This is a genomic window from Frigoribacterium sp. CFBP 8754 (genome assembly GCF_014841815.1).
GTDB lineage: Bacteria > Actinomycetota > Actinomycetes > Actinomycetales > Microbacteriaceae > Frigoribacterium > Frigoribacterium endophyticum.
Genome location: NZ_JACYUO010000001.1, coordinates 1,161,428 through 1,218,115 on the forward strand (window position 1 = coordinate 1,161,428; position 56,688 = coordinate 1,218,115).

Consider the following 56,688-nt stretch of genomic DNA (forward strand, 5'->3'; position numbering starts at 1 on the left):
GACGAGGACCCGGGGCAGGAAGAGGTTGACGCCGGTGGTGATCAGCAGGCCGAGGCCGCCGGCGCCGATGAAGGTGGCGAGGGCGGCGGAGCCGACCAGCAGGACGAGCGCCGTGCGGATGCCCGAGAGCATGACCGGGACGGCCAGGGGCAGCTCGACCCGGAAGAGCACGGCGAGCGACGACATGCCCATGCCGCGGCCCGCCTCGACCAGACGACCGTCGACGCTCTGCAGCCCGATCATCGTGTTGCGGAGCACGGGGAGCATCGCGTACAGGACGAGCGCGACCACGGCGGCCCAGAACGAGAAGCCCAGCCAGAACGCCAGGAGCACGACGAGGCCGATGGCGGGCGCGGCCTGGCCGAAGTTCGCGACGGCCAGGATCGGGCCGGAGACCCGGCGGAACGGCCCGCGGGTCAGCACGACGCCGAGGGGGACGGCGATGACGAGCACGATCACGGCCGAGACGAACGTCAGCGCCAGGTGCTCGCCGGTGTAGCCGAGGAGGTCAGAGGGGTTCAGCGTCGTGCGCTCCGCCGTGGTGAGGTCGGCGGTCGTGAGCCACACGACGAAGGCCGCGAGGGCGGCCAGCACGGCGACCGGCTGGACGACGAGGCCCAGCAGCCCCGGGCGGGCGGGGCGACGTCGCTCCGGCCGGGCCGCCGCGGCGACGGCGGGCTCCACGGCGGCGCTCACGCGACGTCCCGCGGGGCGGCCACGTCGGTCTCCGACCCGGCCGAGCCCCTGCCGCTGCCGGTGCCCCCGGCGACCGGCTCGGGGAGGACGGAGAGCGGCCCGGTGTTCGTGCCGACGGGCGCGTCGGTCGCGGCGATCGCCGCGGCCTTCCTGGCCCGGGTGATGGCGTCCATGACGACCTCCACGGTGATGACGCCGACGAACGCGTCACGACGACCGGTGACGAGGGCCGCCCCCGCGCTCGAGACGAGCATCGTGTCGAGCGCGTCGTTGAGGGTGGCGCCGCTGCCGACCACGGGCAGGTCGGCGTCGGGCGTCGCCGGGACGACGTCGACCCGCCGCAGCTGCCTCAGGGAGGGCCAGCTCACGGGCCGGTCGCGCTCGTCGACGACGACGGCGTGCGCGTGCCCGGCGGCCTCGACGCGGGCGACGACCTCGACACCGGGCTCCCCGGGGCGCGCGACCACCGCCTCCGCCAGGTCGACGTCGCCCACGCGGGCGAGGGTCAGCTGCTTGAGACCCGCCCCGGAGCCGATGAAGTTCTCGACGAACTCGTTCGCGGGCTCGGCGAGGATCCGCTCGGGGGTGTCGTACTGCACGATGTGGGCGCCCTCGGAGAAGATCACGATCCAGTCGCCGAGCTTCACGGCCTCGTCGAAGTCGTGCGTGACGATGACGATGGTCTTCTGCAGCTCCTCCTGGATCCGCAGCAGCTCGTCCTGGAGGCGCTGCCGCGTGATCGGGTCGACCGCGCCGAAGGGCTCGTCCATGAGCAGCACGGGCGGGTCGGCCGCGAGGGCACGGGCCACGCCGACGCGCTGCTGCTGGCCGCCGGAGAGCTCCTTCGGGTAGCGGTCGCGGTAGGTGTCGGGGTCGAGCGACACGAGCTCGAGCAGCTCGTCGACGCGCGCGGCCACGCGCTCCCTGCTCCAGCCCAGCATCTTCGGCACGATGGCGATGTTGGCCGCGACCGTCATGTGCGGGAAGAGCCCGCCGGCCTGGATCACGTAGCCGATGCGCCGGCGCAGCTCGTCGCCGTCGATGCTCGTCACGTCGTCGTCGCCGAGGATGATGCGGCCCTCGGTCGGCTCGATGAGGCGGTTGATCATCTTCAGCGTCGTCGTCTTGCCGCAGCCCGACGGGCCGACGAGCATGACGATCTTGCCGGCCGGGATCTCGAGCGTGATGCCGTCGACCGCGGGGGCGGACTGCCCCGGGTAGCGCTTCGTGACGGTGTCGAGGAGGATGCTGCGGCCGGAGACGCCGGAGTCGGCGGTCGCGGCGGTGGGGGAGTCAGTTCTGGACACGGATGCCTCTCGGGATGGTCAGGCGGCCGAGGCCGACGAGGAGGAGGTCGAGCACGAGGGCGAGGACGACGACGCCCACCACCCCGGTGACCACGGAGGCGAGCGCGTTCGCGCCGCCGAGCCGGGAGAGCCCGGAGAAGATGAAGCCGCCGAGGCCGGGGCCGAGGGCGTACGCCGCCACGGCCGCGATGCCCATCACCATCTGGGCGCTGACGCGCACGCCGGTGAGGATGATCGGCCAGGCCAGGGGCAGCTGCACCTGGACGAGCGTGCGGAACCGGCCCATGCCGATGCCGCGCGCCGACTCCACGATCGCGTCGTCGACCTCGGTGAGGCCCACGACGGCGTTCCGGAGGATCGGCAGCGTCGCGAAGAACGTCACGACGATGACGGTCGGCAGGACGCCGAAGCCGACCGGGGCGATGAGCAGGCCGACGACCGCGAACGAGGGCAGCGTGAGGCCGACCGCCGAGACGCCGTTGGCGAGGCCGCGCAGCCACGGCACGCGGTGCACGAGGGCGGCCACCGTCACGGCGATCACCACGGCGAGCAGGAGGCACTGCACCACGAGCGAGAGGTGCTGCCAGGAGGCGAACCAGATCTGGTCCCACCTGTCGCTCACGTAGTCCCACGCCATGTCGTCTCGCCCCTCGTCACCAGTAGTCGTCCCGTTCACACGAACGCCCGGCTGAGCCGGGCGGACAACTACGACCATAACCACGACGCCCGTCGCTGTCACGGTGACGGGCGCCGCCGACGGGGTGCGGACGGCGTCGTCGTTACCGAACGAGTGTCGGAGAAGCCCCGGTCAGGAGGGGGTGGGCCGGAGGGGCGGCGACCGGAGTGTAACGATGTGGGGGACAACGCCGGAGGCGCGGTGCAGGACGTCCCGCACCGCGCCTCCCGAGGGCCCCTGCCTCACTCCGCGGCGGCTCGCGACCCCACCTTGTAGCGCGACCCGTGGTGCTCCGCGGGCAGCCGGTCGCCCCGGCCGAAGAGCTTCTGGCGGAGGGTGCCCGGCTCGTACTCGGTCGGGTAGACGCCCCTCGCCTGGAGCACGGGGACGACGTGCTCGACGATGTCCTCGAAGGTGCCCGGCGTGATCGCGTAGGCGAGGTTGAACCCGTCGACGTCGGTCTCGGCGACCCACTCCTGCAGCTGGTCCGCGATCTCCTCGCCCGACCCCACGATGCGGGGCCCGAGCCCGCCGATGCCCGCCGCCTCGGCGATGTCGCGGATCGTCCACTCCTTGCCGGTGTCGCCCTCCTGGGCCTGGAAGTTCGCGAGCGCCGACTGGATGGCGTTGCTCTCGACGTCGCCGACCGGGTCGTCCAGGGAGTAGCTCGACAGGTCGACGCCCATCCAGCCCGACATCAGCGTCAGGGCGCCCTCGTGCGAGGCGTACCGGCGGTACTCCTCGTGCTTCGCCCGCGCGGCCTCCGGCGTCGCGTCCGTGATGATCGTGAGCAGCGTGTAGATGCGCGCCGAGTACCGGTCGCGCCCGGCCGCCTCGAGGGCGTCGCGGAGCTTCGTCACGGTCGCGGCGAGGCGCTCCTTCGTCGGCGCCGCGACGAAGATCGACTCGGCGTTGCCCGCCGCGAAGGCGATGCCCCGGGGTGACGCGCCGGCCTGGTAGATGACCGGCGTGCGCTGCGGGCTCGGCTCGGCGACGTGGATGCCGGGCACCTTGTAGTACGTCCCCTCGTGCCCGATGTCGTGCACCTTGCTCGGGTCGGTGAACACGCCGGTCTCGCGGTCGCGGACGACGGCGTCGTCCTCCCACGAGCCCTCCCAGAGCTTGTAGAGCACCTCGAGGTACTCGTCGGCCTGGTCGTAGCGCGTGTCGTGGTCGAGCTGGTCGTCGGCGCCCATGTTGCGGGCGGCGCTCGGCAGGTAGCCGGTCACGACGTTCCACCCGACGCGGCCCTCGGTGAGGTGGTCGAGCGTCGACATGCGGCGCGCGAAGGGGTACGGGTGCTCGTAGGCCGTGCCGGCGGTGATGCCGAAGCCCAGGTGCTCCGTCGCGGCGGCCATGGCCGACACGAGGAGGATCGGGTCGCCCACCGGCGTCTGGGTGCCGTTGCGGAGGGCCGCGTCGTGGTTCCCGCCGTAGACGTCGTACGTGCCGAGCACGTCGGCGATGAACAGCCCGTCGAACCGGCCACGCTCGAGGAGGCGCGCCAGGGAGGTCCAGTAGCTGAGCTTCGTGTAGTCGGGCGAGCGGTCGTCAGGGTGGCGCCAGAGCCCGGGGGACTGGTGCCCCACGCAGTTCATGTCGAAGGCGTTGAACCGGATGCGTCGAGTCATGGCTCGATGGTGGTCGACGACGGCCGCGGCCGCCTCCCTCGCGACACACGGCGTCACACTCCGGCCGTACCCTGGAGTCGTGCCCCGCCCCACCGACCCCGCCGCCGCCTCCGACCCGGCGGAGGCCCGGGGCACCGCCGCCGACGCCTCCGCCGCCGCCGAGTCGACGCCGACGGTCCGCCCGCGGCTCGGGCGCGACGTGGTCGTGCTCGGGGTCATCGCCTTCTTCGTCATGGTCGGCTTCGGCGTGGTCGTGCCGGTGCTGCCCGTCTACGCGCAGAGCTTCGGCGTCGACCACGTGCTCGTCGGCGCCGTGCTCTCGGCCTTCGCCCTGATGCGCCTCGTCGCGAGCCCCTTCGTCGGCCGACTGCTCGACCTCGCCGGCGAGCGGGTGGTGCTCAGCGTGGGCATCGGCATCGTCGCCCTGTCGAGCGCCCTCGCGGGCCTCGCCACCGACTACCCCCAGCTCCTGCTGATGCGCGGCCTGGGCGGCATCGGCTCCGCGATGTTCACGATCTCCGCCATGACCCTCCTGCTCGCGTCGACCCCGCCGACCCGACGGGCCCGCGCCGTGGGCTTCTACCAGGGCGGCTTCCTCGTCGGGGGCATGGCCGGGCCGGCCATCGGCGGCGTGCTCTCCACGATCTCGCTCACGGCCCCGTTCTTCTTCTACGCGGCGACGCTCGCCGTGGCGGGGCTGATCGGCGTCGTGCTGCTCAAGCCGGTGCCGCGCGGCGGGGCCGCGGAGAAGGCGGAGCCGCCGACCCCGCTGCGCGACGTGCTGGCCGACGTGCGGTTCCGCGCCGCCTGCGTCGCGAACTTCGCCCAGGGCTGGTCGTCGCTCGGGGTCCGGAGCGCCCTGGTGCCCGTGCTCGTCGTCGAGGTGCTGCGCGGGCCGACGGCCTGGACGGGCGTCCTCTTCGCCGTCGCGGCCGTCGCCCAGACGGTCGCGCTCGCGCCGGCCTCGCGCTTCGTCGACACCGTCGGGCGACGCCCCGCCGTGATCGGCTCCTTCGCGGTCGCCGCCGTCAGCCTCGCCGCGGTGCCGTTCGCCTCGCACGTCGTCGTGCTCGGCGCCCTCCTCGCGGTCTACGGCGTGGCGACGGCCTTCATGGGCACGGCTCCGGCGGCCCTCGTCGGCGACGCCGCGGGCGCCCGCGGCGGCCGGCCGGTGGCGATCTTCTCGATGTGCTCCGACGTCGGGGCCATCGCCGGGCCCCTGGTGGCGGGCCTGCTCGTCGACGTGGCGTCGTTCCCCGTCGCGTTCGGCGTCGCGGCGCTCCTGCTGGCGGCGGCCTCGCTGGCCGCCGTCCGCATCCCGCGCGAGCCACGCCCCGCCCTGGCCTGACCGACACGACGACGGAGGCGCGCCCCGGTCACCCGGGACGCGCCTCCGTCGTCTGCCTCGTCGCCCGCGGGCGACCCGGCTACTTCGCCGGAGCGGCCTTCGCGGGGCTGGCCTTCGCCGAGCCCGCCCCCGCGTCGTCGCCCTTCGGCGCCACGACCGGGGTCACCTTGAGGAACCCGGCGCGCGGGTCGGCGAGGCCGACCAGCGGCGTCTGGTCGCGCCCGCCGACGAAGTTGGTCACCCAGCCGGTGAGGATGCGCCACTTGCGGTTGACGGTCGGCATCGCGTACAGGTGGTAGCCGCGGTGGGCGAGCCACGCCGCGACGTTCTTGACCTTGACGCCCTTGAGCACGCCCGCGCCCTTGCCGATGCCGTAGCTCGCGACGGTCCCGACCGACGCGTGGCGGTACTCCGCGAGCGGGGCGCCCGAGAGGGCGGCGATCACGTTGTCGGCCACGGTCACGGCCTGGCGGACGGCGTTCTGCGCGTTCGGCGGGTAGAACGCGGGCTGCTTCTCCGCGAGGAGGTCGGGCACCTGCGCGACGTCGCCGAGCGCCCAGATGCCGTCGAGCACCTGGCCGTCGTCGGTCTGCACCTGGAGGGTCGCCTTGACGTCGACGTGGCCCTTCGGGCCGAGGGGCAGGCCGAGGTCGGCGACGACGGGGTTCGGCTTGACGCCGGCCGTCCAGACGATCGTGCCGGCGGGGATGGTCTCGCCGTCGCTGAGGACGACGTCGCCGTCGATGCACGAGGGCATCGTGGTGCCGAGGCGGATGTCGATCCCGCGGCCGCGCAGGTGGCCGAGGGTCCACTTCGAGAGCTCGGGGCCGACCTCGGGGGCGACGCGGTCGAGGGCCTCGACGAGCACGAAGCGGAGCTCGTCGCGCGACAGGGTCGGGTACTCGTCGACGGCGGCCTTGGCCGCGTCGTCGAGCTCCGCCATGGCCTCGACGCCGGTGTAGCCGCCGCCGACGAAGACGACGGTGAGCAGCTTGCGCCGGGTCGCGGCGTCCTGGACGGAGGCCGCCTCGGCGATGTTGCCGAGGACGCGGTCACGGACGTACTGGGCCTCCTCCACGCTCTTGAAGCCGACGCCGTTCTCGGCGAGGCCGGGCGTGGGGAAGGTGCGCGTGACGGCGCCGAGGGCGACGACGAGCTGGTCGTAGGGCAGCTCGGAGGCCACGCCGTCGGCGGTCGTGACCGTGATGGTCTTCGAGTTCGCGTCGAGCGCCGTCACGGCGGCCTCGACGACCTTGGTCTTCTTCAGCGCCTTGCGGAGCGGCACGGTGACGTCGCGCGGCGCGATGTGGCCCCCGGCCACCTCAGGCAGGAAGGGCTGGTACGTGTAGTACGGAGACTGGTCGACCAGCGTGATGCTGGCGCTCTGCGGCGGCTGGCGCTTCTGGAGCTCGAGTGCCGTGGTGAGCCCGGCGGCGCCGCCGCCGAGGATGATGATTCGCTGTGTCATGGTTGTGTTCCTCCCTGGGTCGACCGTACTAGAGACACGCGGCGACGACCCGCCCTCCCGGGGGAGTCGCGGGTCGTCGCCCCGGGGACCGTCAGCGGTCGGCCGGGATGTCCGAGTCGGTGTACGAACCGTCGGCCTCGCCGTCGTGCGGTCCGGTGGTCTCGCCGCCGTCGGCGGGGATGTCGCTGTCGACGTACGAGCCGTCCTGCTCGCTCGTGACGTCGGTGCTCGTCGTCTCGACGTGCTCGGTGTGGACGTGGTCCTCGTGCTGGTGGTCGGACTCGTTGCCGTGGTGCTCGGTGCCCATGCTGGCGCCCTCCGTTCTGTCAGGTCGCGGAGCGTCGTCGCCCGCGTGCGGCTCACACTAGACGTGTGGGGGCGGCGCGGGTCAGAAGCCCTCGTTCTCCCTCGTGACGTACGGCGACTCGAGGGCGTCGAGCTCGTCGTCGGTCAGCCACAGGTCGACCGAGGCGACGGCGTCGTCGAGGTGCTGCATCTTCGTGGCGCCGACGATGGGCGCGGTGACGACCTCCTGCTGGCGGACCCAGGCGAGGGCCACCTGTGCGCGGGAGACGCCCCGCGCCTCCGCCACCGTCGCGACGGCCGCGGCGACCTGGCGGTCGGCGTCCTCTCGCTGGCGGTAGAGGGTGCCGCCGAACTGGTCGGTCTCGGTGCGGGCCGTGGTGTCGTCCCAGTCCCGGGTGAGCTTGCCCCGCGCCAGCGGCGACCAGGGGATCACCCCGACGCCCTGGTCGAGGCAGAGGGGGTGCATCTCGCGCTCCTCCTCGCGCTGGACGAGGCTGTACTGGTCCTGCATGGAGACGAAGCGCGTCCAGCCGCCGAGGTCGGCCGTGTGCTGCGCCTTGGCGAACTGCCACGCCCACATGCTCGAGGCGCCGACGTAGCGGGCCTTGCCCGACTTGACGACGTCGTGCAGGGCCTCCATCGTCTCCTCGATCGGGGTCTCCGGGTCCCAGCGGTGGATCTGGTAGAGGTCGACGTGGTCCGTCCCGAGGCGGCGGAGGCTGTCGTCGATCGCGCTCATCACGTGGGCCCGCGAGAGCCCCGCGCCGTTCGGGCCGGGGCGCATGCGGTTGAAGACCTTCGTGGCGATGACGACCTCGTCGCGGCGGGCGAAGTCGGCGAGGGCGCGCCCGACGATCTCCTCGCTCGTGCCGTCGGAGTAGACGTCGGCGGTGTCGAAGGTGGTCACGCCCTGCTCGAGCGCCCGCTGGATGAACGGGCGGGACTCCTCCTCGGGGAGGCTCCACGGGTGGGCGCCGCGCTCCGGGACGCCGTAGCTCATGCAGCCGAGGACGACGGCCGAGACCTGCAGCCCGCTCGATCCGAGACGTGTGTACTCCATCGTGTTCCCTCTCTCTGTCCGGTCGACTGCGACAGTAGACCGCGCGGGGGGTCGGGAACCGGACGACGAGGACCGACGCCGCCCACGACGCCCACGACGCCACCGCCGGGAACGACACGGCAGGCGAAGGCACGGCCGGGAACGACGAAGGGCCCCGCCGGAGCGGGGCCCTTGCCGTGGTGCTGCACTGTCTCAACCAGTGTGTCGATCCGAGGATCGGTGTCCGAGGGGGGACTTGAACCCCCACGCCCTATACGGGCACTAGCACCTCAAGCTAGCGCGTCTGCCATTTCCGCCACCCGGACTGGATGATGCCTGCCGAAGCCGACCACGAAACATTAGCACGGCTCCGAGGGCCTCGATGACCACGGGCAGGAGGGGGGCTCCGGGTAGCGTGGTCGGCATGACGACGACCCCTCAGTCCGAGCCCGCCACGACCGACCGCGAGGTCGAGCTCGACGAGACGGCGACCATCGCGCGCGACCTGATCCGGTTCGACACGTCGAACTACGGGGGCGGTCGGTCGAACGGCGAGGCGGACGCCGCCGAGTACGTGGCCGACGCGCTCCGGGCGCTCGACCTGGAGCCGCTCGTGTTCGAGTCCGAGCCCGGCCGCGTGAGCGTCCTCGCCCGGGTCGAGGGGGCCGACCGCTCCAAGCCGGGGCTCGTCGTGCACGGGCACCTCGACGTCGTGCCCGCCGACCCGGCGAACTGGTCGGTCGACCCGTTCGCGGGCGTCGTCCGCGACGGCATGCTCTGGGGCCGCGGCGCCGTCGACATGAAGAACATGGACGCCATGATGCTGTCGTCGCTCGGCGACATCATCCGGGCCGGTGAGCGACCCGCCCGCGACCTCGTCGTCGGGTTCCTGGCCGACGAAGAGGCCGGGGGAGTCCTCGGCTCGCACTTCCTGGTGACCGAGCACCCCGAGGTCTTCGAGGGCGCCACGGAGGCGATCAGCGAGGTCGGCGGGTACTCCACCTTCATCGACGGCCGGCGCTCGTACCTGCTGCAGACAGGCGAGAAGGCCCTGATCTGGATCAAGCTCCGAACCCGGGGCACGGCCGGCCACGGGTCGCAGATGATCGTCGCGAACGCCGTGACGCGGCTGGCCGAGGCCGTCGCGGTGCTCGGCCGGCAGCAGTGGCCCATCGCCCTCACCGACACGACCACGGCGCTCCTCTCCGAGGTGGCGCGCATCCTCGACGTCGACCTCGAGCAGACGTCGCCCGACGAGCTCGTGCTGCACACCGGGACGGCGGCCGGCTTCATCCGCGGGTCGCTGCGGACGACCTCGAACCCCACGATGCTCACCGCGGGCTACAAGCACAACGTGGTGCCCGACACGGCGGAGGCGCTGGTCGACATCCGCTGCATGCCCGGCCAGGAGGAGGCCGTGCTGGCCGAGGTCCGCGCGCTGATCGGCGACGACGTCGAGATCGAGACGATGCACACCGACATCGGCCTCGAGACCCCCTTCTCGGGACCCCTCGTCGAGGCGATCACGGGCACGCTCGAGCGGCACGACCCCGGGGCCCCCGTGCTGCCCTACCTGCTCTCCGGCGGCACCGACAACAAGGCCCTCAGCCTGCTTGGCATCGCGGGCTACGGCTTCGCGCCGCTGCGGCTCGACGAGGGGATGGACTTCCCCGCCATGTTCCACGGCGTCGACGAGAGGGTGCCGCTCGACGCACTATCCTTCGGGAGTCGCGTCCTCCGGGACCTGCTGGCGACGTACTAGCACCCCCGCACCAGAAGGGCCCCCGCGTGGAGCATCTCCTCCAGGCACTCCTGCTCGGCCTCGTCCAGGGCCTCACGGAGTTCCTCCCCGTCTCGTCGAGCGCCCACCTGCGGCTCGTCGGCCTGTTCTTCTCCGAGCCCGGCTCGGCCGCCGACTTCGACCCCGGCGCGACGTTCACCGCGATCACGCAGCTGGGCACCGAGCTGGCCGTCGTCATCTACTTCTGGCGTGACATCACGCGCATCCTCACCAAGTGGTTCCAGGGAGTCACGGGCAAGATCCCGAAGGCCGACCCCGACGTGCGCATGGGCTGGCTGGTCATCATCGGCACGGTCCCGATCGTGCTGGTCGGCTACCTCGCCCAGGAGTACATCCGCACGGTCTTCCGGTCGCTCTGGATCGTCGCCGTGGTGCTGATCGTCTTCGGCCTGCTGCTCGGGCTCGCCGACCGCCTCGGGCGCAAGGAGCGCTCCTTCGAGCAGATGAGCTACGGCCACGGCATCGCGGTCGGGGTCGCCCAGGTGCTCGCGCTGTTCCCCGGGGTGTCCCGCTCGGGCGCCACGACGACGACCGCGCTCGCCCTCGGCTACTCGCGACCGGCGGCCGCCCGGTTCTCGTTCCTGCTCGCCGTCCCCGCGGTGTTCGGCAGCGGCCTCTTCGAGCTCGTCCAGAGCTTCAGCGACCCCGGTCCGTACTCGCTCGGCGAGACCCTCGCCGCGACGGTCGTCGCCTTCGTGGTCGGCTTCGTGGTGATCGCGTTCTTCATGAACTACATCTCGAAGCGCAGCTTCCTGCCCTTCGTCGCGTACCGCATCGTGCTCGGCGTCGTCCTGCTCGTCCTGCTCGGCACGGGCGTGGTGGCCGCGTGAGGGCCTGGACGCGGCCGACGGTCCCGGCACTGCCCGGCTCGGCGCCCCTCCCCGTCCTGCACGACACCGCGACGGCCGAGCGCCGCCCGACCCGCGTCGTCGACGGCGCGGCCTCCCTCTACGTCTGCGGCATCACGCCCTACGACGCCACCCACCTCGGCCACGCGTCGACGTACCTCGCCTTCGACACCCTCGTGCGGATCTGGCTCGACGCCGGGGTCGCCGTCACCTACGCGCAGAACACGACCGACGTCGACGACCCGCTGCTCGAGCGGGCGGCCGCGACCGGCGTCGACTGGCGCGACCTGGCCGCCTCGCAGACCGACCTCTTCCGCAGCGACATGCAGCACCTGCAGGTGCTCCCGCCCGACCACTACGTGGCCGTCACCGACGTCGTCTCGGACGTGGCCCGGGCCGCGGCGCGCCTCCTCGACCTCGGGCTCGCCTACCGGGTCGACACGCCCGGCTCGACCGAGGGCGACGACGTCTACTTCGACGTCCGGGCCGCCGAGCGGTCGACGAGCTGGCACCTGGGGCTCGAGAGCCGGTACGACCTCGAGACCATGACCCGCTTCTCCGCGGAGCGCGGCGGCGACCCCGACCGCCCCGGCAAGCGGGACCCGCTCGATCCGCTCCTCTGGAGGGCGGCGCGGGACGGCGAGCCCTCCTGGCCGTCCGCGCTCTCCGCCGGCCGCCCGGGCTGGCACATCGAGTGCACCGTCATCGCGCAGGCCCACCTGGCCGCTCCGATCTCCGTCAACGGCGGCGGCAGCGACCTCGTGTTCCCGCACCACGAGATGAGCGCGGCGCACGGGACGGCGATGACGGGCGAGCCGTACGCCGACCTGTGGGCGCACACCGGGATGGTCGCCTACCAGGGCGAGAAGATGAGCAAGTCGCTCGGCAACCTCGTCAAGGTGAGCGAGCTCGTCGCGGCCGGCCACGACGCCCGCGCCGTGCGGCTGGCCGTCGCGGGCCACCACTACCGGTCCGACTGGGAGTGGTTCGACGCCGACCTCGAGGCAGCCGAGGCCCGGCTCGACCGCTGGGCCCGCTGGGCCTCGGCGGCCGACGACGCGGCCGCCGACGACGAGCCGACGCCGCTCCTGGCCGCGCTCCGCCACGCGCTGGCCGACGACCTCGACACGCCCTCCGCCCTCGCGGCGGTCGACGCCCGGGTCGCCTCCGGCAGCACCGCCACCGCGGTCGACCTGGACGCGGTGCAGGCCCTCCTCGGCGTCGACCTGCGCCGCTGACCCGGCCGCGGCCCGCGCGGGCGGTGACGGAACCTCGCGACACATGACCGTCTGACATACTGACGGGGATGTCCTTCGTCGTGCCGCCTCCCCAGGACCCCGGGAGCGTCGATCGCCCGAGGCGTCGCCTCACGCGCCGCGACGCCCGGGTCGACGCCCTCGTCGCCCTCGGCCTCCTGGCCCTCGGGGCGCTCACCGCGGTGCTCGCCCTCGTCGTCGTGGACGGCGAGCCGACCGCGAGCACGGCCCCCGCCGAGACCTTCGCCTGGCTGGTCGCCCTGTGCGCCCCGGTGGCCCTGCGACGTCGACGCCCCCTGGTCGCCATGGTCGTGGTGGCCGCCGTCGTGGTGGGCGCCTCGCTCCGGGGCTACCCGGACGACCTGGCCCCGGCCCTCGCCCTCTTCCTCGTCATCTCCACCGCCAACGCCTGGGCCGCCTCCCGCCGTCGGGCGCTCGTGACGAGCGTCGTCGTCTCGGCCGCGCTCTTCGCCCTGCTGGTCGTCGGCCTCGCCCGGCGGGCGGGGGAGGTCGAGGGCGTGCCCGTCGGCCCGCTGACCGCCTCCGTCGTCTACTCCGTGGTGTTCACGGCGCTCTTCTTCGCGGGGGCCGTCCTGGTCGGCCGCTCCTCCCGCGTCTCGGCCGCGCGCCTCCACGCCCTCGAGCGGGCGGGCGTCGACCTCCGGGCGGCGCAGGAGGTCGTCGCCGACCAGGCCATCGACGAGGAGCGCTCCCGCATCGCGCGCGAGCTGCACGACGTCGTGGCCCACAACGTCGCCGTGATCGGCATCCAGGCGGGCGCCGCGCGTCGCGCCCTCGACCGGCCCGACGTGGCCCGCGGTGCCCTCAGCGCCGTCGAGGCCACGGCGCGCACGACCGTCGAGGAGCTGGAGCGACTGCTCCGCGTGCTCCGCACCCGCGACGGCAGCTGCGCCGCCCCGGCGGGCCTCGCCGACCTCCCGCAGCTCGTGGACGACACCCGTCGGCTCGGGCTCGACGTCCGCTGGGGCGTGGAGGGCGACGTCGCCGACGTGCCCGAGAGCACGGGGGTGACGGTGTACCGCGTCGCCCAGGAGGCCCTGACCAACACGCTGAAGCACGCCTCCGCCTCCGTCGCGGTCGTCCGGCTCCGGCGTCACGACCGCACCGTCGAGATCGAGGTCGTCGACGACGGTCGGGGCTCCGGCGACCGCGGGTCGCCCGGGACGACGTCCGCGACGGGCGTGACGGGCACCGGGCTGGGGCACCGGGGGATGCGCGAACGGGTCGACCTGCACGGCGGCGAGCTCGAGGTCGGGCCGCTGCCCCGCGGCGGCTACCGCGTCCGGGCGGTCCTCCCGGTCGCGTCGTGCGCGGTGCCCGGCCGCGAGCCCACGCCGGCGAGCCCCGCGCCCCGGTCGTCCGGGGTCGCCCGGTGACGGCCCGGCAGCCCGTCCGCGTCCTCCTGGTCGACGACCAGGAGCTCGTCCGGGCCGGGTTCCGCATCATCCTCGACACGGCCGACGGACTCGAGGTCGTCGGGGAGGCCCGTGACGGGCTCGAAGCGGTCGACGTCGCCCGCGAGACGCGGCCGGACGTCGTCGTGATGGACATCGAGATGCCGCGCCTCGACGGGCTCGAGGCCACCCGGCGCATCCTCGCCGAGCGCCCCGTCGACGGACCCGCCGTGCTCGTGCTCACCACCTTCGGGCACGGCGACTACCTCTTCCGGGCGCTCCAGGCGGGGGCGAGCGGGTTCCTGCTCAAGACCTCGGGCCCCGAGGAGCTCATCGACGCGGTGGGCGTCGTGCACCGCGGCGACGCGCTGCTGGCCCCGGAGGTGACCCGCGACGTCGTGGCGCGCGCCCTCGCGGGGCCGGAGCGCCGCCCGCCGGCCCCGAGCCCGCGCCTCGCCCTCCTCACCGAGCGGGAGCGGGAGGTGCTCGACCGGCTCTCCGTCGGCGAGTCCAACGCGGAGATCGCCCGGGCGCTCTACCTCGGCGAGGCGACCGTCAAGACGCACGTCTCGAACGTGCTCGGCAAGCTCGAGCTGCGCGACCGGACGGCGGCGGTCGTCTTCGCCTACGAGAACGGCGTGGCCGTCCCCGGCGAGAAGCGCTGACGGCCCCGCCTCGCCGGGGCCTCGCTCAGACCGCGGGCGGGAACCGCGGGTCGTCGCGGCCGTCGCGCCCGTCGCCGGCCTTGCCGTCGCGTCGGCGCAGGTACCGCTCGAACTCCTGCGCGATCGCCTCGCCGCTCGCCTCGGGGGAGTCGACGGTGTCGCGGGCCTGCTCGAGCTGCTCGATGTAGCCGGCCATGTCGTCGTCGTCGGCGGCCAGAGCGTCGATGCCCTGCTCCCACGCGGCGGACTCGGCCTCGAGCTCGCCCCGGGGCACCTGCACGTCGGCGACCTCCTCGAGCTTCTCGATGAGGGCGAGGGTCGCCTTCGGCGAGGGCGACGCGTGCACGTAGTGCGGCACGGAGGCCCAGATGGCGAGCGTCGGCACGCCCGCCTGCTCGAGGGCGTCGCCGAGCACGGAGAGGATGCCCACCGGGCCCTCGTAGCTGCTGCGCTCCAGCCCGAGCCGCGTGCGCACGTCGTCGTTGTCGCTGCTCACGAAGACGGAGATGGGCCGCGTGTGCGGGACGTCGGCGAGCATGGCGCCGAGGAAGACCACCGACGTGACGTCGTGCACGTCGACCAGGTCGACGATCTCGGCCGCGAAGCTGCGCCAGCTGCGCGACGGCTCGGCGCCGAGCAGCACGAAGACCTCGGTGCCCGGGGCGTCGACCGGGGCCGCCGCGAGCGACGTCGAGGAGTCCGGCGTGGCGTGCAGCTGGATGCGCGGCCAGACGAGGGAGCGCCCGCCGTCGTCGTCGAGCCCCACCTGGGGCCGGTTGAACTGGTAGTCGATGTACCGCTCGCCGTCGAGCTCGGCCACCGCCTCGAGCGACAGCGACTCGATGACGCTCCTGGCGACGCCGCTGGCGGCCTCGCCGGCGTCGTTCCAGCCCTCGAAAGCGACGACCAGGAGTCGTCCCGTCGCGAAGTCAGACGTGTCAGTCACCGTGTCCTCACCGAGTCGGGGAGAGGCCCTCGACGTCTCGGACCACGATAGACCGAGCACGAGGAGGCGCGGGTCGCCCGCCGGGGGAGCCCCCTCCCGTAGACTCCTCCGTCGTGACCGATCTCCTGCCTGCCGCCGTCCTCTGGGACATGGACGGAACCCTCGTCGACACGGAGCCCTACTGGTTCGAGTCCCAGGTGGCCCTGGTCGGCTCGTTCGGCGGCACCTGGACGAAGGCCGACGGCGACACGCTGATCGGCTCCGGCCTCTGGCACTCGTCGCGCGTCCTGCAGCAGCACGGCGTCGACATGTCGGAGGACGCCATCATCGACCACCTCACGACCGCGGTCCTCGAGCGCTGCGCCGTCCACGTCCCGTGGCGCCCGGGCGCGAAGGAGCTCCTCGCCGAGCTGCGGGCCGCCGGCGTGCCGACCGCGCTCGTCACGATGTCGATCCGCCGCATGGCGCTCTTCATGGTCGACGCCATCGAGTTCGACGCCTTCGACGCCGTGGTCGCGGGCGACGACGTGGAGCACGCCAAGCCCCACCCGGAGGCCTACCTCCGGGGGGCGGAGCTGCTCGGCGTCGACGTCGCCGACTGCGTCGCCGTCGAGGACAGCGTCCCGGGCCTCGCCTCCGCCGTCGCGGCCGGCGCCGTCGCGCTCGGCGTCGAGCACCACGCGCCCCTCGCCGACGACGCGGGCTACGTCCGCCGCACCACGCTGGTCGGCACCACCCTCGCCGACCTCCGCGAGCTGCACGCCGCGGGGCGCCGCCTGCGCGAGCAGCGCACGACCGACTCCTGACCCCCGGGGCGCACCCCGCGCCTCCTCGACGCCCCCGCCCTCCGGGCGCGCGCACCGACCGAAAGCAGCACCGCATGACCGCCACCCGCCGCCAGTCCGGGCCGTTCCTCGAGGGCGACAAGGTCCAGCTCACCGGGCCCAAGGGCAAGATGAACACGGTCGTGCTGACGCCCGGCGCCGTGTTCCACACGCACCGGGGCATGATCGCCCACGACGACATGGTCGGCCTGCCCGACGGCTCGGTCGTCGCGAGCACCACCGGCGACGAGTACCTCGCCCTCCGGCCCCTGCTGAGCGACTTCGTGATGTCGATGCCCCGGGGCGCGGCCATCGTCTACCCGAAGGACGCCGCGCAGATCGTCGCCTTCGCCGACGTCTTCCCCGGAGCGACCGTCGTCGAGGCGGGCGTGGGCTCCGGCGCCCTGTCGCTGTGGCTGCTGCGGGCGATCGGCCCGGAGGGCCGGCTCGCCTCGTTCGAGCGCCGCCAGGAGTTCGCCGACGTGGCGCTCGGGAACGTCACGAGCTTCTTCGGCGCCGAGCCCGAGAACTGGTCGGTGACCGTCGGCGACCTCGTCGAGAGCCTGCCCGACGTGATGCCCGACGGGACGGTCGACCGCGTCGTGCTCGACATGCTCGCGCCGTGGGAGTGCGTGGAGGCGACCACCGCGGCCCTGAAGCCAGGCGGCCTGGTGATCTGCTACGTCGCCACCGCCACGCAGCTGTCGCGGGTCGCGGAGGCCCTCCGCGCCTCCGGGGCGTTCACCGAGCCCGACGCCTCGGAGACGCTCGTGCGCGGCTGGCACGTCGAGGGCCTGGCCGTGCGACCCGACCACCGCATGATCGGCCACACCGGGTTCCTCATCACCGCTCGTCGGCTCGCGCCCGGCGCGGTGCTGCCGCAGCTCAAGCGCCGCCCGTCGAAGTCGGACTACTCCGAGGCCGACGTCGAGGCCTGGACGCCCGGCGCCCTGGGCGACCGCTCGGCCAGCGACAAGAAGCTCCGCAAGACGGCTCGTCAGGCACGCACCGCCGCCGACGCCGCGATCGGGGCCGCCGAGGCCGTCGCCGCGGGCAGCGCGCCCGACGCCGAGGCCGCAGCCCCGGCGAGCGAGGCGACCGACCCCTCGCGCGACGCCCAGTAAGCTGTCCGACGCATCCCGCGGCTCCCGGCCGCTCCTCGCGGCCCCGCCGCCCCCGAAGCACCCGCGGCCCGGCCGCACCATGGAAAGAGGCCCCGTGCGCACCATCCCCGCCCTCGTCGTCGCCGTCGGCCTGCTGGCCTCCCTGACCGCGTGCGCCGGCGACTCCGGACCGGGCTCGTCGGGCTGCCCGCCCACGGGCGACGCCGCCTCGGTGGTCACGGCCACGGGCTCGTTCGGGGAGAAGCCCGACGCCGACGTGCCGAGCCCCATCGTCACCACCGAGACCCAGGTGTCGACCCTCATCGAGGGCGACGGCGAGCGTCTCGTCGACGGCTCGCCCGTCATCATCGACTACACGCTGTACGACGGCGCCACGGGGCGCGAGGTGGAGGACAGCGGCTACGACGGCACCGCCGCCAACCCGATCACGGTCGGCGGCCAGGCCCTCGCCCCGCTCGCGGCGGCGCTCGAGTGCTCGACCGTCGGCTCCCGCGTCGTCGTGGCCGTCAAGGCCTCCGAGCTCTCCGCCTCGATCCAGGGCTCGGCCGTCGAGCCGACCGACGACCCCGACGCCGCGTACGTCGCGATCGTCGACGTCAAGCAGGCCTTCCTGCCGAAGGCCGACGGCCGCCCCGTGCCCGGCGAGAGCGGCCTGCCGGCCGTCGTCACCGCCCCGAGCGGCGCTCCCGGCATCTCCGTCCCCGACTCCGACGCGCCGACCGCGCAGGAGACCCACCTCGTCCGCGAGGGCTCGGGCCACGAGCTGACCGCCGACGACACCGCCGTCGTGCAGTTCACGGCCGTCACCTGGGCCACCCCCTCGACGGTCTCGGCCTCCACCTGGAACAACGGCGACACGGCCACGACCGTCGACCTCGGCGACCCGGCCCTCCCGGCCTCGATCCGCGACGCGCTCGTCGGCCAGCAGGTCGGCTCGCAGGTCATGACGGTCATCCCGGCCGCCGAGGCCGGCGGCGCGGACAGCTACGTGTACGTCTTCGACGTGCTCGGCTCCCTCTGAGCCCGTCCGCGGCCCCGGAGGTCGGTGCCCCGCACGGCGGGTCGCCGACCTCGGCCGTGGCCTAGGATCGATCGCGTGCCCGCCGCCCGCGCCCCCCGGATCCCCGTCGAAGAGCGCCTGTTCAGCCTCGTGCTGGCCCTGCTCGCCACCGACACCGGGCTGACCAAGTCGGAGGTCCTGTCGACCGTCCAGGGCTACCGGCAGAAGTACTCCTCGGCCGGTGACAACGCCGCCCTCGAGCGTCAGTTCGAGCGCGACAAGGACGACATCCGCGAGCTCGGGGTCCCGCTCGAGACCGTCGACGACCCCGCGGCCTCCGGCAACAACCAGCTGCTCCGCTACCGGATCCCGCGCGGCAGCTACGAGCTGCCGCTCGACATCTCGTTCTCGCCGGAGGAGACGGCCCTGCTGACCCTGGCGGCCATGGTCTGGCGTGAGGGCACGCTCTCGGGCGAGTCCCGCCGGGCCCTCCTCAAGCTCCGCTCGCTGGGCGGGACGGCCACCGTGCCCGAGCTCGAGTACGCGCCGCGCATCCGGTCCCGCGACGCCGCCTTCGAGCCGCTCCGCACCGCCCTCGACCGCGGGGTCGTCGTGCGGTTCGACTACCTGAAGCCGGGGGAGGCCCGGCCCCGCCGCCGCGAGGTCGCGCCGTTCGCGCTCGTCCAGCACCAGGGGCGCTGGATGGTCCCGGCGATCGAGCCCGACACCGGCTCGCGGAAGAACTTCCTCCTCTCGCGCATCGTCGGCCCGGTGACGGTCACCGGCCGCTCCTTCCCGCGGCCGGCGGACGCGACCGCCGACTCCGCCCTCGCGGGGCTGGAGGAGCTGCGCCGGTCGAACACCGCGCTCGTGCGCGTGGTCGAGGCGTCGGACGCCGAGACCCGGCTCTCGAAGCGCCGGGGGACGGAGTCCCGGGGCGCCGACGTGCTGGCCGTCCACTACTCCGACGCGTCCATCCTCGCCGAGGAGCTCTCCTCGTTCGGCCCGGAGGTCACCGTCCTCGAGCCCGCGAACCTCCGCGAGCTGGTCGTGCAGCGCCTGCGACGCCTCGTCGCCGACCACGACGACGACGGAGCACGGCCCGTGGGCTCCTCGATCGAGACCGGGGCCCGATCGTGAGCGACCGCCGACCCGCGCTGCAGGCGACCGACAAGCTGGCCTTCCTGCTCGCCCTCGTCCCGTGGCTGATCGACCGCGAGCGCGTGAGCGTCGCCGAGGCGGCCGAGCACTTCGCCGTCAGCACGGCGGAGATCCGGCGCGCGGTCGAGCTCATCGCCGTCTCCGGCATCCCGGGCGAGACATCGCAGTACCAGCACGGCGACCTCTTCGACATCGCGTGGGACGACTTCGAGCAGAACGACGTCATCGTGCTGACGAACCTCGTCGCCATCGACGAGTCGCCGCGGTTCTCGTCCCGCGAGGCGGCGGCGCTCATCGCCGGGCTCCAGTACCTGTCGTCCCTGCCCGACCACGCCGACCGGGCCGCCGTCGCCTCGCTGACCGCGAAGCTCTCGCGGGGCGCGTCGAGCGAGCCGAGCCAGGTGGCCGTCGCCGAGAGCGAGTCGGACGAGGCCCTCGCCGTCGTCGGCCGTGCGGTGGAGGCGGGGGTCCAGCTGGAGTTCGACTACGCCGGGGTCCGCGGCCGTGCCGAGCGTCGACGGGTCGACCCGCTGCGGGTCGAGTCCCTGGACGCCGACTGGTACCTCCGCGCCTGGGACCACGTGCGCGAGGGGCTGCGCACCTTCCGCGTCGACCGGATGTCACGACCGGCGCTCACCGACGCGCCCATCACGCACCGCGCCTCCGACCTCTCCCTCCCGGACACGCTCTTCGAGGGCTCTCCCGACGACGTCGTCGTCACGATCGAGATCGACGACGCAGCCGCCGCCCTGCTCGACGACTGGTCGCCGACCGACGTCGAGCGGGCGGACGAGGGCCGCACGCGCCTCTCGCTCCGGGTGTCGCACCACGGGACGGTGGCCCGCCTGGTCGCCGGGCTGCCGGGGCGGGCCTGCGTCGTGGCACCGCCGGAGGCGCGGAGGGCCGTCGCGGAGTGGGCACGTCGTGCCGCGGCCGAGTACGACGCCGAGGGAACCGCCGCGGGCTGACCGAGGCCGCCCAGGGACGGCACGGTACACTTGCCACTCATCCGTCCCGCGAGGAGGACCTCATGCTCGGCAACCTCACCGGCTTCCACCTGATCATCATCCTGGCGATCATCCTGCTGCTCTTCGGTGCGCCCAAGCTCCCCGGGCTCGCGAAGAGCATCGCCCAGTCGATGCGCATCTTCAAGAACGAGATCGGCGACGACAAGAAGACGGCCGACGACGACGTCCGCCGTCCGACGGTCGACGACGCACCGCGGTCGACGTCCTCGACGACCACCCGCCCCGTGCACGGGGACGATCTGCCGCCGAAGCTCTAGCGCGTGGCCGCGACCACCAGCACCGGCACGAGCGAGGGCGGCGGTGCTCCCCGTCAGCGGTCCCGTGACGGCCGGATGTCGCTCGGCGCGCATCTCGTCGAGCTCCGCAAGCGGCTGTTCCGGTCCGCCCTCGCGCTGATCCTCGCCAGCGTCGCCGGCTTCGCGCTCTCGTCCTGGGTGCTCGACGTGCTCCGGGGGCCCATCACGCAGATGGCGGTCGCGCGGGGCACCGAGGCGACGCTCAACTACCCGACCATCGCGGGCAGCTTCGACCTGCGCCTGCAGATCGCGGTCACCGTCGGCGTCATCCTGTCGAGCCCCGTCTGGCTCTACCAGGTCTGGGCGTTCATCGTCCCCGCGCTCGTCCGACGTGAGAAGGTCTACGCGGTCAGCTTCATCGGCTCGGCCATCCCGCTCTTCCTCCTGGGCTGCGCCAGCGGCTACTACGTCCTGCCGCACATCGTCGAGGCGCTCACCGGCTTCGTCGCGGCGGAGGACGCGGCGATCATCGACGCGAAGCAGTACTTCGACTTCGTCCTCAAGCTGATCCTCGCGGTGGGCATCGCGTTCGTCCTGCCGGTCTTCCTCGTGCTGCTCAACTTCGTCGGCGTCATCTCCGCCGTGGGCATCATCAAGGGCTGGCGCGTCGCCATCCTGCTCATCGCGCTCTTCACCGCGATCGCGACCCCGGCGGCCGACGTGTTCTCGATGTTCCTGCTCGCGATCCCGATGGTGGTGCTCTACTTCGCCGCGGCCGGGGTCGCCTGGCTGCACGACAGGCAGGTGGCGAAGAAGGTGGCGGCCCTCGACGCCGAACTCGCGGGAGGATAGCCAGATGACCAGCAGCGACCTCAGCCCCGCCGAACGGTTCGCCGCCTCGAAGACCCGGGTGCGGTCGCCGCAGCTGCAGTCGTTCCGCTCCCGTCTCGGCTTCGCGCTCGATCCCTTCCAGGAGGCCGCCTGCGCCTCCGTCGAGGCGGGCAACAGCGTGCTCGTGGCCGCGCCGACCGGGGCCGGCAAGACCCTGGTCGCGGAGTTCGCGATCCACCTCGCCATGCAGCACCCCCGCGACAAGGTCTTCTACACGGCGCCGATGAAGGCCCTGAGCAACCAGAAGTTCCAGGAGCTCGTCGCCGAGTACGGCGCCGGCGAGGTGGGGCTGCTGACCGGTGACACGAACGTCAACTCGCGGGCGCGCATCGTGGTCATGACGACCGAGGTGCTCCGCAACATGCTCTACGCGGGCTCGGAGATGCTCGACGACCTCCGCTACGTCGTCCTCGACGAGGTGCACTACCTCGCCGACCGGTTCCGCGGCGCGGTGTGGGAGGAGGTCATCATCCACCTGCCCCTCGACGTCCGCCTGGTGTCGCTGAGCGCGACCGTGTCGAACGCGGAGGAGTTCGGCGACTGGCTGCAGACCGTCCGCGGCGGCACGGACGTCATCGTCAGCGAGGACCGTCCCGTCCCGCTCGACCAGCACGTGCTCGTCGGGGGCAAGTTCCTCGACCTCTTCGACTCGAGCGGGCAGGCCGCCACCAACCGGGTCAACCCGGAGCTCCTGCGGGCGACCTCCATGTCGCGGCGGGGCGGAGGGCCCGGCGGGCGGGGCCGCGGCACGAGCGACCGCTGGTCGGGGCGCAGCCCCCGAGGCCACGTCGTGCCGCCGACCCCGCACCAGGGCGGCCGCCTCGACCGGTGGCGGATCGTCGAGATGCTCGACGACCAGAACCTGCTGCCCGCCATCTTCTTCGTGTTCAGCCGGGTCGGCTGCGACCAGGCCGTCAAGCAGGTGCTGCGCTCCGGCATCCGCCTGACGACCGCCGAGCAGCGCGACGAGATCCGCGAGATCGTCGAGGCCCGCTGCCGCACCCTCCGCGACGAGGACCTCGCCGTGCTCGGCTACTGGCAGTGGCTCGACGGGCTCGAGCGCGGGGTCGCCGCCCACCACGCGGGCCTGCTGCCCGCGTTCAAGGAGGTCGTCGAGGAGCTCTTCCAGAAGAAGCTCGTCAAGGTCGTCTTCGCGACGGAGACCCTGGCGCTCGGCATCAACATGCCCGCCCGCACGGTCGTGCTCGAGAAGCTCGAGAAGTTCAACGGCGAGGCCCGCGTGCCCATCACGCCGGGGGAGTACACGCAGCTCACCGGCCGGGCCGGCCGCCGCGGCATCGACGTCGAGGGCCACTCGTTGATCCAGTGGCAGCCGGGGCTCGACCCCCAGGCGGTCGCGAGCCTCGCCTCCCGCCGCACGTACCCGATGAACTCCAGCTTCCGGCCGACGTACAACATGGCCGTCAACCTGATCGAGCAGTTCGGCCGGTCGCGCACGCGCGAGATCCTCGAGACCTCGTTCGCGCAGTTCCAGGCGGACCGCGCCGTGGTCGACCTCGCGCGGAAGGTGCGCACGCAGCAGGAGAGCCTCGACGGCTACGCCCGCAGCATGACCTGCCACCTCGGCGACTTCGGCGAGTACACGCTGCTCCGGCGTGAGCTCGGCGACCTCGAGAAGCAGGGCGCGGCCCGCGCCGAGGCCCAGTCGCGCGGCGAGCACGACAAGCGCCAGCGGAAGCTCACCGAGCTGCGCAAGCAGCTGCGCCAGCACCCCTGCCACGCCTGCCCCGAGCGCGAGCAGCACGCCCGCTGGTCCGAGCGCTGGTTCAAGCTGAAGAAGCAGACCGACCAGCTCTCGGCCCAGATCCGCAGCCGCACCGGCGCGGTCGCGAAGGTCTTCGACCGCGTCACCGACGTGCTGCTCGACCGCGGCTACCTCGTGCCCGCGGCCTCCACCTCGGCCACGCCCGCCAGCCGAGGAGGCGCGGGGCGCGACGGGCGCACCGCCGAGGTGGCCGTCGCCCCGGCCGGCCGCACGCTCCGCCGCATCTACGGGGACCGCGACCTGCTCGTTGCCGAGTGCCTCCGGCTCCGGCTCTGGGACCAGCTCGACGTGCCGTCGATGGCCGCCATGGCCGCGACCCTCGTCTACGAGCCGCGACGCGACGAGGGGCAGCTCTCAGAGCGCTTCCTGCCGCGGGGCGCCTACCGCGAGGCCCTCGACGCGACACAGCTGCTCTGGGCCGAGCTCGACGACCTCGAGCAGGAGCACCGGCTGCCCGGCAGCACGCCGCCGGCTCCCGGCCTGGCCCTGGCCATGCACCGCTGGGCCCGGGGCGCGAGCCTCGACTCCGTGCTGGAGGACGCCGACCTCGCCGCCGGCGACTTCGTGCGCTGGACGAAGCAGACGATCGACCTGCTCGACCAGCTCTCCGTCGTGGCCGACCTCCCGGTGGGCCCCGTGGCGCGTCGGGCGCTCGACGCCGTGCGGCGCGGCATCGTCTCGTACTCGGCCGTCTGAGGCACGGGGGCCGGGCGCCCGGGCCGACCCGCGCCTCCCAGCGACGGCCACCTAGAATAGCACGGTGCCCACCCGAGTGACCGCCCTCCGTCTGCCGCTCTGGCTCGCCCTCGTGGTCGCGGCCGGGTCGGGCGTCGTGCTCGACGCCGGCTTCCCCGACGGCGACGTGTGGCCCCTCACGTTCGTCGGCATCGGCCTGGTGCTCGTCAGCCTCCGCGGCCGACGGGCCGGGTCGGCCTTCCTGGTCGGGCTCGTCGCCGGGCTCTCGTTCTACCTCGTCCACATCTCGTGGACGAGCCTCTACCTCGGGGCCCTGCCGTGGGCGGCCCTGTCGACGCTCGAGGCCCTGTTCTTCGCCGGGGGAGCGGTGCTCGTCACGCTCGCGTACCGCTGGGTGCCGCGCATCTGGCCCGGGGCCGTCGGCACGACCGTGCTCCTCCCGGTGGTCGTCGCCGGCCTCTGGACCCTGCGCGAGTTCGTCGCCGGCAACTGGCCCTACGGCGGGTTCGCCTGGGGCCGCGTGGCCCTCAGCCAGTCGCAGAGCCCCTTCGGCCCGCTCGTCGCGTGGGTCGGCATCTCCGGTCTCTCGTTCCTCATGGTGGCGCTCGTGGCGGCGGTCCTCGAGCTGGCGCTCCGGGCCGACGTGCGGGCGTCCACGCGGGTCCTCGCCGGCGCGGTCGCCGTCACGGCCGTCCTCGCCGTCCCCGCGTGGCCGACGACGTCGTCGGGCACGGCCACGATCGCCGGCGTCCAGGGCAACGGGCCCGCGGGCTACTTCGACGAGCGCGAACCCGGCGACCTGCTCAACTCGCAGGTGCTCGCCATGTCGGGGCTGCCGGCCGGCTCCGACCTCGACCTCATCGTGTGGCCCGAGGGCGGCAGCGACCGCGACCCCACCCGCGACGCCTACGGCCGCTACGTCTTCGACGCCGTCAGCGACGGCTACGACGCCCCGCTCCTCTCCGGCGTCATCACCCAGTCCGACGACGGCGAGGAGGCCTGGAACTCGTCGATCCTCTGGGAGGACGGCGCGGTCGCCGGCCAGTACGACAAGAAGCACCCCGTCCCCTTCGGCGAGTACGTGCCCGACCGCTCCTTCTGGCGGCCCTTCGCCCCCGACCTGATCGACCTCATCGCTCGCGACTACACGCCGGGCACCCGCCCGGAGGCGATGCCGATCGGCGACTTCGTCGCCGGCATCTCGATCTGCTTCGACATCGTCGACGACCAGCTCATCACGAACATGATGCGCGACGGCGCCCAGGTGATCGTCGCCCAGACCAACAACGCCGACTTCGGCGACACCGACGAGAACGCCCAGCAGCTGGCCATCACGCGACTGCGGGCCCTCGAGACGGCCCGGCCCGTGGTCAGCGTCTCCACGGTGGCCTCCAGCCGGGTCATCGACGCCGACGGGCAGATCGTGGCCGGCGTCACCGACTTCACCGCCGGCACCATGGTCCACACCGTCGACCTGGGCACCGGCACGACGCCCGCCGTCGTGGCCAGCCGCGCCGTCGAGCTGTTCGTCTCGTTCCTCGGGCTGGCGGCCCTGGTGCTCGCCCGGGTCATGATCGGTGGTCGCCGGTCGCGCCGACGCCGCGCCCTCGAGACCGCGGCCTGGCCCGAGCTGGCCGACCCGCGCCTCCGCCCGGGCCGTCGGCCGCGCTCGCTCGACGAGGAGCTGGACGACCCGAGCCAGTTCGACCTCCCTGCCCGGCGCTGACCATCCCGGCACCGACCGCCCCCGGGCACGACGACGCCCGGCCACCGTACGGTGACCGGGCGTCGTGGGGGAGCGGCGTCAGGCGCCGATCGTCGGGCGCCGAACTTCAGGCCCCGATCTTCACGCGCCGATCTTCTCCTGGCCGCGCCGGGCCCGGAGGAACGTCAGACGCTCCTGCAGCAGCTCCTCGAGCTCGTCGCGTGAGCGGCGCTCGAGCAGCATGTCCCAGTGGGTACGGGGCACCTTGACGACGCCCTCCTCGATCTCGACGGGCTTGCCGTCGGCCGACAGCAGCCGGCCTTCCTGCCCGCTCTTCGGCGACTGCCAGATCTCGGGCACCTCTGCCTCAGCAGAGAACACCATGTCGAACGTCTGGCCGTCCTCCGTCTGGTAGACGGCTTTCTTCCGGGGGGAGAACTCGACTCCCTCTTCGCTCTGGAGGCTCTGACTACCGAGTCTCATCCCGCGCAAACTGCGATCTGCCATGCGTGTGGTCTCCTCTCGCGGTGCGATCTCCCGTTCTAACGTCAGAGCGTGCCGTGATGTTTCAGGTGAGAGACATTCACAGTCTGTTCACAGAGGATCGGCAGCACCCCGACCGACCTCGACGAGGGCGAGGTCGGCACGATCGGTGACGATGCCGTGCACGCCGAGCGCGAGCAGTCGGCGCATCACGGCGGGGTCGTTGACCGTCCAGACGTGCGTCTCGACGCCCACGGCCGCCAGGTCGGCGACGCGGGCCGCCGTCACGACGCGCAGCCGCCCCCAGCTCTCCGGCACCTGCACGGCGCCGCAGCCGCGCAGGACGCGCCGGAGCAGGGCGTGCCGCACGGCCGTGACCGGGACGAGGGAGGCGGCCATCACGCCCACGACGCCGGGGGAGGACGCCGAGGTCGCCACGCCGGGCAGCGCGTCCACCACGCGACGACGGATCCGCTGGTCGAAGGACGTGAGCAGCACCCGGCTCTGCGCACCCACTCGACGGATCGCGCGCACGGTCGGGTCGACCGCCTCCGCCACCTTGACGTCGATGTTGAAGCGGGTCTCCGGGAACGCGTCGAGGGCCTGCTCGAGCGTCGGCACCTCCTGGTCGTCGGGCAGGCGCACCAGGCTCAGCTCGGCGAGGGTGAGGTCCCGGACGCGCACGGGCCGGCCGGCGACGCGACGGAGGTCGTCGTCGTGACAGACCACGGCCACGTCGTCGCGGGTGGCGTGCACGTCGGTCTCGACGTAGTCGGCACCCGCCGCCACGGCCCGGGCGAACGCGAGCATCGTGTTCTCCGGTGCGTCGACCGCGAGGCCGCGGTGCGCGAGCACCCGGGGCCCGGCCGGGCCGAACCAGCCGGAAGCGCCGCCCGCCTCCACTACGGAGCGGCCGGGGCCGCCGGCGGCGTGGTGCCCTCGTCGGGCGTCACGGCGTCAGGCGCGGCCGTGCCGGTGCCCGAACCCGAGCCGGTGCCCGTCGCGCCGGTCTCTGACCGGCTCGTGCTGCCCGGCGTGGTCGCGGTCGGGAACCCGAGGTCGGGCTCCGCCTCGAGGTCGACGGTCGTCGCGAGGTCGGGGGTGGTCGACATCTCCGAGACCTTCGTGGTCGGCTTCGGCGTCCAGCCGGGGGCGTCCGGGTTCTTCGGGGCGAAGAAGCCCTGGCCGATGCCCGACAGCGCCTCGGTCAGCTCGCTCGGGATGATCCAGAGCTTGTTGGCCGACCCCTCAGCCAGCTTCGGCAGGGTCTGCAGGTACTGGTAGGCGAGCAGCTTGGGGTCGGGGTCGCCCTGGTGGATGGCGTTGAAGACGGTGTCGATGGCCTCCGCCTCGCCCTGGGCGCGGAGCACCTGGGCCTTGGCCTCGCCCTCGGCGCGGAGGATGGCCGACTGGCGCATGCCCTCGGCCTCGAGGATCTGCGACTGCTTGGTGCCCTCGGCGGTCAGGATCGCGGCCCGGCGGCTCCGCTCGGCGCGCATCTGCTGCTCCATGGAGTCCTGGATCGAGGCGGGCGGGTCGATGGCCTTGAGCTCGACGCGGCCGACGCGGATGCCCCACTTGCCGGTCGCCTCGTCGAGGACGATGCGCAGCTGGCCGTTGATGTTGTCGCGGCTCGTCAGGGCCTCTTCGAGGTTCAGGCCGCCGACCACGTTGCGGAGCGTGGTCGTCGTGAGCTGCTCGACCGCCCCGAGGTAGTTCGCGATCTCGTAGGTCGCGGCCCGGGCGTCGGTGACCTGGAAGTAGACGACCGTGTCGATCGACACGACGAGGTTGTCCTCCGTGATGACCGGCTGCGGCGGGAAGGAGACGACCTGCTCGCGCATGTCGATGAGGGGACGGACCCGGTCGATGAAGGGCACGAGGAGGTTCAGCCCGGGGAGGAGGGTCTTGTGGTACTTGCCGAGCCTCTCCACCACGCCGGCGCTGGCCTGCGGGATGATGCGGACGGCCCGGAAGAGCACGACCAGGACGAGGACGACGACGATCGCGACGACCACGATCGTCGCGATGGTGCCGGCGCTGACGGAGGAGTCCATGCAGGGTCCCTTCTAGGCGGGGACGACCAGGGCGGTCGACCCCTCGATGGCGGTGACGACGACGGTGCTGCCGGTGTCGAGGACGGCTGGGGGCAGGGCGCCGGCGGGCGCCTTCGCCGAGCCGGTGGGCAGGAGGCGCGCCGTCCACGTGTCGCCGTTGGTGAGCTTGACCTGCCCGGCGTCGGGGCCGAGCGCGACGACGACGGTGCCGCGCAGGCCGAGGAGGGCCTCGACGTTGCTCGGGGTCGGGTCGCCGCCCCGGCCGAGGGCCCGGAGCAGGGGAGGGCGGACGGTGAAGAGGAGGAGCACCGCGAGCACGGCGGCCACGACGACCTGCAGCCACCACGGTGCGCCGAAGAGGTCGGCGAGCAGTCCGCCCACGCTGCCGATCGCGAGCATGAGGAAGGTCAGCTCGAGGGTGGTGACCTCGACCACGACGAAGAGCAGGACCAGGGCGATCCAGATGATCCACGCGTACTGGGTGACGACGTCCACGTCGGCCTCCTTCGTTCCCTCGACGCTAGCGCACGTCGCCGACATCCGTCGGGCGGTACGCTCGGACGGGTCGCCTGGCGACCCCGAGCCGCCACCCCGGCGCCGCGACCGAGCCGGTGCCGCCCCACAGACTGGAGCCCCCGCCGTGTCCAACCCCCTCGCCGCAGGATCCCTCACCGGCACGCGTGCCCTGGTCACCGGCTCGTCCCGGGGCATCGGGGCCGACACGGTGCGCTACTTCGCCGAGGCCGGCGCGTCGGTCGTCGTGAACTACCGCAACAAGGAGAAGCGCGCCCAGCAGCTCGTCGAGAAGATCGAGGCCGCGGGCGGCACCGCCTTCGCGGTGGGCGCCGACCTCACCGACCCGGAGAGCGTCGACGCGATGTTCGCGACGGTCTCCGAGCGCCTCGGCGGCCTCGACGTCCTCGTGATGAACGCCTCCGGCGGCATGGAGAGCGGCATGGCCGAGGACTACGCGCTCAAGCTCAACCGCGACGCCCAGGTCGCCCTCCTCACCGCGGCGCTGCCCCTGCTGCAGCCGGGCTCGCGGGTCGTCTTCGTGACGAGCCACCAGGCGCACTTCATCCGCACCACCGAGACGATGCCCGAGTACCTCCCCGTGGCCCTCAGCAAGCGTGCGGGGGAGGACGCGCTGCTCGAGATGGTGCCGCAGCTCGAGGCCGCCGGCGTCGAGTTCGTCGTGGTCTCCGGCGACATGATCGAGGGCACCATCACGGCGACGCTGCTCGAGCGCTCGAACCCCGGGGCCATCTCGTCGCGCAAGGAGAGCGCCGGCAAGCTCTACAACGTCGCCGAGTTCGCCGCCGAGGTCGCCTCGGCCGCGGTCGACCCGGTGCCCGCCGACCGCACGCGCCTCGTCGGCGACACCTCCGACTTCGTCCCCGTCGCGTAGGCGGCGCCTCGTGACCGAGCGGATCGTCCGGCCGACGTCGCGCCTCCTCGTCCTCGACGAGCACGATCGACTGCTGCTCATGATGACGAAGGCGCCCGACACGAGCGGCGCGGCCCGCTGGATCACGCCGGGAGGCGGCGTGGACCCGGGGGAGTCGCACGAGGAGGCGGCGGTCCGGGAGCTGCACGAGGAGACCGGCCAGGTGGTCGCCGAGGTCGGCCCCGTGGTCAGGGTCGACGACTTCGAGGTGCCCTGGGACGCCGCCGACCACACGCACGGGCACGCCGAGTTCTTCGTCGTGAGACTGCCTCATTTCGAGGTCGTCGACGACGACTGGACCGACGACGAACGGGTCGACATCCTGGAGTCGCGCTGGTTCAGCCTCGACGAGCTGGAGTCGACGACCGACCCCGTCGAGCCCGTCGACCTCGCCGCCACGGTGGCCGAGGCGCTGCGCGCAGGTCGCTGAGCGGCGTCCTGCACAAAGCGGGCTCTGACGGCGTCGACCCCACCCCTTCTGGCCGCTCTCGGTGTGACCGATAATGCACATTATGTCAGCTTGAACGTGAACGAGGAGCGCTCAGGCCCTCCCCGGGACCCTCACGGCATCTCGCGTGCCGCCTCCTGAGCGACCACGGCCTCGAGGTCGTCGAGCCCGCGCATCTGCCGCAGCGGGTTCCGCATGCGGGCGTTGTCGCGGAGCGCCGGCTCGGCCCGGTGCAGGAACGCCCAGTAGCCCGCGGTGAACGGGCACGCGTCGTCGCCGACCCGCACGGTCGGCGAGAACCGGCACGAGCCGCAGTGGTCGCTCATCTTGTCGATGTAGCGACCGCCGGCCGCGTAGGGCTTGGTCGCGACGACTCCGCCGTCGGCGTGCTGCGACATCCCGACGATGTTCGCGGGCATCACCCAGTCGGTGCCGTCGACGAAGACGTCGGTGAACCACTCGGTCAGCTGGTCGGGCCGGTAGCCGCGCTGCAGCGACCAGTTGCCGAGGATCATCAGGCGCTGGATGTGGTGCGTCCAGCCGTGCCGCGAGACGACGTCGATCGCGTCCGACAGGCAGGCCGCCTCGACCCCCGACGAGTCGAGACCCCGCCACCACACGGGCAGCTCCACCCGGGCGCCCAGGGCGTCGTTCTCGTCGACGTACGACTCCCCCAGGTGCCAGTAGAGGTGCCACACCCAGTCGCGCCAGCCGACCACCTGCCGGACGAAGCCCTCGACGCTGGCCAGGGGCGCGCCTTCCTCGAAGGCCCGCAGCACCCGCTCGACCACGTGGCGCGGGTCGAGCACGCCGAGGTTCATCGGCACGCTCAGCAGCGAGTGCGCCATCGTCCAGTCGCCCGACAGCATGGCGTCCTCGAAGGGGCCGAAGTCGCCGAGCCGCGTCTCGACGAAGTCCTCGAGCGCCGCCTCCGCCTCCTCGGCCGTGACGGCGAACCGGCGTCGGTCGTCCTCCCCCACGAACGTCACGAGGCCGGCGTCGCGCCAGGCGTCGAGCTGCTCGCGTACCTCGGCGTCGATCTCGTCCTCGACGGGCCAGACGGGGTCGGGCAGGCCCAGGCCGGCCGCGCCGCGGGGAGGCGCGTGGCGGTTCTCGTCGTCGTAGCTGAACCGGCCGCCGACCGGGGCGGGCCCCTCCATCAGGAAGCCCTCGCGCCTCCGGACGGCCTCGTAGAAGTCCTCCATGAGGAGGCGGCCGGGGCGGGCGGCGACCCAGTCGGCGAAGTCGGCCTCGCTGGTGACGAAGCCGCGGCTCGGCAGCACGACGACCGCCGGGGAGGCGGCGCGCACGACCGCGCGGAGGTGGCGGCTGGGCGGGTCCACCACCTCGAGGTCGCCGCGCCCGGCGAGGGCGTCGGCGAGGCGGTCGACCCTGACGTGCTCCGCGCGGTCGCCGAGCTCGGCGACCCGGTGACGGAGCGCCGAGAGCCAGAGGTGCGCCTTGGCCCGGTGCAGCGGCCGACGCGAGAACTCGTCGAGGGCCTCGACGACGAGCACCTCTCCCCCGTCGTCGAACGCGGGCCCCCACTGGCCGGGCAGCAGCAGCCGTCGTCGGGCGGGGCGCTCCGGGGTCGTCGTCACCCCGCGGACGCTACCCGCCGCCCCGGTGGTTGGGTCGGGTCATGGACGACGAGACCGCCCCCGTGACCCCCGGCTCCCCCGACACGACGACCCGCGACTCCCCCGCGCCCGTGCCCGACGACGGACCGGACGACGCGCACGTCCGCCCGGCCGGCGTCGACGACGCCACCGTCGAGGCCCTCGGCAAGCTGTCGGAGGCCCTCGAGGCCGTCGAGCACGCCCGGGGCCTGCTCTACGGCTTCCACCGGCTGACCGGCACCGCCGACCTGGCGCTCGGCGAGGCCGTGGACCTCCTCCGCGAGGCGGGGCACCACGAGCACGCCGACCGCCTGGAGCGCGACGTGGTGGGGCGCAACGTCGTCGAGGGCCGCTGGACCTTCCAGCTCGTCGAGGACTACGACGCCGGCTACTGGAGCGCCCTCCGGGCGGGCGAGGCGGCCGTCCGCGAGGACCTCGTCGGCGGGCGCCGTCACCTCTTCGAGTCCGAGATGAAGGAGGCGCGGCGCAGCCACGGCCGACGCCACCACGAGTCGCGCCCGGGCTCCGACGGCTGACCGCCCCGCCGGTCGACCGTCACCGGCCGCCCCGTCGCTGGGGGCGGGGATGCTCGGCTGACGTACGGGCAGGGGCCTGCGACACTGGCTCCATGAGCCACTCCCCCGTCGACCGGCCCCGCATCGAGGCCGCCGTGCTCGAGATCCTCGCGGCCGTGGGCGACGACCCGGGGCGCCCGGGCCTCCACGACACGCCCCGGCGCGTGGCGGAGGCGTACGCGGAGTTCTTCTCGGGGACGGGCACCGACGCGACCGAGCTCGTCCGCGCCTCCTCGGTGCCGGCCGAGCCGGGCCAGCTCGGCGAGGTCGTCGTCGTCCGCGACGTGCAGTTCCGCTCGGTCTGTGAGCACCACCTGCTGCCGTTCCTCGGCGTGGCCCACGTCGCGTACGTCCCCGGCGCCTCGATCGTCGGCCTCGGCAGCGTGCCCCGCGTCGTCGACGCCCTCGCCTCGCGGCCGCAGCTGCAGGAGAAGCTGGGCGAGGAGATCGCCGACGCCTTCGACGAGGGGCTCTCCCCCACGGGCGTGCTCGTCGTGCTCGAGGCGGTCCACGGCTGCGTGACGACGCGCGGCCCGCGCCAGACGCAGAGCTCGACCGTGACGCTGGCGAGCCGTGGCAGCCTCGGCGACGCGGCCGCCCGCGCCGAGGCGATGGCGCTGATCGGGGCGCCCCGTGGCTGACCCGGCACCGCGGCCGGCCGCGCTGGGCACCGTGCCGCTGCGGGTGCCCGTGCGCCGCATCGGCCGTCGCACGTTCGACTTCTCGCGGCAGGTCGCGGTGATGGCGATCGTCAACCGGACGCCCGACTCGTTCTTCGACCAGGGGCGCACCTTCGCCCTCGACAGCGCGGTCGCGGCCGCCGTGGCCGCCGCGGGGCAGGGCGCCGACTGGGTCGACGTCGGCGGCGTGCCCTTCAAGCCGGGGCCCGAGCTCTCGGCGGCCGACGAGATCGACCGCGTCCTGCCGGTGGTGGAGGCGCTGGTCGCCGAGTCGGACGTGGTCGTGTCGGTCGACACCTTCCGCCCCGAGGTCGCGGCCGCGGCGATCCGCGCCGGTGCGTCGGTCGTCAACGACACGACAGCCCTGCACGACCCGCGTCTCGCCGACGTCGTCGCCGACAGCGAGGCGACCCTCGTGGTGACCCACAGCCTCGCCCCGCCGCGCACCGCGTGGCCGCACCCCCGCTACGACGACGTCGCGCGCGAGGTCGTCGACCTCCTGTCCCGGCGCGTCGACCTCGCGCTGGCCCGGGGGGTGCCCGAGGAGAGGATCGTCGTCGACCCCGGCCACGACCTCAACAAGGCCACCGTGCACACCCTCGAGCTGACCCGGCGCCTCGGCGAGGTCGCGGCCCTCGGCTTCCCCGTGCTGGCCGCCGTCTCGAACAAGGACTTCATCGGCGAGATGCTCGACCGCGAGAAGCCCGACCGGCTGGCCGGCACGCTGGCGGCGGCGACCGCGTGCGTGCTGCTCGGCGCGCGCGTCGTGCGGATGCACGACGTGCCCTCGGCGGTGGACGCCGTCCGCATGCTCGAGGGCATCCTGGGGTGGCGGGCCCCGCTGCTCGCCCGACACGACGTCTAGGAGCCCCCGTGCCCGACCAGCCCGCCCGCGACCCGGTCGCCGACCCGGCCGCCCTCCGCCGCCTGCTGCCGCCCGACCCGACCGGCGTCGACCTCGACGACGACCAGCTGCTGGCGATGATCGACCCCGGCGACCGCGACGAGCCGCGCCTCCGCGTGAACTTCGTCTCGACGCTCGACGGCTCGTCCACGGCGGACGGCCTCTCGGGAAGCCTCGGCGGGCCGGCCGACAAGAGGGTCTTCGACCTGCTGCGCCGCGTCTCGGACGTCGTGGTGGTCGGGGCGGGCACGGTGCGCGACGAGGGCTACGGCCCGATGCGCCTCGACGACGCCTCCGTCGCGTGGCGCCGCGGGCGCGGGCTGCCCGACCACCCCGTCTTCGCGCTGGTCTCCGCGACGCTCCGGCTCGACCCCGGCAGCCCCGTCCTCCGCGACGCGCCGGTGCGCCCGGTCGTGCTCACCACCGACCAGGCGGACCCGGAGGCGCGGAGGGCCCTCGAGGGCGTCGCCGACGTCGTCGCGTGCGGCCGCGACCGCGTCGACCCGCGCCTCCTGCGCGAGGCCCTGGTCGCCCGGGGCCTCCGGCAGCTGCACTGCGAGGGCGGGCCGACCCTCTTCGGCGACCTCGTCGCCGCGGACGAGGTCGACGAGCTCTTCCTCACGCACTCGCCGACCCTGGAGGGCGGCGTCGGCCCCCGCATCGCCCGCTCGACGACCGGGGTCGCCGGCGACCTCCGCGAGCTCGAGCTGGCGCACGTGCTCGTCGCGGGCGACCTCCTGCTCNAGCCCTCGCCGAAGCCGCCCTCCACCAGGGCCACGAGGTCGTCGACGGCCTGGGCCGCGTCGGGGCCGGTGGCCATGATCGCCACCGTCGAGCCCTTGCCGAGCCCGAGGCCCATGATGCGCAGGAGGCTCTTCGCGTCGACGCCGTTCACCGTGACGTCGGCCTGGAAGCGCGACGCGTGCGTCACGAGGTCGGCGGCCGGCCGGGCGTGCAGCCCCGACTCGTTGACGAGGACGACCGAGCGCTCGACCGCGTCGCCGCCGCGGAGCTCGCGTTCGTCCCGGTGCGGGTCGGCGACCCCGGAGGCGGTGCGGGCGGCCGCGGCGACCTCCTGCAGCGTGCCGCCGGTCTCCGCCGAGACGGCCGCGGCGACGGTGCCCTCGACGACGGGCGCGTCGGCCAGCACGACCCGCGCGGCCTCGTCGTCGTCGAGGAAGTCGACGGCGGTCTCGGTGGTGAGGATCGCCGAGCCCAGGTCGCAGAGCACCACGACGCCCTGGCCCGTGTCGGCGGCCGAGAGCGCCGCGGAGATCTTGTCGAAGCTCGTGCCGAGGCCGCCCTCGTCGGTGCCGCCCGCGGCCACGAGGGTCGTGGTCGGCGCCATCTGGCGAGCGAGCTCGACGGTGCCCTCGGCGATCGCCGCGCTGTGCGAGACGACGACGACGCCCACGCCGGCCACGGTCACGCCTCCCCGGTGGTCGCGGCGGCGGGGGTCGCGGCGGCCTCGGCGGCCGCGGCGAGGATGAGCGACGACGACTGCGCCCCCGGGTCGCGGTGCCCCACCGCCCGCTCGCCGAGGTAGCTGGCCCGGCCCTTGCGGGCGACGAGCGGCTCGGTCGACGCGGCGCCCTCCGCGGCGGCGTCGGCGGCGGCACGCAGCACGGCGGCCGGCTCGGCCCCGTCGCCCGCCGAGAGTCCGGCGGCCTCGACGGCCGGCGTCCACGCGTCGATCATCGTCTTGTCGCCCACCTCGGCCTTGCCGCGCAGCACGACGCCGTCCCGTGCCGCCGTGAGGAAGGCCACGACCGCCGCGGAGTCGAGCTCGGTCGCGTCGCCGAGGGCCGCGGCCCCCTTGAGGTACGCCGTGCCGAGCAGCGGGCCGGAGGCTCCCCCGACGGTGGAGATGAGGGTCGTGGCGACCATCTTCAGCAGCTGGCCGGGCGTGGCGTCCTCCGGCTGCTGGCCGAGCTTGGCCCGCACGGCCGAGAAGCCGCGCTCCAGGTTCTCGCCGTGGTCGCCGTCGCCGATCTCGCGGTCCAGCTCGACCAGCGCGGCGCGCTGCTCGCGCACCACGTCGGCCGTCCGTTCGATGAAGGCGCGGGTCCAGGTCGCGTCGAGTGTCATGCGTCTCCTCCTCGTGGGGGTGCGGTGCGGGGGTCGGCGGTGCGGGGGGCGGCGGTGCGGGGGGCGGCGGGGCGGAGCAGCGGGCTCACCGGCCCCACCGGAGGGCGGCCGTCTCGACCGGAGCGTCCCAGAGCTCGGTCAGCTCGTCGTCGAGACGGGTCACGGTGATCGACATGCCCTGCATCTCGAGCGAGGTGACGTAGTCGCCGACGAGCGTGCGGGCGACCTCGACGCCGCGCTCGGCGAGCAGCTCGGCCGCCCGGCGGAAGGCGACGTAGAGCTCGACGAGCGGTGTGCCGCCCATGCCGTTGACGAACAGCAGGACGCGGTCGCCGGAGGCGGTGCCCAGGTCGTCGAGGACGGCGCCGAGCAGGCGGTCGACGATGCGGTCGACGGGCTCGAGCGGCACGCGCTCACGACCGGGCTCGCCGTGGATGCCGATGCCGATCTCGACCTCGTCGTCGGCGAGGGTGAAGCTGGGCTCCCCCGCGTGCGGCACCACGCCGGCGGTGAGCGCGACGCCCATCGTGCGGGTCGCGGCGTTCGCCCGACGGGCGATCTCGGCGACCTGCTCGAGGCCGTCGCCGCGCTCGGCGGCGGCGCCCGCGACCTTCTCGACGACGACCGTGCCCGCGACGCCGCGACGCCCGGCCGTGTAGGTGGAGTCCTTGACCGCGACGTCGTCGTCCACCACGACCGTCGCGACGGTGACGCCCTCCGCCTCGGCGAGGTCGGCGGCCGTCTCGAAGTTCAGGACGTCGCCGGTGTAGTTCTTCACGATGTAGAGGACACCGGCTCCCCCGTCGACGGCCTGCGTGGCCGCGACGACCGGGTCGGGCGTGGGCGACGTGAAGACGGGGCCGGGCACCGCGGCGCTCAGCATGCCCGGGCCGACGAAGCCGGCGTGCAGCGGCTCGTGGCCGCTCCCTCCCCCGCTGACGATCGCGACCTTGCCGCTGACCGGGCCGGAGGCGCGGGTCACGAAGGTCGGGTCGTGAGACACCCGCAGGAGCCCCGGGTGGGCGAGGCCCATGCCGGCCACCGCCTCCTCGACGACGTCCTTCGGATCGTTGATGAGCTTCTTCATCGAAGTTCCTCCCTGGAACGGGCGGCGGTGCGCAGGCTCGCACCGTCCTGGTCAGAAGCTACCCCCCGAGCCGTGCGCACCTGCTCCGTGCACATATGTGCATCTCGGGTGATTCGGCTACCTTCCTGAGGGTTGCCCGGGTCTATGGTGAGGCCACACGCTCACCGCGGTGGTGCACAGTCGCACCCCGCCCGACGACTAAGGAAGGTCGACGTGGACCTGGGACTGATTTTTCTCTCTGAAGTGGTGGGCACGGCCATGCTCATCCTGCTCGGTGGCGGCGTCGTCGCCAACGTGGCCCTCACGAAGTCGAAGGGCTTCAACGGCGGGACGCTGATGGTCAACTTCGGCTGGGGGCTCGCGGTCTTCGCCGCGGTCACGGTGTCGTACTCCTCCGGCGCGGCCCTCAACCCGGCCGTCAGCCTCGCGCAGCTGATCCTCGGCAACATCGACTTCGTCGCGTTCCTCGTGTACCTGGCCGCCCAGATGATCGGAGCCGTCATCGGTGCCGTCCTCGTGTGGCTCGTGTACAAGAACCACTTCGACGAGGAGCCCGACCCCGCGGCCAAGCTCGGCGTCTTCTCCACCGGCCCTGCCATCCGCAACTACGGCTGGAACCTCGTCACCGAGATCATCGCGACGTTCGCCTTCGTGTTCGTGGTCATCGGCTTCACCAACGGCGGCACCCCGGCCGAGCTGGGCGCCATCCCCGTCGCCTTCCTCGTGATCGCGATCGGCGCCTCCCTCGGCGGCCCGACCGGCTACGCCATCAACCCGGCCCGTGACCTCGGCCCGCGCATCGCCCACGCCTTCCTGCCCATCAAGGGCAAGGGCTCGAGCGACTGGTCGTACGCCTGGGTCCCCGTGGTCGGCCCCCTGGTCGGCGGCGCCCTCGCCGCCGTGGTCTCGGGCGCGCTGCTGCCCCTGGCCGCCTGACCCCCACACCGACTCACCGCTGACCGCGGCACGGCCGTGCCCACCCGAGGCGCACCCGCCGTGCCGTGGTCGACACCATCAACGACGAAGGAGAACCACCCGTGAGCGACGACTACATCCTGGCGATCGACCAGGGCACCACCAGCACCCGCGCCATCATCTTCGACCACTCCGGGTCGATCGTGGCCACCGGCCAGAAGGAGCACGAGCAGATCTTCCCGCGCGCCGGGTGGGTCGAGCACGACCCCGCCGAGATCTGGGAGAACGTCCGCGAGGTCATCGGCCAGGCCCTGTCGCGCGCCGACATCACGCGCCACAACATCAAGGCCGTGGGCATCACCAACCAGCGTGAGACCGCAGTCGTGTGGGACAAGACCACCGGCAAGGCCGTCTACAACGCCATCGTCTGGCAGGACACCCGCACCCAGTCGATCGTCGACCGCCTCGCGGCGGACGGCGGCGTCGAGCGGTTCAAGCCGATCGTCGGCCTGCCGCTCGCGACCTACTTCTCGGGCACCAAGGTCGTCTGGATCCTCGAGAACGTCGAGGGCGCCCGCGAGAAGGCCGAGGCCGGCGACCTGCTCTTCGGCACGACCGACACCTGGGTCCTCTGGAACCTGACCGGCGGCACCGACGGAGGCGTGCACGTCACCGACGTCACCAACGCCTCGCGCACCCTGTTCATGGACCTCGAGACGCTCGAGTGGCGCGACGACATCCTCGAGGCCTTCGACGTCCCCCGCTCGATGCTCCCCGAGATCAAGAGCTCGTCCGAGGTCTACGGCACCGTCGAGGCCTCCAGCCTCCTCCGCGAGGTCCCGATCGCCGGCATCCTGGGCGACCAGCAGGCCGCGACCTTCGGCCAGGCGGCGTTCGACCAGGGCGAGTCGAAGAACACCTACGGCACGGGCAACTTCCTCATCTTCAACACGGGCGAGGAGATCGTCCACTCGAAGAACGGGCTGCTCACGACGCTGGGCTACAAGCTCGGCGACGCGGCTCCGCACTACGCGCTCGAAGGCTCCATCGCTGTCACCGGCTCGCTGATCCAGTGGCTGCGCGACAACCTCGGCATCATCGGCTCGGCCCCCGAGGTCGAGGAGCTCGCCAAGACGGTCGACGACAACGGCGGCGTCTACTTCGTACCCGCGTTCTCGGGCCTGTTCGCCCCGTACTGGCGCTCGGACGCCCGTGGTGCCCTCGTCGGCCTCACGCGCTACGTCAACAAGGGCCACATCGCCCGTGCTGCGCTCGAGGCGACCGCCTTCCAGACCCGCGAGGTGCTCGACGCGGTCAACGCCGACTCGGGCGTCGACCTCACGGAGCTCAAGGTCGACGGCGGCATGACCGGCAACGACGCCCTGATGCAGTTCCAGGCCGACATCCTGAACGTGCCCGTGGTGCGTCCAGTCGTCGCCGAGACCACCGCCCTCGGCGCCGCGTACGCCGCGGGCCTCGCGGTCGGCTTCTGGGAGACGCTCGACGACCTGCGCTCGAACTGGCAGGAGGACAAGCGCTGGACTCCTGCCATCGAGTCCGACGAGCGCGACCGCACGCTCCGCCTCTGGAAGAAGGCCGTCACGAAGACCTTCGACTGGGTCGACGAGGACGTCAACTGACGTCGGTGCTGACGAAACGGCGCTGACGACACGGCGCTGACGCGTCGACGGCAAGGAGAAGGGCCCGTTCCTCGGAACGGGCCCTTCTTCCGTACTCGGGGGCGTCGACCCCGGCGCTCGGCGGGTCGAGACGGTCCGGTCAGGACCCGGGGGTCAGGACCGTCGGGTCGCTGCGACCCACTCGTCGAGCTTGGCGGCGGCGGCGCCGCCGTCGATCGCCGCGCGGGCCACGGCCAGCTGCTCACGGAAGCGGGCGACGATCGGACGGTCGCGTTCCGACTGGTCGGCCGCCAGCCGGTAGCTGACGAGGCCGGCCGCGGCGTTGAGCAGGACGATGTCGCGGACGGGCCCGGTCTCCCCCGCGAGGACGCGTCGGGCGATCGCCGCGTTGTGCTCGGCGTCCCCCCCGACGAGGTCCGCGATGCGGGCCCGCGGGATGCCGAGGTCGAGGGGGTCGAGGTCGTGCTCGGTGACCGATCCGGTCGAGATCTCCCAGATGTGGCTGTGGCCGGTCGTGGTGAGCTCGTCCAGGCCGTCGTCGCCCCGGAACACGAGAGCGGTGGCGCCCCGGGTCTGGAACACCCCGACGATAAGGGGCACCTTGTCGAGCTGGGCGACACCCACGGCACTGGCCTCGGGCCGGGCGGGGTTGACGAGCGGGCCGAGGAAGTTGAAGACGGTCGGCACGCCGATCTCGCGCCGGACCGCCGCCGCGTTCCCGAAGCCGGGGTGGAAGGCCGCCGCGAAGGCGAAGGTGAGCCCGGCGTCGGCGAGCACCTCCGCGACGCGCTCCGCGCCCAGCGTGAGGTCGATGCCGAGCGCCGCCAGCACGTCCGACGACCCCGACGACGAGCTGGCGGCGCGGTTGCCGTGCTTGATGACGGGCACGCCCGTCGCGGCGACGACGATCGACGCCATCGTCGAGACGTTGACCGTCCCGAAGCGGTCGCCGCCGGTGCCCACGATGTCGACGGCCATGGACGGCACGGGCAGCGGCACGGCGTGCGCGAGGACGGCGTCACGGAACCCGACGATCTCGTCGACGGTCTCGCCCTTGGCCCGCAGGGCCACCAGGAAGGCCGCCAGCTGAGCCGGCGTCGCCTCCCCCGTCATGACCTGCTCCATGGCCCACGTGGCCTCGGTGATCGAGAGGTCACGACGCGCCAGGAGGGCGTCGATGAGGGCAGGCCAGGCGAGCTCGTGGGTCATGTGCCCAGGCTAGCGTTGGGCCGGAGCACGCCAAGTAGCTCGTCGTCAACAGAAATTCCCGGCGCGGAGTTTCCTGCGCAAACCCAGGGCGACTTACCAGGCATAATGGACGGCGTGACAAGTACCTCTCTCTCCAGGCCTTCCAGCGCGCCGGTCGTCAACCGCCCGAGCACGGTCGCCGTGGGCACCATCGTGTGGCTCGGCAGCGAGGTCATGTTCTTCGCCGGGCTGTTCGCGATCTACTTCACGCTGCGCAGCACGTCTCCCGGTCTCTGGGCCGCCGAGACGGCCAAGCTCGACGTCCCGTTCGCGCTCACGAACACCATCACCCTGGTGCTCTCGTCGGTCACGTGCCAGTTCGGCGTCTTCGCCGCCGAGCGCATGCAGGCCCGCCGCACCGGTCGCCTCTTCCAGGTCGGCAGCTGGGGCATGGTCGAGTGGTTCTTCCTGACGTACTCCATGGGCGCGGTCTTCATCTGCCTCCAGGTCTTCGAGTACGCCCACCTCATCTCCGAGCACGTGACGCTCAGCTCGAGCGCCTACGGCTCCGCGTTCTACATGACGACCGGGTTCCACGGCGCCCACGTCATCGGCGGGCTGATCGCCTTCCTCCTGACCATCGGTCGCGCGTTCGCGGCCAAGAACTTCGGTCACAAGGAGGCCACGACCGCCATCGTGGTCTCGTACTACTGGCACTTCGTCGACGTGGTGTGGATCGGCCTCTTCATGGTCGTCTACGTCCTCAAATAGGCATCGGAAAGTTCGCACAGCATGTTCACCAGAAGCTCCTCCTCGCGACGCACCGCCAAGACCGGCCGCCGCAGCCCCGTCGCCACGGCGTCGCTCCTCCTCGTGGGCCTGCTCACGACCGGCGGCGCCTACGCGCTCTTCTCCTCCACCGCCACCGCTGAGGAGTCCGCCCCCGCAGCGGCCTCGCAGCAGAGCGTCGACGAGGGGCAGAAGCTCTTCGCGTCCAACTGCGCCACCTGCCACGGCCTGTCGGCCGACGGCACCGGCGACGGCCCCAGCCTGATCGGCGTGGGCGCTGCCTCCGTCGACTTCCAGGTCGGCACGGGTCGCATGCCGATGGCGGCCAACGGCCCGCAGGCCGAGGAGAAGCCCGTCCAGTTCACCGACGAGCAGGTCTCCGACCTCGCGGCCTACGTCGCGTCGCTGGCCCCCGGCCCCGCCATCCCCGACGAGGAGTACCTCGCCGCGGACGGCGACACCACCAACGGCGCCGAGCTCTTCCGCATCAACTGCGCCATGTGCCACAACGTCGCCGGCGCCGGCGGTGCCCTGACGGAGGGCAAGTACGCGCCCTCGCTCAAGGGCGTCAGCGAGGCCCACATCTACGAGGCCATGCTCACCGGCCCGCAGAACATGCCGGTCTTCAACGACCTCAACCTCTCCCCGCAGGACAAGGCTGACGTCATCACGTACCTCAAGTACCTGGAGAAGAACCCGTCGCCCGGCGGGTTCGAGCTCGGCAGCCTCGGCCCGGTGGCCGGGGGCCTCTTCATCTGGATCTTCGGCCTCGGAGCGATCGTCGCCGTGACCATCTGGCTCACGGCCCGCTCCAACTAGCGGCCCTCCTCGTACTTCACTGAAAGGCAGCACCCATGGCACAGCACGACGACGAGGCCCCGGAGACGGGCTCGGCTGTCGAGAAGCACGAGCCCCGACGGGTCTCGGCCGGCACGGCCGTCCTGACGACGGACGTCTTCGAGAACCCGGGCGAGCCGCCGCACCGCGACCGCGTCACCGACATCGACCCGCGGGCCGAGAAGCGTGCAGAGCGCCAGGTCAGCACCTGGTTCTTCCTCTCGATCGTCGGCAGCATCGCGGCCATCGGCGCCTACGTGGCCTTCCCGATCACGTCCGGCGACTCGGGGTCCGTCCGGCTCAACAACCTCTTCCTCGGCCTCGGCATCGCTCTCGGGCTCCTGTCCGTCGGCATCGGTGCCGTGCACTGGTCGAAGACCCTCATGCCCGCCCGTGAGATCACGGAGATGCGTCACAGCACCCGTGGCACGGACGAGACGCGCGGGAAGGCCGTCGAGGTCTTCGCCCTGGGCAACCAGGAGTCCGGCTTCGGGCGCCGTGCGCTGATCCGCAACAGCCTCATCGGCGCGCTCGTCGCCACCCCGCTCCCCGCGGTCGTGCTGTTCCGCGACCTCGCTCCCGCCGAGGACCCGAACGAGGTCCTCCGTCACACGTTGTGGGAAGAGGGCATGCACCTCACCCGCGACCCGTCCGGTGCTCGCATCAAGGCCTCGGACGTCACCCTGGGCTCGGTCTTCCACGTGATCCCCGAGAGCCTGAACGAATCCGAGCACCTGCTCGAGGAGAAAGCCAAGGCTGCAGTCCTCCTCATGCGTCTCAAGCCCGAGGACCTCAACATCCCCGAGGGACGCGAGGACTGGCAGTACGACGGCATCGTCGCCTACTCCAAGATCTGCACGCACGTGGGGTGCCCCGTGGCCCTCTACGAGCAGCAGACACACCACCTGCTCTGCCCCTGCCACCAGTCGACGTTCGACGTGACCAACAACTGCGAAGTGATCTTCGGGCCGGCCAAGCGCCCGCTGCCGCAGCTGCCGATCGCCGTGGACGCTGACGGGTACCTCGTCGCGCAGAGCGACTTCCACGAACCTGTGGGCCCGAGCTTCTGGGAGCGCGCCAAGTGACCACCACCACCCCTGCACCGGGTACCGACACGACGACCCCGTCGTCGCACGGCACCACAGTCTCCGCGCCGGCCTTCGCGCCGACCCGGACGAACAAGATCTTCGGCGCCACGGCGAACTACATCGACGAGCGCACGAGCATGTCGGGCCTCGTCCGCGAGGTCGGTCGCAAGATCTTCCCCGACCACTGGTCGTTCATGCTGGGCGAGGTGGCTCTCTACTCGTTCGTGGTGATCCTCCTGTCGGGCACCTTCCTGACGTTCTTCTTCCAGCCGTCCATGGCTGAGGTCAACTACAACGGCTCCTACGTGCCGCTGAAGGGCCTCAACATGTCGGCCGCCATGGCGTCGACGCTCGACATCTCGTTCGACATCCGCGGTGGTCTGCTGTTCCGCCAGATCCACCACTGGGCGGCCCTGCTCTTCGTGGCCTCGATCATGCTGCACATGCTGCGCGTGTACTTCACGGGCGCGTTCCGCAAGCCCCGCGAGATCAACTGGGTCGTCGGCTTCACCCTCTGGGTCCTCGCCATGGCCGAGGGCTTCACCGGCTACTCCCTGCCCGACGACCTCCTCTCCGGCAACGGAGCGCGGATCATCGACGGCATGGTCAAGGGCATCCCGGTCATCGGCGTCTGGATCTCGTACCTCCTCTTCGGCGGCGAGTTCCCCGGCACCGACATGGTGGGTCGCTTCTACTCGCTGCACATCATGCTGCTGCCCGCACTCCTGATCGCCCTGCTCGGCGTCCACCTGCTGCTGCTCATCATCAACAAGCACACGCAGTTCGCGGGCCCCGGCAAGACGAACGAGAACGTCGTCGGCGTCCCTGTCATGCCCGTCTTCGCGGCGAAGGCCGGTGGGTTCTTCTTCATCGTCTTCGGTGTCCTCGTCCTCATCGCGTCGCTCTTCACGATCAACCCGATCTGGAACTACGGCCCGTACGACCCCTCCCCCGTCTCCGCCGGCACCCAGCCGGACTGGTACATCGGCTTCGCGGACGGCGCTCTGCGCCTCGTGCCGCCGGGCTGGGAGTTCGTGGCGTTCGGCTACACCGTCTCGATGAACATCCTGGCTCCCATCGCGGTCCTGGTCGTCTTCATCCTGGCCGTGCTGCTGTACCCGTTCCTCGAGGCCTGGGTCACCGGCGACAAGCGCGAGCACCACATCCTGGACCGCCCGCGCAACGCCCCGACCCGCACGGCCATCGGTGCCGCCGGCATCGTGGTCTATGCCAGCCTCTGGGCCGCCGCCAGCTCCGACCTGATGGCGACGCACTTCCACCTCAGCCTCAACTACGTCATCCACACGGTGCAGGCCTGCCTCATCCTCGGCCCGTTCATCGCGTTCATGATCACGAAGAGGATCTGCCTCGCCCTCCAGAAGAAGGACCGCGAGATCGCCCTCCACGGTTACGAGTCGGGCCGCATCGTCCGCCTCCCCGGTGGCGAGTACGTCGAGGTCCACGAGCAGCTCGACGAGTACGAGCGCTGGAAGCTGCTCAACTTCAACGAGTACGAGCCCCTCATGGTCCGTCCGAACGCCAACGGGCAGATCACGCCCGTGCAGCGTCTCCGCGCCTCGGTGTCGTCGTTCTTCTTCGAGGACCGCATCGCCCCGGTGAAGCGCTCGGAGATCGAGTCCTCGCACCACGAGGCCGTCCCCTCCGGTGACGAGCGCCGGTCGATCGACCAGCACTGATCCCTGCACCACGACGAAGGGCCCGACTGCTCCGGCAGTCGGGCCCTTCGTCGATCGTGGTCCACGGGGCAGCGGTGCCGACGCCGTGACGCCTGCAACGCCACGGGTCTGCTGCAGCCGGCGACGGGCGCCCCGTGGCCGGTGACACGCGGCTCGGGCCTGCTCGAGCCTCCTGAAGCCCGCTCGGGCGGAGGCCGGACGGCAGAGCGGCCAGATGACCGTTTCCTCCCCTCGTCACCGCGGCGGGTCTGTGTCCCTCGCGGCGGGTCGACGCTGACGAGCCCGAGATGACAGCAACCCGTCCACCCGTGTTCCACAGGTGACCCTCCACTGATGGGGCAGTGAATGGGCACCGGCTGACGGGCTCGAGTGTCGCGGCACGCAGGCACTCACCCGAGTGCTCCGGCCCTCTCTTCCTCGACGTTCACGAGCGGGAGAGCATGGACGGCGCCTCCCGATCCGACATGAGACGGGCCCGGTGCGGTCCCCTCCACTCGGCGCAGGCGGAGCGCGCGGCGGGCACGGTCAGCCCCTGCTCCCCCAGTCACCGGACCGGAGACTGCTGACCGCGGGGGTCCGGTGTTGCCTCTGGACCCTTCGGCGGGTCCGTGTCCCTCACAGCGGGTCGACGCTGACGCGCCCGCGATGACGGGAACCCGCCCCACCCGCGATGCAGCGACGGCAGTGCATCGCGTGAGCACCGGCTCAGCGGCTCACGTGGTCCTGTACTGCGGGCCCTCCGGCGTTCATGACCAGGAGAGCAGCCACGACGCCCACGGACCCGGGCCGTCCTGTGTTGCTCCCCGACCCCTTCCGTGGGTCCACGTCCCTCCCGGCGGGTAACGGTGACGCGCCCGCGATGACGGGAACTCGCCTCACTCGTGCAACAGCGGCACCCCTGGACCGCTCAGCCCACGCACGCCCAGAAGCACACCCATGGAGGGACCCGAGGAGTGGGTCGGGCTCGAAGTGCCGACAGGCAACGGGCCCGCACACGGCGTCAGCGGTCATCCTGAGCGGCCACAGTGACCGTGCGCCCTCCACCAGGGCACCGACAGGGCTCAGGCGGTAAGCACGACCGCTCCACCCCATGGTCAGGGGTCAGAGCCTGTCGCACGCCCCGCTGCCGCCCCTGAGAGCGTCTGGCCACACGCCGACGGCGCCCACCCGGAGAGGGTGAGCGCCGTCGGCGTGGTCGTGCTGAGGGACTAGTGGGCGAAGTTGCCGCGGTAGTACTCGTAGACCCAACCGACCAGCGACACGGCGATCAGAGCGCCACCGATGTAGATGATCCACATGCCGACCGCCAGGGCCAGGAAGACCAGGCCGCACGAGAAGGCCAGCAGGATGGGCCACCACGACCACGGGCTGAAGTGCCCGAGCTCGGGGTCGCCGTCGTCGATGTTGGCGTCGAGACGGTCCTCGGGCAGCTCGCCGCCCTGGGCCGCGTGCGAGCGACCCATGTAGAAGGCGAGGAACACACCCAGGGCACCAGCGAGGCCGATGCCCATGGTGCCGGCCCACTCGACGCGGTTGACGTCGATGATGTTCCACACCGTGTACACGGCGCAGAGGGCGAAGAAGAAGATCGCGAGGATCCAGAACAGCGTGGCGTTGGTCTTCATCGGGGTCCTACTTCACCTTGTCGCTGGAAGCGTCGTACGTCGGGGCATCCGGGGCGTCCTTCGCCGGGCCGATGCCGACGGGGAGGCCGGCCTCGGGGTGGTTCAGGTCGAACGCCGGCGACTCCGACCGGATGCGCGGGATCGACGTGAAGTTGTGGCGGGGCGGCGGGCAGGACGTGGCCCACTCGAGGGAGCGGGAGTAGCCCCAGGGGTCGTTCACCTCGACCTTGGGCGCCCGACGAGCCGTGATGTACACGTTGTACAGGAACGGCAGGATCGAGATGCCGAGCAGCATCGAGCCGATCGTCGAGAGCTGGTTCATCCAGGTGAAGTGGTCCTCGGGCTGGTACGTCGCGTAGCGACGGGGCATGCCCATGACGCCGAGCCAGTGCTGGATGAGGAACGTGGTGTGGAAGCCGACGAACAGCATCCAGAAGTGGATCTTGCCGAGACGCTCGTTGAGCATCTTGCCCGTCCACTTCGGCCACCAGAAGTAGAAGCCGGAGAACATCGCGAAGACGACGGTGCCGAACACCACGTAGTGGAAGTGCGCCACGACGAAGTACGTGTCGGAGACGTGGAAGTCGAGCGGGGGCGAGGCGAGGATGACGCCCGTCAGCCCACCGAAGGTGAACGTGATGAGGAAGCCGATCGCCCAGAGCATCGGGGTCTCGAAGGTGACGGAACCGCGCCACATCGTCCCGATCCAGTTGAAGATCTTCACGCCCGTGGGGACGGCGATGAGCATCGTCATCAGCGAGAAGAACGGCAGCAGCACCGAACCGGTCACGTACATGTGGTGAGCCCACACGGTGACGGACAGGGCAGCGATCGAGATCGTCGCGTAGACGAGGGTCTTGTAGCCGAAGATCGGCTTGCGGCTGAAGACCGGCAGGACCTCGCTGATGATGCCGAAGAACGGCAGGGCGATGATGTAGACCTCGGGGTGGCCGAAGAACCAGAAGAGGTGCTGCCAGAGGATGGCGCCGCCGTTGGCCGGGTTGAAGACCTGGGCGTCGAACACCCGGTCGAAGCCGAGGCCGAACAGGGCCGCCGCCAGGACGGGGAAGGCCATGATCACGAGGATCGAGGTGATCAGCGTGTTCCAGGTGAAGATCGGCATGCGCCACATCGTCATGCCGGGCGCACGCATGGTCACGATGGTCGTGATGAAGTTGACCGAGCCGAGGATCGTGCTGAAGCCCGTCATGCCGAGGCCGAAGACCCACAGGTTGCCGCCGAGCCCTGGTGAGAACGTGGTGTCGGACAGCGGCGCGTACGCGAACCACCCGAACGAGGCCGCGCCCTGCGGGGTGAGGAAGCCGGCCACCGCGATGAGCGAGCCGAAGAGGTAGAGCCAGAAGGCGAAGCCGTTGAGCCGCGGGAAGGCGACGTCGGGGGCACCGATCTGCAGCGGCATGAGCACGTTGGCGAAGCCGGAGAACAGCGGCGTCGCGAACATCAGCAGCATGATCGTGCCGTGCATGGTGAAGAGCTGGTTGTACTGCTCCTTCGTCGCGACGACCTCGAGGCCCGGCGCGAACAGCTGCGCGCGGATGATCAGCGCCATCACGCCGCCGAGGCAGAAGAAGAGGAACGACGCGATCAGGTACATGTACCCGATCGTCTTGTGGTCGGTCGACGTGAGCCAGCTCACGACGACGTTGCCCTTGCGGCCGACCTTGGAGGCCCCGAAGTCCTGGCCTGAGGACGTCCCACCGGTGGTGGGACGCGTGGCGGTGGCTGTCATCGAACCGTGCCCTTACTTCTCGTCGGAGCCGGCGGCGACGGGCGCCTCGTTGTTCGGCTCGTTGGTGTTGGTGTTGTACTGGTCGCCCAGCAGGCCGGTGTTGCCCTGCTGCGCGAGGGTCGCGAGGTAGTCGTCGTACTCGGACTGCGACACGACCTTGACGTTGAAGAGCATCAGCGAGTGGTACTCGCCGCAGAGCTCCGCGCACTTGCCGGTGAAGGTGCCTTCCTTCTCCGGCGTGAAGTACATGTAGTTCGTCTTGCCGGGGATCGTGTCCTTCTTGTAGAGGAAGTCGACGACCCAGAAGGAGTGGGCCACGTCGCGCGAGTTGAGGTCGATCTCGACCGACTTGCCGACGGGGAGGTAGAGGACGGGCAGCTGGCTCTCGTCGATGTTGCCGTCGCCGAGCTCCTGGGCCTGGATGCCCTGGTAGTAGACGCTGTCGTCGTCGTTCTGCTGGTCGATGTAGTTGAAGTCCCACGCCCAGCGCTTGGCGTAGACGTCGATCTTCACGTCGGGGCTGGCGGTCGGCGCCTCGATGGCGGCCTGGTCGCGGGCCGTGAAGGCGAAGAAGCCGAGCACGAGGATCAGGGGCACGACCGTGTAGAAGATCTCGATCGGCATGTTGTAGCGCAGCTGGACCGGGAGGCCGGTCTGGCCCTTCCGACGGCGGTAGGCGATGCACGCCCAGATGACGAGGCCCCAGACGATGAGACCGACGATGAGCAGCACGATCCACGACGTGACCCAGAGGCCGATGATGCTGTCGACGTGGTTGGTGGTGCCCGCGGTGGTGGGCAGCCACCCCTGGAGCTGGTCGGTCGTGCAGCCTGCCAAGACCAGGGCCATGACGGCGGCCACGGGGATGGCGGCCCAACGAAGACGGCGGTTAGAACGCACTGTTACCTCTCGGATGACACGACAGCAAGGGGGATCTCCCAGTCTAGGACGGGACTTCCCTAGCCTACTCGCAGGTTGCACCGTCGATCGAACGCAGCACGCCGTTCGTTCGACATCGAGACGGGAGCCCTGCTCACGGACGACGACGGGGACCGCCCCTGACGAGGCGATCCCCGGGATCGCGGTGCTGATGGTGGCCCGGACCGGCAGCCCGGTCGGGCGGGAGCGACCTAGTGGAAGCTGTCGCCGCAGGCGCAGCTGCCCTGGGCGTTGGGGTTGTCGATCGTGAAGCCCTGCTTCTGGATGGTGTCCTCGAAGTCGATGGCGGCGCCGTCGAGGTAGGGCACGCTCATCTTGTCGACGACGACCTCGACGCCGTCGTAGTCGACGGTCGCGTCGTTCTCGAGCAGTCGCTCGTCGAAGTACAGCTGGTAGATGAGCCCCGAGCAGCCACCGGGCTGGACGGCGACCCGGAGGCGCAGGTCGTCACGCCCCTCCTGCATCAGGAGGCTGCGGACCTTGTCGGCCGCGGTGGCGGTCAGCTGCACGCCGTGGGCGGCGGCCTCGGCCGGGCTGGCCGTCTCGACGGGGGCGGTGGTCGCGGTGTCGGTCATGGTGTCTCCGTTCGGGCGGTGGGAGTGTCGGACACTCGTCGTCGACCAGTGTAAGCAGCACTCCCCCGCTTTTGTTCCTCGTACGGCGGACGAGCAGGGAGGCAGGCCTCAGCCCCGGGCGTCGAGGCGCGCCAGCAGGATGGCCTCGCTGAGGACGGCCCGGTGCAGCACGCCGAGGTGCTGCGACTCGTTCGGGCTGTGGGCGCGCGTGTCCGGGTCCTCAACGCCGGTCACGAGGATCTGCGCCGCGGGGAAGGTCCGCACGAGGTCGGCGATGAAGGGGATGGAGCCGCCGATGCCGGTCTGGAGCGGCGCCTCGCCCCAGCCCTCGGTCATCGCCACGGTCGCGTCGGCGATGGCCCAGCCGGTGGTGTCGACCAGGAAGGGGTCGCCCTTGTCGACGTCGGTGATCTCGACGTGCGCCCCGAACGGCGCGCGCCCGAGCACGTGCGCCTCGAGCGCTTCGTAGGCGGAGTCCGCCGTCTGGCCGGGGGCGATGCGCGCGCTGACGCGGACGGAGACCTCGGGCAGGAGCGTGTTCGACGCGTTCGCCACCGACGGGGCGTCGATGCCGGTCACGGTGATGGAGGGCTGCGACCAGACGCGGCTGAGGAGGGGGCCCGTGCCGATCGGGGCGACCCCGTCGAGGAGGCCCGACTCCTCACGCAGGGTCTCCTCGGTCTGCTCGGGGTGCTCGGCGTCACGGCTCTCCAGACCCGCGACCGCGACGCTGCCGACCTCGTCGTGGAACGTGCCCAGGAGGCGGACCATGGCCATCATGGCGTCCGGCACCGCGCCTCCCAGCATCCCGGAGTGCGAGGCGTGGGCCAGCGTGCGGACGGTGAGGCGGAAGGTCACGTTGCCGCGGAGGCCGACCGTGATGGCCGGGACCGTCGTGCTCCAGTTGTCGGAGTCGGCCACGACGATGACGTCCGCCTCGAGGTCGTCGTGGTGCTGACGGAGGAAGTCGGCGAACGAGCGGGAGCCGAACTCCTCCTCGCCCTCGATGAAGAGGGCGACGCCGACCCCGAGGTCGTCGCCGAGCACCTCGTGGACGGCCCGGAGCGCGGCGACGTGGGTCATGACCCCGGCCTTGTCGTCGGAGGCGCCCCGGCCGTACAGCCGGTCGCCCTTGAGGGTGGGCTCGAAGGGCGGGGTGTCCCAGTCGGCGTCGTCGCCCTGGGGCTGGACGTCGTGGTGCGCGTAGAGCAGGACGGTCGGCTTGCCCTCGCGCGCCGCACGACGGGCCAGGACGGCGGGCTGCCCCGTGGTGCCGGAGTCGCCGATCGGAGCGCTGCTGACGCGGACCTCGTCGAAGAGGCCGGTGCTCCGCACGAGCTCGGCGACGGCGTGGGCGCTGGCGGCGACGTGCGACGGGTCGTAGGCGTCCCACGAGACCGAGGGGATCCGCACGAGCGAGCTCAGGTCGGCGATGGTCCGGGGCAGGCCGCCCTGCACGGCCTCCGCGAGTTCGCTGACAGTGCGGGGGTCGGTCGGGGAGACGGGATGCTGCGAGACGGTCATGCAGGTAATCTTAGGAACTCGACGAGACCCGAGGACACCGTGGCGAAGGCATCAGACAAGACCATCACGACGACGCAGGTCGCCGACCCCGAGTCGACGACGGCGGGCAAGGGCCGCCCCACCCCGTCGCGTCGCGAGCGGGAGCAGGCCAACGTCCGCCCCCTCGTGGCCAAGGGCAAGGAGGCGCAGAAGGCCCAGCGGGTCCGCCTGGCCGAGCAGCGCGACCGGGCCCGGATCGGCCTCGCCAACGGCGAGGAGAAGTTCCTCCCCGTCCGCGACAAGGGGCCGCAGCGCCGCTTCATCCGCGACTACGTGGACGCCCGGTACAGCGTCGGCGAGGCGATGATCCCGCTCATGGTGCTCGTCATCGTGATGAGCCTCGTCAACGTCACCGCCGTCCAGGCGGCCACCCTGTTCGTCCTCTGGGGCTTCTTCATCGTCGCGATCGTCGACTGCCTCGTGGCCGGCCACCTGGTCACGAAGAAGCTCACGGCGAAGTTCGGCGCCGACGCCGTCCAGAAGGGCAACCGCTGGTACGCCGCGATGCGCTGCATGCAGCTCAAGCCCATGCGCCTGCCGAAGCCGCAGGTGAAGCGCCGGGAGTTCCCCGTCCTCTGAGACGGGCCCGCGCCTCCTCGGGGGCGCCTGGACCACGACGACGCCCCGNGGAGCGCCCGGAGGCCGCGGTTGACCTGGCGGGCCCAGAGCGGACCGCGGTACAGGAACGCCGTGTAGCCCTGCACGAGGGTCGCACCGGCCCGGAGGCGGTCGGCCACGTCGCGCGCCGTGCTGACGCCGCCGACCGAGATGACGCAGACCTCGGCGGGGAGCACCTCACGGAGCAGGCGGAGCACCTCCAGGGACCGCGCCGCCAGCGGCGCGCCGGAGACTCCCCCGGCGCCCGCGGCCTCGACCACGGACCCAGGCGTCGTGAGCCCCTCGCGGGACAGGGTCGTGTTGGTGGCGATGACGCCGGCGAGCCCGAGCTCGGTGACGAGCCCGCCGATGCGACGGACGCCGTCGTCGTCGAGGTCCGGGGCGATCTTGACGAGGACCGGCGTCCGGCCCGCGGCGTCGCGCACGGCGCTGAGCAGCGGCGAGAGCCGGTCGAGCTCCTGGAGGCCGCGGAGGCCGGGCGTGTTCGGCGAGCTGACGTTCACGGCGAGGTAGTCGGCCAGGGGCGCGAGGAGGCGCGTGCTGACCAGGTAGTCGTCGACGGCGTCGTCGACGTCGACCACCCGGCTCTTGCCGATGTTGACGCCCACGACGGGGCGGACGGCGGCACGGCGGGCCCGCGTGAGCTCCTCGGCGGCCTGCTCCGCGCCTCCGTTGTTGAAGCCCATGCGGTTGACGACCGCCTCGTCGGGCACGAGCCGGAAGAGACGCGGGCGCTCGTTGCCGGGCTGTGCCTGCGCGGTGATCGTGCCGACCTCCACGTGGCCGAAGCCCAGGGCACCGAGGCCGGCGATGCCCCGCGCGTCCTTGTCGAAGCCGGCCGCCACGCCGAACGGCGACGCGAACCGGAGCCCGAGCGCCTCGACGGCGAGCGAGGGGTGGGGAGCCGTGAACCGCCGCACCACGGGCGCGAGGCCGAGGCGCGGCACGGCACGGATGACGCGGAAGGCGAGGTGGTGGGCGTCCTCCGGGTCCATGCGCGCGAACACCACGTCGAAGAGGACCCGGTACGGCGTCCTCATTCGTCCACCGACCGGGCCGGACGCGGACGCGAGGCGTGCTCGGACCGGAGCTGCGAGATCGACGCCTCGAAGTCGTCGAGGGAGTCGAACGCCTGGTAGACGCTCGCGAACCGGAGGTACGCGACCTCGTCGAGCTCGCGCAGCGGCGGCAGGATGGCGAGGCCGATGTCGTTCGCCTCGATCTGGGACGTGCCGGAGGCCCGGACGGCCTCCTCCACCTTCTGGGCCAGCAGGGCGAGGTCGCCGTCGGTCACCGGTCGCCCCTGGCAGGCCTTCCGCACGCCCGAGATGATCTTCTCCCGGCTGAAGGACTCGAGCACGCCGTTGCGCTTGACGACGTTCAGGCTCGCCGTCTCGGTGGTGCTGAACCGTCGACCGCAGTTCGGGCACTGGCGTCGGCGGCGGATGGAGGTGCCGTCGTCGCTCGTGCGCGAGTCGACGACGCGGGAATCGGGGTGGCGGCAGAAGGGGCAGAACATGGTGCCCTCAGCGTACTGGCAGCGGGGACGGCCGACGGCGGGGCGACGGCGGTGACGGCCCTAGGGCCGCGAGAGGCGCGCCGCGACGGCCTCGCCGTGCGCCGGCAGGAGCTCCGCCCGCGACAGGGCGACGAGCCGGTCGGCGACCTCGGCGAGGGCGTGCGGCTCGTAGCGGACGATCTGCTGGGGCCGCAGGAACGTGTAGGCGCCGAGGCCGGACGAGAAGCGGGACTGGCCGCTGGTCGGGAGGACGTGGTTCGAGCCCGCGAGGTAGTCGCCGAGGCTGACGGGCGTGCTCGCGCCGACGAAGACGGCCCCGGCGCTCGTGATGCGCGCCAGGACGGCGTCGTCGTCGGCCGTCTGGATCTCGAGGTGCTCGGGCCCGTACGCGTTGCTGAAGTCGGTCGCGGCGGTCATGTCGTCGACGAGGACGATGGCCGACTGGCGGCCGTCGAGGGCGGTCTGCACCCGGTCGGCGCTGAGGGTGCGCGGAACGAGGCGCTCGAGCTCCGCCACGACCGCGTCGGCCAGCTCGGGCGAGTCGGTGACGAGCACGGCGGAGGCCACCTCGTCGTGCTCGGCCTGGCTGATGAGGTCGACCGCGACGAGCGTGGCGTCGGCGCTGGAGTCGGCGATCACGAGGATCTCGGTGGCGCCCGCGACCGCGTCGATCCCGACCTGCCCACGGACGTGCTGCTTGGCCGCCGCGACGAAGTTGTTGCCCGGCCCGGTGATGACCTGGACCGGCTCGAGGCCGATCTCGGGCACGCCGTAGGCGAGGGCCCCGACGGCGCCGGCCCCGCCGACGGCGTAGACCTCGTCGATGCCGAGGAGCCCGGCTGCCCCGAGGATGACGGGGTGCACCCCTCCCCCGTGCTCGCGCTGCGCGGGCGAGACCAGGGCGATCGACCGCACGCCGGCGACCTGGGCGGGGACGACGTTCATGACGACGCTCGACGGGTAGACGGCCTTGCCGCCGGGCACGTAGACCCCGGCGCGGTCGACCGGCTGCCAGCGCTGCTCGATGACCGCGCCGTCGGCGGGGCGGGTGACGCTGCCGGACGGCACCTGGGCCCGGCTGGCCTCGGTCACGCGGACGATCGACTCCTCGAGGGCGGCGCGGACGAGCGGGTCGAGCGCGTCGACCGCGGCGCGGACCGCCTCGACGGGCACTCGGAGCTGCTCGGTGCGGACGCCGTCGAACCGCTGGGCCTGGTCGCGGAGCGCGGCGGCCCCCCGCTCGCGGACGTCGAGGACGAGCTGCGCCGCCGACTCGGCGGCCGCGCTGACGTCGACGTGCGAGCGGGGCACGAGGGCGAGGAGGTCGGCGTGGGTAGGCTCGAGGCCCCGGAGGTCTGTGGTCTGGATCATGGCCCGGCCAGCCTAGTCACCCGCGCACGACGGTGGCCCGGCCCGGGCAGACCCGCAGGAGGACCTCCCCCATGACCGACCAGCCCGTCCCCGAGCCCCCCGTCTCGCACGACCTCGACGCCTTCAAGCAGGCGTTCCGTCGACACGCCGCCGGGGTGGCCATCGTCACCGCGCGCGACGCGGGCGGCTCGCCCGTCGGCTTCACCGCGACGTCGCTTGCCTCCCTCGCCGCGGTGCCGCCCCTCGCGACCTTCAACATGGCGCGGACCGCGAGCTCCTGGCCCGCCGTCGCGGAGACGGACCACGTCATCGTCCACCTCCTGGGGCTGCGCAACCGCGACCTGGCGGCCAAGATGGCCGGCCCCGCCGCCGAGCGCTTCGTCGGCGACCACTGGGAGGAGGGACCTCACGGGCTGCCCCTGCTCCGCGGGGTGACGGCCTGGATGTCGGGCCGGGTCGTCGAGCGATTCCCCGTCGCCGCCAACGCCGTCGTCGTCGTCCAGGTGGAGCAGGGCGACGTCGGGGTGGACGACGACGCCCTGCTCTACCACGACCGCCGGTACCTGCGGCCCCTGCACCTGGACGAGTAGCCGGAGCTAGACCAGGCAGCCAGGGCCGAGGAGGCTCTTCAGCTCGCCGAAGAGGTCGGCGGTCACGTCGACCGGCATCGGGATCTCGAACATGCGGGCGAGGTCGCCCTTCACCAGGCGGAGGCGGACCTCGGTCGAGCCGGAGTGCCGACCGAGGACGGCCGCGAGCTCCGTCACGGTGTCGGTCGTGGCCCGGTGCTCGGGCATCTGCAGGACGAGCGGGCCCTGGTTCACGCCCACCCCGAGATCCGGCGTGAACATGCTCGCCGCGTGCATGTTCATGCCGTCGTCACGCACGCTCACGCGGCCCTTGAGCACGATGATCGAGTCGCCGACCAACGACGGCCCGAACTCCTGGTACGTCTTGCCGAGGAACATCGCGGAGATCTCGCCGCCGAAGTCCTCGACGGTGATGATGCCGTACGGGTTGCCGGAGTTGCGGGCCACGCGGTGCTGGACGCTCGTGATGAGCCCCGCGATGGTCACGGTCTCGCCGTCGATCGTGGCGGGGTCGCTCGACAGCACGTCGGTGACGGTGGTGCTGGCGTGCTTGGCCAGCGGCAGCTCCAGGCCGGCGAGGGGGTGGTCCGACACGTAGAGGCCGAGCATGTCGCGCTCGAAGGCGAGCTTGTCGCGCTTGGTCCACTCCGGGCGCTCGGGCACGTGCTGCACGTCCTGCGGCTCGTCCCACAGGGAGTCGAAGTCGAAGCCGACCTGGCCGTTCGCCTCGGCCCGCTTCTCGC

Annotated in this window: 53 protein-coding genes, 1 tRNA gene and 2 pseudogenes (2 of these 56 only partly in view); 29 read left to right on the plus strand and 27 right to left on the minus strand. The window is 72.3% G+C overall.

The window, feature by feature from the left end:
• The 4 genes from IFT72_RS05325 to IFT72_RS05340 all read right to left on the minus strand — a co-directional run.
• On the minus strand, positions 1 to 624 hold the 5' portion of the coding sequence (locus tag IFT72_RS05325; RefSeq protein ID WP_197981270.1) for an ABC transporter permease. It extends 90 nt beyond the left edge of the window; 624 of the gene's 714 nt are visible here — the first part of the coding sequence; it begins with the start codon at positions 622 to 624; its stop codon lies beyond the left edge, outside the window.
• Positions 625 to 692: 68 nt separating this feature from the next.
• Positions 693 to 2,003: an ATP-binding cassette domain-containing protein gene (locus IFT72_RS05330; RefSeq protein WP_192045719.1), complete on the minus strand. Its 1,311-nt coding sequence runs from the start codon at positions 2,001 to 2,003 to the stop codon at positions 693 to 695.
• A complete protein-coding gene (locus tag IFT72_RS05335; RefSeq protein WP_056054917.1) occupies positions 1,990 to 2,640 on the minus strand; it encodes an ABC transporter permease in 651 nt (216 codons plus the stop codon). The genes IFT72_RS05330 and IFT72_RS05335 overlap by 14 nt, the downstream gene beginning before the upstream one ends.
• Positions 2,641 to 2,921: 281 nt before the next feature.
• Positions 2,922 to 4,310 (minus strand): LLM class flavin-dependent oxidoreductase, encoded by a 1,389-nt coding sequence (locus tag IFT72_RS05340; RefSeq protein ID WP_056054920.1) that lies wholly within the window; start codon positions 4,308 to 4,310, stop codon positions 2,922 to 2,924.
• 79 nt (positions 4,311 to 4,389) lie between these two features.
• Between IFT72_RS05340 and IFT72_RS05345 the strand changes: the two genes are divergently transcribed.
• Positions 4,390 to 5,658, plus strand: coding sequence for an MFS transporter (locus IFT72_RS05345; RefSeq protein WP_371741174.1), 1,269 nt, complete (start codon positions 4,390 to 4,392; stop codon positions 5,656 to 5,658).
• A 79-nt stretch (positions 5,659 to 5,737) separates the two neighbouring features.
• Here the strand turns inward: IFT72_RS05345 and IFT72_RS05350 are convergent, their stop codons facing one another.
• The 4 genes from IFT72_RS05350 to IFT72_RS05365 form a co-directional block, all read right to left on the minus strand.
• Positions 5,738 to 7,126, minus strand: coding sequence for an NAD(P)/FAD-dependent oxidoreductase (locus IFT72_RS05350; protein WP_056054922.1), 1,389 nt, complete (start codon positions 7,124 to 7,126; stop codon positions 5,738 to 5,740).
• A gap of 91 nt (positions 7,127 to 7,217) precedes the next feature.
• Entirely contained in the window at positions 7,218 to 7,433 is a 216-nt protein-coding gene (locus tag IFT72_RS05355) for a hypothetical protein (RefSeq protein ID WP_056054926.1), read from the minus strand.
• Positions 7,434 to 7,514: 81 nt separating this feature from the next.
• Entirely contained in the window at positions 7,515 to 8,492 is a 978-nt protein-coding gene (locus tag IFT72_RS05360; protein WP_192045721.1) for an aldo/keto reductase, read from the minus strand.
• A 220-nt stretch (positions 8,493 to 8,712) separates the two neighbouring features.
• Positions 8,713 to 8,797, minus strand: a tRNA-Leu gene (locus tag IFT72_RS05365).
• A gap of 98 nt (positions 8,798 to 8,895) precedes the next feature.
• Between IFT72_RS05365 and IFT72_RS05370 the strand changes: the two genes are divergently transcribed.
• The 5 genes from IFT72_RS05370 (at position 8,896) to IFT72_RS05390 (ending at position 14,456) form a co-directional block, all read left to right on the plus strand.
• Complete coding sequence (locus IFT72_RS05370) at positions 8,896 to 10,233, plus strand: M20/M25/M40 family metallo-hydrolase (RefSeq protein WP_192045722.1); 1,338 nt, start codon at positions 8,896 to 8,898, stop codon at positions 10,231 to 10,233.
• A 26-nt stretch (positions 10,234 to 10,259) separates the two neighbouring features.
• On the plus strand, positions 10,260 to 11,102 hold the full coding sequence (locus IFT72_RS15730) for an undecaprenyl-diphosphate phosphatase (protein WP_056054933.1): 843 nt from the start codon (positions 10,260 to 10,262) through the stop codon (positions 11,100 to 11,102).
• A complete protein-coding gene (gene mshC, locus IFT72_RS05380; RefSeq protein WP_192045723.1) occupies positions 11,099 to 12,358 on the plus strand; it encodes a cysteine--1-D-myo-inosityl 2-amino-2-deoxy-alpha-D-glucopyranoside ligase in 1,260 nt (419 codons plus the stop codon). Before IFT72_RS15730 ends, mshC begins: the two co-directional genes overlap by 4 nt.
• Positions 12,359 to 12,426: 68 nt before the next feature.
• Positions 12,427 to 13,773, plus strand: coding sequence for a sensor histidine kinase (locus IFT72_RS05385; protein ID WP_192045724.1), 1,347 nt, complete (start codon positions 12,427 to 12,429; stop codon positions 13,771 to 13,773).
• A complete protein-coding gene (locus IFT72_RS05390) occupies positions 13,770 to 14,456 on the plus strand; it encodes a response regulator transcription factor (protein ID WP_056055931.1) in 687 nt (228 codons plus the stop codon). The genes IFT72_RS05385 and IFT72_RS05390 overlap by 4 nt, the downstream gene beginning before the upstream one ends.
• A gap of 25 nt (positions 14,457 to 14,481) precedes the next feature.
• Here the strand turns inward: IFT72_RS05390 and IFT72_RS05395 are convergent, their stop codons facing one another.
• Complete coding sequence (locus IFT72_RS05395; RefSeq protein WP_056054942.1) at positions 14,482 to 15,402, minus strand: proteasome assembly chaperone family protein; 921 nt, start codon at positions 15,400 to 15,402, stop codon at positions 14,482 to 14,484.
• Between the two features lie 113 nt (positions 15,403 to 15,515).
• Between IFT72_RS05395 and IFT72_RS05400 the strand changes: the two genes are divergently transcribed.
• From IFT72_RS05400 to lnt, 9 genes are all read left to right on the plus strand, one after another.
• A complete protein-coding gene (locus IFT72_RS05400; protein ID WP_235491177.1) occupies positions 15,516 to 16,208 on the plus strand; it encodes an HAD family phosphatase in 693 nt (230 codons plus the stop codon).
• Between the two features lie 74 nt (positions 16,209 to 16,282).
• Entirely contained in the window at positions 16,283 to 17,350 is a 1,068-nt protein-coding gene (locus IFT72_RS05405) for a tRNA (adenine-N1)-methyltransferase (protein WP_192045725.1), read from the plus strand.
• A gap of 94 nt (positions 17,351 to 17,444) precedes the next feature.
• Positions 17,445 to 18,371 carry a hypothetical protein gene (locus IFT72_RS05410; protein WP_056054948.1) on the plus strand — a complete coding sequence of 309 codons (927 nt, stop codon included), beginning with the start codon at positions 17,445 to 17,447 and terminating at the stop codon, positions 18,369 to 18,371.
• Between the two features lie 75 nt (positions 18,372 to 18,446).
• Positions 18,447 to 19,490, plus strand: coding sequence for a YafY family protein (locus IFT72_RS05415; protein WP_056054950.1), 1,044 nt, complete (start codon positions 18,447 to 18,449; stop codon positions 19,488 to 19,490).
• A complete protein-coding gene (locus IFT72_RS05420) occupies positions 19,487 to 20,479 on the plus strand; it encodes a WYL domain-containing protein (protein WP_192045726.1) in 993 nt (330 codons plus the stop codon). The genes IFT72_RS05415 and IFT72_RS05420 overlap by 4 nt, the downstream gene beginning before the upstream one ends.
• 62 nt (positions 20,480 to 20,541) lie before the next feature.
• On the plus strand, positions 20,542 to 20,796 hold the full coding sequence (locus IFT72_RS05425; RefSeq protein ID WP_056054956.1) for a twin-arginine translocase TatA/TatE family subunit: 255 nt from the start codon (positions 20,542 to 20,544) through the stop codon (positions 20,794 to 20,796).
• A 75-nt stretch (positions 20,797 to 20,871) separates the two neighbouring features.
• Positions 20,872 to 21,627: a twin-arginine translocase subunit TatC gene (tatC, locus tag IFT72_RS05430; protein ID WP_056055936.1), complete on the plus strand. Its 756-nt coding sequence runs from the start codon at positions 20,872 to 20,874 to the stop codon at positions 21,625 to 21,627.
• 4 nt (positions 21,628 to 21,631) lie between these two features.
• Complete coding sequence (locus IFT72_RS05435) at positions 21,632 to 24,148, plus strand: RNA helicase (protein ID WP_192045727.1); 2,517 nt, start codon at positions 21,632 to 21,634, stop codon at positions 24,146 to 24,148.
• A gap of 64 nt (positions 24,149 to 24,212) precedes the next feature.
• Positions 24,213 to 25,874, plus strand: coding sequence for an apolipoprotein N-acyltransferase (gene lnt / locus IFT72_RS05440; RefSeq protein WP_192045728.1), 1,662 nt, complete (start codon positions 24,213 to 24,215; stop codon positions 25,872 to 25,874).
• Positions 25,875 to 25,994: 120 nt separating this feature from the next.
• Here lnt and IFT72_RS05445 read toward each other — a convergent pair whose 3' ends face one another.
• From IFT72_RS05445 to IFT72_RS05460, 4 genes are all read right to left on the minus strand, one after another.
• On the minus strand, positions 25,995 to 26,360 hold the full coding sequence (locus IFT72_RS05445) for an RNA polymerase-binding protein RbpA (RefSeq protein ID WP_056054962.1): 366 nt from the start codon (positions 26,358 to 26,360) through the stop codon (positions 25,995 to 25,997).
• An 87-nt stretch (positions 26,361 to 26,447) separates the two neighbouring features.
• A complete protein-coding gene (locus IFT72_RS05450; protein WP_371741175.1) occupies positions 26,448 to 27,191 on the minus strand; it encodes a glycerophosphodiester phosphodiesterase family protein in 744 nt (247 codons plus the stop codon).
• A gap of 47 nt (positions 27,192 to 27,238) precedes the next feature.
• Positions 27,239 to 28,393 carry an SPFH domain-containing protein gene (locus tag IFT72_RS05455; protein ID WP_192045729.1) on the minus strand — a complete coding sequence of 385 codons (1,155 nt, stop codon included), beginning with the start codon at positions 28,391 to 28,393 and terminating at the stop codon, positions 27,239 to 27,241.
• Between the two features lie 12 nt (positions 28,394 to 28,405).
• A complete protein-coding gene (locus IFT72_RS05460; RefSeq protein WP_371741176.1) occupies positions 28,406 to 28,888 on the minus strand; it encodes an NfeD family protein in 483 nt (160 codons plus the stop codon).
• A 145-nt stretch (positions 28,889 to 29,033) separates the two neighbouring features.
• On the opposite strand from IFT72_RS05460, the gene IFT72_RS05465 reads away from it, so the two are divergent.
• Together IFT72_RS05465 and IFT72_RS05470 are read left to right on the plus strand one after the other, a co-directional pair.
• On the plus strand, positions 29,034 to 29,801 hold the full coding sequence (locus IFT72_RS05465) for an SDR family oxidoreductase (RefSeq protein WP_167259235.1): 768 nt from the start codon (positions 29,034 to 29,036) through the stop codon (positions 29,799 to 29,801).
• A gap of 10 nt (positions 29,802 to 29,811) precedes the next feature.
• Entirely contained in the window at positions 29,812 to 30,270 is a 459-nt protein-coding gene (locus IFT72_RS05470) for an NUDIX hydrolase (RefSeq protein WP_056054980.1), read from the plus strand.
• 131 nt (positions 30,271 to 30,401) lie between these two features.
• Here the strand turns inward: IFT72_RS05470 and IFT72_RS05475 are convergent, their stop codons facing one another.
• Positions 30,402 to 31,889 (minus strand): cryptochrome/photolyase family protein, encoded by a 1,488-nt coding sequence (locus IFT72_RS05475; RefSeq protein ID WP_371741177.1) that lies wholly within the window; start codon positions 31,887 to 31,889, stop codon positions 30,402 to 30,404.
• A 41-nt stretch (positions 31,890 to 31,930) separates the two neighbouring features.
• Here IFT72_RS05475 and IFT72_RS05480 point away from each other — a divergent pair, with 41 nt between their 5' ends.
• The 4 genes from IFT72_RS05480 to IFT72_RS05495 all read left to right on the plus strand — a co-directional run.
• The gene (locus tag IFT72_RS05480) at positions 31,931 to 32,443 is read left to right on the plus strand and encodes a hypothetical protein (RefSeq protein WP_244634147.1); all 513 of its coding nucleotides are present in this window, start codon (positions 31,931 to 31,933) and stop codon (positions 32,441 to 32,443) included.
• Between the two features lie 92 nt (positions 32,444 to 32,535).
• Entirely contained in the window at positions 32,536 to 33,123 is a 588-nt protein-coding gene (folE, locus tag IFT72_RS05485) for a GTP cyclohydrolase I (protein ID WP_192045732.1), read from the plus strand.
• On the plus strand, positions 33,116 to 34,027 hold the full coding sequence (gene folP / locus IFT72_RS05490; RefSeq protein ID WP_371741178.1) for a dihydropteroate synthase: 912 nt from the start codon (positions 33,116 to 33,118) through the stop codon (positions 34,025 to 34,027). The genes folE and folP overlap by 8 nt, the downstream gene beginning before the upstream one ends.
• A gap of 8 nt (positions 34,028 to 34,035) precedes the next feature.
• Positions 34,036 to 34,809 (plus strand): pyrimidine reductase family protein (locus tag IFT72_RS05495; RefSeq protein ID WP_371741179.1); only part of this gene is annotated, 774 nt, incomplete at its 3' end.
• Position 34,810: 1 nt separating this feature from the next.
• Here the strand turns inward: IFT72_RS05495 and dhaM are convergent.
• The 3 genes and pseudogenes from dhaM to dhaK form a co-directional block, all read right to left on the minus strand.
• Positions 34,811 to 35,495: pseudogene (gene dhaM, locus IFT72_RS05500) on the minus strand (dihydroxyacetone kinase phosphoryl donor subunit DhaM); the annotation flags it as partial.
• A complete protein-coding gene (gene dhaL, locus IFT72_RS05505) occupies positions 35,492 to 36,154 on the minus strand; it encodes a dihydroxyacetone kinase subunit DhaL (RefSeq protein ID WP_192045733.1) in 663 nt (220 codons plus the stop codon). The gene dhaL and the pseudogene dhaM, both read right to left, overlap by 4 nt.
• A gap of 85 nt (positions 36,155 to 36,239) precedes the next feature.
• Positions 36,240 to 37,241: a dihydroxyacetone kinase subunit DhaK gene (gene dhaK / locus IFT72_RS05510; RefSeq protein WP_192045734.1), complete on the minus strand. Its 1,002-nt coding sequence runs from the start codon at positions 37,239 to 37,241 to the stop codon at positions 36,240 to 36,242.
• A gap of 258 nt (positions 37,242 to 37,499) precedes the next feature.
• Here dhaK and IFT72_RS05515 point away from each other — a divergent pair, with 258 nt between their 5' ends.
• Entirely contained in the window at positions 37,500 to 38,177 is a 678-nt protein-coding gene (locus IFT72_RS05515; RefSeq protein ID WP_056055941.1) for an MIP/aquaporin family protein, read from the plus strand.
• Between the two features lie 101 nt (positions 38,178 to 38,278).
• The gene (gene glpK, locus IFT72_RS05520) at positions 38,279 to 39,796 is read left to right on the plus strand and encodes a glycerol kinase GlpK (protein ID WP_056055003.1); all 1,518 of its coding nucleotides are present in this window, start codon (positions 38,279 to 38,281) and stop codon (positions 39,794 to 39,796) included.
• Positions 39,797 to 39,949: 153 nt separating this feature from the next.
• On the opposite strand, the gene trpD is transcribed toward glpK, so the two are convergent.
• Positions 39,950 to 41,005, minus strand: a complete 1,056-nt coding sequence (gene trpD / locus IFT72_RS05525; protein WP_192045735.1) for an anthranilate phosphoribosyltransferase — start codon at positions 41,003 to 41,005, stop codon at positions 39,950 to 39,952.
• Positions 41,006 to 41,110: 105 nt separating this feature from the next.
• On the opposite strand from trpD, the gene IFT72_RS05530 reads away from it, so the two are divergent.
• From IFT72_RS05530 to IFT72_RS05545, 4 genes are read left to right on the plus strand one after another with little or no spacing between them, the layout of a single operon-like run.
• Positions 41,111 to 41,755: a heme-copper oxidase subunit III gene (locus tag IFT72_RS05530; protein WP_082514370.1), complete on the plus strand. Its 645-nt coding sequence runs from the start codon at positions 41,111 to 41,113 to the stop codon at positions 41,753 to 41,755.
• A 21-nt stretch (positions 41,756 to 41,776) separates the two neighbouring features.
• Positions 41,777 to 42,592 (plus strand): c-type cytochrome, encoded by an 816-nt coding sequence (locus IFT72_RS05535; protein WP_192045736.1) that lies wholly within the window; start codon positions 41,777 to 41,779, stop codon positions 42,590 to 42,592.
• A 35-nt stretch (positions 42,593 to 42,627) separates the two neighbouring features.
• Entirely contained in the window at positions 42,628 to 43,695 is a 1,068-nt protein-coding gene (locus IFT72_RS05540; RefSeq protein ID WP_056055016.1) for a ubiquinol-cytochrome c reductase iron-sulfur subunit, read from the plus strand.
• Positions 43,692 to 45,395 carry a cytochrome bc complex cytochrome b subunit gene (locus tag IFT72_RS05545; RefSeq protein WP_056055019.1) on the plus strand — a complete coding sequence of 568 codons (1,704 nt, stop codon included), beginning with the start codon at positions 43,692 to 43,694 and terminating at the stop codon, positions 45,393 to 45,395. The genes IFT72_RS05540 and IFT72_RS05545 overlap by 4 nt, the downstream gene beginning before the upstream one ends.
• 1,208 nt (positions 45,396 to 46,603) lie before the next feature.
• On the opposite strand, the gene IFT72_RS05550 is transcribed toward IFT72_RS05545, so the two are convergent.
• From IFT72_RS05550 to IFT72_RS05570, 5 genes are all read right to left on the minus strand, one after another.
• Complete coding sequence (locus IFT72_RS05550) at positions 46,604 to 47,020, minus strand: cytochrome c oxidase subunit 4 (protein WP_056055023.1); 417 nt, start codon at positions 47,018 to 47,020, stop codon at positions 46,604 to 46,606.
• Positions 47,021 to 47,027: 7 nt separating this feature from the next.
• The gene (ctaD, locus tag IFT72_RS05555; RefSeq protein ID WP_185232737.1) at positions 47,028 to 48,770 is read right to left on the minus strand and encodes a cytochrome c oxidase subunit I; all 1,743 of its coding nucleotides are present in this window, start codon (positions 48,768 to 48,770) and stop codon (positions 47,028 to 47,030) included.
• A gap of 12 nt (positions 48,771 to 48,782) precedes the next feature.
• On the minus strand, positions 48,783 to 49,619 hold the full coding sequence (gene coxB / locus IFT72_RS05560; protein WP_185232739.1) for a cytochrome c oxidase subunit II: 837 nt from the start codon (positions 49,617 to 49,619) through the stop codon (positions 48,783 to 48,785).
• Positions 49,620 to 49,900: 281 nt separating this feature from the next.
• A complete protein-coding gene (gene erpA / locus IFT72_RS05565; protein ID WP_192045737.1) occupies positions 49,901 to 50,284 on the minus strand; it encodes an iron-sulfur cluster insertion protein ErpA in 384 nt (127 codons plus the stop codon).
• 108 nt (positions 50,285 to 50,392) lie between these two features.
• On the minus strand, positions 50,393 to 51,808 hold the full coding sequence (locus IFT72_RS05570; RefSeq protein WP_192045738.1) for a dipeptidase: 1,416 nt from the start codon (positions 51,806 to 51,808) through the stop codon (positions 50,393 to 50,395).
• A gap of 39 nt (positions 51,809 to 51,847) precedes the next feature.
• On the opposite strand from IFT72_RS05570, the gene IFT72_RS05575 reads away from it, so the two are divergent.
• Complete coding sequence (locus IFT72_RS05575; RefSeq protein ID WP_371741180.1) at positions 51,848 to 52,426, plus strand: DUF3043 domain-containing protein; 579 nt, start codon at positions 51,848 to 51,850, stop codon at positions 52,424 to 52,426.
• Between the two features lie 49 nt (positions 52,427 to 52,475).
• On the opposite strand, the pseudogene IFT72_RS05580 reads toward IFT72_RS05575, so the two are convergent.
• The 3 genes and pseudogenes from IFT72_RS05580 to hisD all read right to left on the minus strand — a co-directional run.
• Positions 52,476 to 53,505, minus strand: a pseudogene (locus tag IFT72_RS05580) (quinone-dependent dihydroorotate dehydrogenase); the annotation flags it as partial.
• A complete protein-coding gene (gene nrdR / locus IFT72_RS05585) occupies positions 53,502 to 53,984 on the minus strand; it encodes a transcriptional regulator NrdR (RefSeq protein ID WP_056055048.1) in 483 nt (160 codons plus the stop codon). The pseudogene IFT72_RS05580 and the gene nrdR, both read right to left, overlap by 4 nt.
• Before the next feature lie 60 nt (positions 53,985 to 54,044).
• Complete coding sequence (gene hisD / locus IFT72_RS05590) at positions 54,045 to 55,355, minus strand: histidinol dehydrogenase (RefSeq protein WP_056055051.1); 1,311 nt, start codon at positions 55,353 to 55,355, stop codon at positions 54,045 to 54,047.
• A 71-nt stretch (positions 55,356 to 55,426) separates the two neighbouring features.
• On the opposite strand from hisD, the gene IFT72_RS05595 reads away from it, so the two are divergent.
• Positions 55,427 to 55,945, plus strand: a complete 519-nt coding sequence (locus tag IFT72_RS05595; RefSeq protein ID WP_056055055.1) for a flavin reductase family protein — start codon at positions 55,427 to 55,429, stop codon at positions 55,943 to 55,945.
• A 6-nt stretch (positions 55,946 to 55,951) separates the two neighbouring features.
• Here IFT72_RS05595 and dnaE read toward each other — a convergent pair whose 3' ends face one another.
• Positions 55,952 to 56,688, minus strand: partial view of a DNA polymerase III subunit alpha gene (gene dnaE / locus IFT72_RS05600; RefSeq protein WP_056055946.1) — the 3' portion only. The gene runs 2,728 nt beyond the window's last position; only the last 737 of its 3,465 coding nucleotides appear in the window; its start codon lies beyond the right edge, outside the window — the gene reads right to left on this strand; its stop codon occupies positions 55,952 to 55,954.

Excerpts from the sequence above, each read along its gene's own strand:
- dhaL (WP_192045733.1), bottom strand. The coding sequence starts at position 36,154 with ATGACACTCGACGCGACCTGGACCCGCGCCTTCATCGAACGGACGGCC.
- IFT72_RS05530 (WP_082514370.1), top strand. The coding sequence starts at position 41,111 with ATGGACGGCGTGACAAGTACCTCTCTCTCCAGGCCTTCCAGCGCGCCG.
- nrdR (WP_056055048.1), bottom strand. The coding sequence starts at position 53,984 with ATGTTCTGCCCCTTCTGCCGCCACCCCGATTCCCGCGTCGTCGACTCG.
- IFT72_RS05435 (WP_192045727.1), top strand. The coding sequence starts at position 21,632 with ATGACCAGCAGCGACCTCAGCCCCGCCGAACGGTTCGCCGCCTCGAAG.
- IFT72_RS05385 (WP_192045724.1), top strand. The coding sequence starts at position 12,427 with ATGTCCTTCGTCGTGCCGCCTCCCCAGGACCCCGGGAGCGTCGATCGC.
- IFT72_RS05355 (WP_056054926.1), bottom strand. The coding sequence starts at position 7,433 with ATGGGCACCGAGCACCACGGCAACGAGTCCGACCACCAGCACGAGGAC.
- tatC (WP_056055936.1), top strand. The coding sequence starts at position 20,872 with ATGTCGCTCGGCGCGCATCTCGTCGAGCTCCGCAAGCGGCTGTTCCGG.
- IFT72_RS05455 (WP_192045729.1), bottom strand. The coding sequence starts at position 28,393 with ATGGACTCCTCCGTCAGCGCCGGCACCATCGCGACGATCGTGGTCGTC.
- IFT72_RS05405 (WP_192045725.1), top strand. The coding sequence starts at position 16,283 with ATGACCGCCACCCGCCGCCAGTCCGGGCCGTTCCTCGAGGGCGACAAG.
- dhaK (WP_192045734.1), bottom strand. The coding sequence starts at position 37,241 with ATGAAGAAGCTCATCAACGATCCGAAGGACGTCGTCGAGGAGGCGGTG.
- IFT72_RS05535 (WP_192045736.1), top strand. The coding sequence starts at position 41,777 with ATGTTCACCAGAAGCTCCTCCTCGCGACGCACCGCCAAGACCGGCCGC.
- IFT72_RS05540 (WP_056055016.1), top strand. The coding sequence starts at position 42,628 with ATGGCACAGCACGACGACGAGGCCCCGGAGACGGGCTCGGCTGTCGAG.
- IFT72_RS05515 (WP_056055941.1), top strand. The coding sequence starts at position 37,500 with ATGCTCATCCTGCTCGGTGGCGGCGTCGTCGCCAACGTGGCCCTCACG.
- coxB (WP_185232739.1), bottom strand. The coding sequence starts at position 49,619 with ATGGCCCTGGTCTTGGCAGGCTGCACGACCGACCAGCTCCAGGGGTGG.
- IFT72_RS05350 (WP_056054922.1), bottom strand. The coding sequence starts at position 7,126 with ATGACACAGCGAATCATCATCCTCGGCGGCGGCGCCGCCGGGCTCACC.
- IFT72_RS05335 (WP_056054917.1), bottom strand. The coding sequence starts at position 2,640 with ATGGCGTGGGACTACGTGAGCGACAGGTGGGACCAGATCTGGTTCGCC.
- IFT72_RS05595 (WP_056055055.1), top strand. The coding sequence starts at position 55,427 with ATGACCGACCAGCCCGTCCCCGAGCCCCCCGTCTCGCACGACCTCGAC.
- IFT72_RS05360 (WP_192045721.1), bottom strand. The coding sequence starts at position 8,492 with ATGGAGTACACACGTCTCGGATCGAGCGGGCTGCAGGTCTCGGCCGTC.
- IFT72_RS05480 (WP_244634147.1), top strand. The coding sequence starts at position 31,931 with ATGGACGACGAGACCGCCCCCGTGACCCCCGGCTCCCCCGACACGACG.
- folE (WP_192045732.1), top strand. The coding sequence starts at position 32,536 with ATGAGCCACTCCCCCGTCGACCGGCCCCGCATCGAGGCCGCCGTGCTC.
- erpA (WP_192045737.1), bottom strand. The coding sequence starts at position 50,284 with ATGACCGACACCGCGACCACCGCCCCCGTCGAGACGGCCAGCCCGGCC.
- IFT72_RS05570 (WP_192045738.1), bottom strand. The coding sequence starts at position 51,808 with ATGACCGTCTCGCAGCATCCCGTCTCCCCGACCGACCCCCGCACTGTC.
- IFT72_RS05550 (WP_056055023.1), bottom strand. The coding sequence starts at position 47,020 with ATGAAGACCAACGCCACGCTGTTCTGGATCCTCGCGATCTTCTTCTTC.
- IFT72_RS05425 (WP_056054956.1), top strand. The coding sequence starts at position 20,542 with ATGCTCGGCAACCTCACCGGCTTCCACCTGATCATCATCCTGGCGATC.
- hisD (WP_056055051.1), bottom strand. The coding sequence starts at position 55,355 with ATGATCCAGACCACAGACCTCCGGGGCCTCGAGCCTACCCACGCCGAC.
- IFT72_RS05340 (WP_056054920.1), bottom strand. The coding sequence starts at position 4,310 with ATGACTCGACGCATCCGGTTCAACGCCTTCGACATGAACTGCGTGGGG.
- IFT72_RS05445 (WP_056054962.1), bottom strand. The coding sequence starts at position 26,360 with ATGGCAGATCGCAGTTTGCGCGGGATGAGACTCGGTAGTCAGAGCCTC.
- ctaD (WP_185232737.1), bottom strand. The coding sequence starts at position 48,770 with ATGACAGCCACCGCCACGCGTCCCACCACCGGTGGGACGTCCTCAGGC.
- trpD (WP_192045735.1), bottom strand. The coding sequence starts at position 41,005 with ATGACCCACGAGCTCGCCTGGCCTGCCCTCATCGACGCCCTCCTGGCG.
- IFT72_RS05370 (WP_192045722.1), top strand. The coding sequence starts at position 8,896 with ATGACGACGACCCCTCAGTCCGAGCCCGCCACGACCGACCGCGAGGTC.